Genomic DNA, 57671 nt, shown 5'->3' with positions numbered 1-57671 from the left:
TTACCTTGCAGCGCAATTAATTCGGCATTGTAATTACTTAGGCTTTCTGGTTTCATGGTCCAGAAACACTCAAAAGGAACGGGAGCATGTGAAGAAACACCAAGAACAGGCATTCCGAGTTTAATTGCACTTTGTATGTAAGATTCTATTTCGCCGTGACCATCGCAATATTTGCTATGCCCATGATAATTAGTCCAACTCATAATTAGTTGTAGTTTTTCAGTTTGAACCCTAAAAATTGAACATTTTTTCAGCAAATCAAAGTATTTACAGCAAATAGACACATTAATATTAGCCCACAATGTTAATTGTAGCCACTAGCTTCGGCGCATTGGTACATAATATCTAAAAAACCAAAGCCACACATTAACCAACTTATGTAATCGAGGTAACGGATATTATCAGCATCAATTCCTATAATATCTGCTTCAAAATGCTGCACTATAACGCTCTTTATTACATTATGCAAATCTATTTCTTCCTGCTTGGCCTGTATTAGATCTTCTCTATCCTTCCCATAAATCTTTCTGGCAATGTTATGCTTTTCGGTGGGCATAAGAGTTAAGAACTCTTCTAATTCTTCTTCATATTCTTTATCGGTTTGTTGTCGGGGTATTTTCCAGTCTGATTTTACTTCTTCACCAAAGTCTTCCTTTTCAATTGCATCTATCACATATTCGAAAGCCAATAGCGCATTATCATTAGCTTCCTTCTCAAGAAATTGTACTCGTTCGGTATTATTATTTATAAAGGGGTATTTTGTTAGTGTGTATGTTGATAGGGCTTGCGACAAATCTTTAGCAAAAGCATCACGCATTTTTACATATTCCTTATAATCGGCTGTGACTTTACTAATGTTCTCTAAAAACTCACTTAATGAATCATCCATAAAATAGTTGGTTAAATGATAGACTAACAAATATATAAAATTAGCAACACTGATAAAAACCATAATTATGCTCTTAAGTAATTACTCAGGAACATTATATGCACCGCGCCCCTGATAGGAGTGACAGCCTTTTGCAGTACTTTGTTTAGGGCGCTTTGTTGATGCGTTGCGACCATAGGAGCACACGCACCAACTAAGCAAACTTAACAAAGGTGCAGAAGCTATAACGGATAGCAGGTTAAGGCACCCACATTATATATAAACTCACTTAGTATAAAAGAAAGACTTAGTTTAGTATAAGTTAAATACATTAACTAAATTTGCGCCCGCTTAAAACAGATTCAAAATGGGATTACAAGAAGAGATATCACGCAGACGGACATTTGCTATTATTAGTCACCCCGATGCAGGTAAAACAACACTTACCGAAAAATTATTGTTATTTGGTGGTGCTATTCACGTGGCAGGAGCTGTTAAATCGAATAAGATTAAGAAGACTGCTACTTCGGATTTTATGGAAATTGAGAAGCAAAGAGGTATCTCGGTGGCTACTTCGGTAATGGGCTTTGAATATGGTGGGCACAAGGTAAACATTTTGGATACTCCGGGTCACCAGGATTTTGCTGAGGATACCTTTCGTACTTTAACAGCGGTTGATAGTGTAATTATTGTGGTGGATGCCGCTAAGGGGGTTGAGGCACAAACGCGTAAGTTAATGGAGGTGTGTAGAATGCGAAATACGCCTGTGATTGTTTTTATTAACAAAATGGACCGCCCAAGTAAGCACCCATTCGACTTATTGGAAGAGGTTGAGGAGGAATTGAAGATTAACGTTCGCCCATTAAGCTGGCCTATTGGAAACGGACCAAGCTTTCAGGGGGTATATAATATATTTGAACAGAACCTTAACTTGTTTGAGGCGAGTAAACAAACACTTGGCGAAAGCATTAGCTTTGCTGATATTAATAGCTCGGAACTTGAAGGCTACATTGGCGATGATGCTTCGGCAGTATTGCGCGAAGAGCATGAGTTTGTTGAGGGTGTTTACCCTGAGTTTGAAGTGGAAGATTACCTTGCGGGTAACTTGGCTCCGGTTTTATTTGGTAGTGCTTTAAATAACTTTGGTGTAAACGAGTTATTGGACTGCTTTTTAAAGATTGCGCCAAAACCACAAGCTTCGAACACTGATTTAAGAGAGGTAAAACCTGAGGAAGATAAATTCAGTGGTTTTGTATTTAAGATTCATGCCAACATGGATCCGAACCACCGTAACCGTATTGCCTTTGTGAAAATATGCTCGGGTAAATTTGAGCGTAACAAAAACTACTTGCACGTACGCCAAGGTAAAAACTTTAAATTCTCCTCTCCTACTGCTTTTATGGCTGAGAAGAAATCGATTATTGATGAAGCTTTCCCTGGTGATATTGTTGGTTTGCCAGACTCAGGTAACTTTATTATTGGTGATACGCTAACCAGTGGCGAAAAGATGAGCTTTAAAGGCTTGCCTAGCTTCTCGCCAGAGTTGTTTAGATACATTGAGAACGATGATCCGATGAAATCGAAGCAATTGGCTAAGGGTATTGATCAGCTGATGGACGAAGGTGTGGCGCAGTTATTTACTAGCTCCTTTAACGGACGTAAGGTAATTGGTACTGTTGGTGCACTTCAGTTTGAGGTTATAGAGCACCGCTTGGCGCATGAGTACAATGCCAAATGTAGATATGAGCCTATTAACTTACATAAAGCGTGTTGGATTAGATCGGAAAACGCAGCACAATTGGCTGACTTTAAGAAAAGAAAGCACCAATATATGGCAAAAGACAAGCAAGGTAGAGATGTGTTTTTAGCAGACTCATCGTACATGCTTCAGTTGGCACAACAAAACTTCGAAGATATTGAATTCCACTTTACTAGTGAGTTTTAATATTTATACAAGATAAAAGTAAAAGAATACCCTAAGTTGATTGTTATAATTGGCTTAGGGTTTTTTGTGATGTATTTTTACCCTGCTGGTCAAAATTGATATACATCTTATCTTTTTTTTTGTAATTTAATAAGTTCAAATAGGACACTAAAAACACAATACGGTTTACCTAAATGCTTTAGGTTTAAAAAATAAATTACGTATTGATTTTAGAAATTATAAAATACGAGATATGAAGAATAGTTTAAAACAAGGAATGAGTTTATCGTTAAAAAAAATGATAACTGATGACCTTATCGCTTCAAACCAAAACTTAGGAGACAGTCTTTTTGCATCTACCCCTTCGTTATTGTTATTGATGGAGCAAACTTGTAATATCCTTTTAAATAAGCACCTACCTAAAGAACATACAACTATTACTGCTGAAATCAATATTAGGCATACAAAACCGATTTATATTGACGAAACGGTTACTACATCGGTACATCTAAAGTACATTGATGATGAGAAGCTATTTTTTGATTTTGTGTTATTGGATGATGAAAATGACGTGATTGCCATTGGTGCACACGAGAGAATTATAGTTAATAAAAACAACCTTATTGCAGCACCAAGTGCATCTAAAGTTTAATTACCTCAAGGTCTTCATTCTCGCTGAGCTGCCTTTTTATTATAATTTTAGCATCGTAATTATCCTCTTGATAAACCAATTGATCAATTAAAATATTAGTATCTGTTACAGAAGTATCACTAGCTACAAAACCATAACCTAGGTATTTTCCTTTTTCGATAAGTACAAAACTACTTTCCTCAGAAGTTCGGCCAATATCTTTTATAATCATAGAACTATTTCCAAACGATATACGCTTGATGAAAGCTTCTGCTCTTAGGTTATACTCTGAACTGGCTTCCTCACCCACACAGGCACCTTTGCACAATTTAATTTGATATTGAAAACAGGCACTTACAGAGTCTGATAATCCGCTTAACTTCTGACACAAATTAAACTCCTCAGCATAATTCATCATATATTCCTTAGCCGCCTTTTGTGAATCGAAACTAATTAGGGGCGTTAAACGGCCATCATTTTTAGCAATATTAAAGCGAATGTAACCTTTTCTATCTTTAAAGGAGAAAATACCATAAAACACCTTATTCCGACGCTGTGCTTTATTATAAACTGGCTTATTCTTTTTAATTTCTGCCGACTCTTTTAACAATGCTACTAATTCGCTCCCAGTAATGGCATATTCCACTCTACTAATTTGACTCTTCATCTTAATAGCCTTCTGAGTCTTTACATTACCAATGTGGTTAAATACTCTTTTGCGGATATCGGTACTTTTACCAATGTAAATTAATTCATCCGATTCATTATAGAAGTAGTAAACGCCAGTGCTATGAGGTAACTCTTTAACCTTATTAATATCTAAATTAGGATGCAAATCGGCTAAGGATACATATCCATTATCTGCCGGGATAATAATACCACTGTTCTTAGATAATAATATCTCGAACAAGCTCACAGTTGCCATGGCATCGCCAGCTGCCCTATGCCTTCCGTTTATGCCAATTCCGTAGTAATCACATATTTTACCCAAACTATACGACTTATGTCCAGGTATTAGCTTCCTGCTCAACTTAACTGTACAAAGAGTTTCTCGCTCATATTGAAATCCCAAAGCTTCAAACTCAGCTTGAATAAATCCATAATCAAAGCTAGAGTTGTGTGCCACAAAAATGCAATCTTTAGTAACCTCAACCACCTTACGGGCAATTTCGTAAAACTTTGGGGCATCTTTCACCATATCATTTGTGATACCTGTAAGCTGAGTGATAAAAGGAGGAATATACTGCTCGGGATTAACTAAGGATACAAATTCATCTACAATTTCCTTTCCATCGTGAACGTAAATAGCAATCTCTGTGATCTTTCCAAGAGTGGCTTTATTCCCCGTGGTTTCTATATCTATAATGGCATAGCGCATGTTTGCAATATTAGTTAAATATTTAGCAACAAAAAAAGTGAACGCGTATATGTTTGTTAGAAAATATTTTACGAAGTAATACGAGCACCATAAGCCTAAAAGCCGCCTTAATACTTGCTTAGAATACTATTAATGCCTATTTTTGTTATGTAGTTATTGACAAATGCACACCGCATCAATTTATTTAGATTGTTAAACTCAACGCTACAATAGAACCGAGTAAAGTTGCATGGTTTAAAGGCGGGCCTCGCCTTCGGGTTATCATTTATGGTACGGAGGATTACTGCGAATTAAGGCACACTCAAATCCTGTTTACAGGAGTTTAAATAATCCGGTTGATGCGGCTCTTATAAAAAAAGGTTACTGTTTTCAGTAACCTTTTTTCTTTACATATCTTTTACAAGGATATTTGATTTATGACTGATCAAAGTCTTATTAAAATCGTTAACCACCCCTTCGAAGTTTATTAGTTCCTCTGTTTTCTCGTAATACACATCTGAAATACCTGCGTTTTCCATTTTATCAATTACATCGTAAGTAGTTAATGTATTAATATCAACTGCAGGAATAAAACCAGTGTCTCCGTCATTCAAATTAACTTCAACAATTACCTCTGCTTTTATAAGAGCCATTATAACCTCATTTAAGAGCCTTATGGGAATTTTTAGATCCACTGACATATGCAAACTATCATTGGGCTTCATTCCCTCCTTAAAACGCTTCACAACATTATAAGTAACAATAAGTGCAACCACTTTTTTATAACGATTGCTAAGATTCTTAGTATCGGCTTCAAACTCATAACTGTTAACATTTTGCACAGCAAACGCTATTTCAGCTCCAAATAAAACAATGAGCCAACTCGATTGTAACCATATTAAAAATAAAGGTAAGGCTGCAAAACTACCATAAATAGAATTATAGCGAGAAACACCTACTTGAAAATGAAAATAGTAATACTGCAACAACTGAAATAATATACCTGCCACAATACCTCCAACTGCTGCTGAAAGTATAGTAACCTTTGTATTAGGCATAATATAGAACAATAGCGTAAATACAACACTTGTTAATGAAAATGGCAATAATAAATTTATGGCTTCAGCAAAACCATTGTTATTAAACAATTCTATTTCGCCGAATTTATTGGCGACAAAAACTAACATACTACTCGTTGAAACTAAAAACAATAAGCCTACAACAAGTATAGCAAGGTAATCTGTGAATTTACGTGCAAAACTTCTTGCGCGTGTCACCTCCCAAATTTCATTAAAACTTTGCTCAATATTACCCAACACTTTCATCACAGACCAAAACAGGAGCACCAAACCAACTCCAACAATAATACCTTCATTAGTATGGCTAACGTAGTTTTTTGCCATCTTAAGTACATAATCCAGTACCTCTCGCTGAGTAGAAAGATGTTTAATCAATTCCCTTTCAACAACATTATCCAATCCGAATCCTGTTGCAATTCCAAGAATTAAGGCAAGTAGTGGTACTACTGATAAAAGTGAGTAAAAAGTGAGTGCAGAAGCTTTTTGCTGACAGCGGTCGTAGATGAATCCCTTAACAGCCAGATATATGATACGTACCGTGTTAATAATTAATACATGAGGCTTAGAGAGTTCAAACTTTTGCACTCTCCAAATATCTTCTGTAAAATACTTTACGGCTCTTTGTATATAATCATTCATGGATATAGTTTAAAAGAAAATAGCAAGTCGATAAGCCGGGTTCTGTCATTCACAAAGGAATGTGTCTATCATTTGTCTAAGCTTATAATTACTCATAAGCTTCAGCAACCTACCCCTTACGACTATAAATATCAAAGCGAGTAGCCCTGTATCCCGAAGGAAATCGTAATATATTTGGTCTTGCAATCCATCAGTTGTACGGCTATTCATGTTGCCACAAACACCGGTGAGCTCTTACCTCACCTTTTCACCCTTACCTTACCCGAAAGCAAGGCGGTTATTCTCTGTTACATTACTATACTCTCACAAGTATCTTCCCGTTAGGAAGCATGGTACTCTTTATTGCCCGGACTTTCCTCCCCACATAGTGCGGCGATAGACTGACTTGCTATTTCTGCAAAGATAGTTCTTTAAGTAGAATATCAAGCATTATTCAATTTGAAATGGCAAATAAGGATCCAAGGCAGTGATATAGGCATCTTTATAACCCTTCTTTTTTAATTCGGCAAGCAATACCTCAGCTGCTTCATGTTTTAAGCTTCCAACAGTGTATCTATAGACCCTATCTTTCATATAGAACTCCATTACATTATCTACACCATCAAAGTGGCTTAAATAGACTGGAAAACGAAAGGCACTTAATTGAACCGTATAATCGGCATTGGGATCAAATCGATTTTTTACAGAACCGTCTAAAATATAATCCGCACAATTTACAACAAAAGACTGTACATATCCCAACTCTTTGTAATGGTCTACCATTGCTTTGGCCCCATTGTAGGTAGCAAAACTCTCAACTGTATACCTCACATATCCATCAGAACAAGTAAACTCACGAGCATTTTCAATATTGTTAAAGAATCCAGGTTCGTTTGCAGGTAACTTTAAAGCTATAATTTGAACTGCAAAATCATCTGAAGTTGGTAGGTGGCTTACACTCACAATCTTTTTTGAAGTTCTAAGGTGTTCCAATTTATCCGCATTAGCAGTAAAAAAAGTAAATCCTAAGAACCAAGAGAATATTGTTAAGAATAATATATTAGCTTTCATCTGTTATATTTATTTGTTTTTGACAATTGAAACGTCAAGTAATTTAATCCTAATCATCACTATAAGTGAATATTAAACTTACTTATTTGTATTATCAATATTAGTTACTTATTCACTTTCCAAACAATTACTTCTACTCTTCTATTCTTTTGATGCTCACTTTCATCACATACAACACCTCTTTTGCACTCATTTACTAAATAGCGCTCACCATAACCACGAGGAATCATACTATCATCATTCACACCTTTATCCACAAGCATACCTTCAACCTTCTCTCCCATCGATTGTGAGTTTAAAAGGTTATCTAACTTGCTACCTTTAGCATCAGTGTGTGTATTTAATTTTACTACAATATTTGGGTTTGCATTTAAATAAGCTGCTAAACGACCTAATACCTTTTCACTATCTGCAGTAAGCTCACCGTTTTTATAGTAAAGAACCATTTCACTTAAATCATCTAAAACAACATCGTTAAATACAGGAGTTAAAGTAACACCATTTTTAGATAAGTCTTCTAGCTCCATAATATTTACTATCATTCGTTTTGAAACGTAATCCCCATCCTTTGAGAAAACTACTTCGAACTCCTGACCTTCTTTTCTATAAGCATCTGGTATCGTAAGAGCAAGTTTACCTTCTGAGTTTGAAATACCTGTGGCTACAACCTGGCCAGTAATATCATCGACGATCTCACACTGAATACCAGCAATAGGCACATTACCCATGCTTGACTTTATTGTTGGATTAAAACTCGCTGGTAATGTATTTTCTTTAATAACAGGTGCTACTACTACAGGAACTACAACTTCTACTTTTTCTTCAGGTAGTTCTTCTAATACAATTTCTTCGCCTACTTTAGGCTCATCAGATTCTTCCTGACCTATGAAATTAACATAAAAGATCGCATCCTTATCACCATTTCCAGTCCTGTTACTTGATAGAAACCCTTTGTTCTTATTTTGTGGATTTTGGACATAACCGAAATCATCACGCTCCGAGTTGAACGGCTTTAACATATTCGCTACATTCTTCCAAGCACCTTCATCATATTCTGCTTTATACAAATCCAAGCCTCCAAAACCTAATCGGCCATCCGAAGAAAAATATAAAGTATAATCTTTAGCTATAAATGGAAAAACTTCATCACCAAATGTATTGATTTCTGGACCTAGGTTGATTACCTTACCGTAACTGCCGCCTCGCAGACGTTCCACTTTATAGAGGTCTTTCCCTCCATAGCCGCCTTTTTTATTTGAGGTAAAATAGATGAATTTATTATCAGGAGATACCGCCGGGTGAGCGCAATCATAATCATCAGAATTAAATGGTAATTCTAACTCGTTACCCCAATCTTTACCATCATACTCTACCCTAAATATTTTTAGTTTACTTTGTCCTCCTTTTACTCGCACACTGCGTGTATAGTACATTGTGTTATAATCAGTGGTAAAACTAATTGCTCCAATATGATAGTCAAAATTCAGACTCTTAGAGAATAAACTTCCTTTCTGAATTTCGTAATCAACCAATTCTGAAAAGTATAAATTCAAAAAGGCCTTTCCTTGTTTATCAATCTTCTTTGTGTTTCCATCAGACGAAGAAGATGAGTAAACAACACCTGACTTATAAAACTGAATACCAAATGACTGACCAAAAGTAAAAATACTACTCGGGTTAACACGGTAATCTTCATCAAATTCGTTATTAGCTAAGGCCCATTTACATGATTCAATAAGCTCATTAACTTTCATAGCATTAGCACCTTCTTTCTTGGCTAACTCATACCATTCAATTGCCATGTCGTAAGCAGCAAATCGATGTGCTACCATAGCATAAGTTAAAACATCATCACCGGAAAGATCATCTTGCACACTTGCGAAATATTCAAAAGCATTTTGTATATCATTTAATTGATAATAACAATTGGCTATTTTTTTCTTGGTGTTAGAATCGAGTTCTTCTCCCTCGGTTCTTGCGTAATTATATGAAACTAGAGCATGATAATACTCTCCTTTTTTATAATATCCATCTCCTTTCTTTACAGATTTACTTTGGGCAACTGTGCCTTGCAAACATGTAAAAAGAATTACTGAAAAAATTAAATACTTAGTAATATGTTTCATATTAGATGTAAGATCAAAAGTGGTTCCCATGTTAACTATTTAACAAAAGTTACAAACATTTTTTAAAATTGCTATTTTTTATGCTATTGTTTTTCCAAACCTTTTATTTTTTATCAGATAAACTATTAAAAGTATCTGATAGACCTCATTCCAGGGCGCTTATTAAAACTAAAATCGAATTGCAAACCAATCTCATGCGAACCATATTGTGAGAATTGATTTAAAGAATTTAGTGCATAATCAAATGAATACCTTAGCGTAAATTGTCGATTCAAAATAAATTCAGAAAGGAAAACAATATTAGAAGTAGATCGGTAAGACATACCAACCCATATGGTTTCAGCTAGCAATACATTACACGACACATCAAATTGCAAAGGCGCACCATATACCTCTCGAAATAGAAGTGTTGGCTTTACTTTTACAGGTTCCCAATCAAAAACATAACCCCCATATAAAAACATGGCCATATTCTGAAAGTCGAATTTATTCTTAAATTCATTAGTGTTCTCATCAAAACTTTGCGATAACATTTTTGGAATGGAGAAGCCTACAAAATAATCAGTAGCGTAATAATAGGCACCAAAACCAGTATTAAAACCTACAGTAGAAGTTCTTCCCTGAAATACAGGATCATTCCAATCTCCCGTAATAGCCTTAGTTCCATCAAAAATAAAAGATGTAACACCAGCTTGTAATCCTAATGAAACCCAACGTTTACCTCTATTATCAAGCTCTATTTTATAAGATGCAGCAACCATCGCATCAAAGGTATTACTAAAACCAATAGCGTCGTTTTGAAGAACTACACCCAAACCAATATTGGTATCTTCAACAGGACCATGGACATTAATAGCTTGATTCATTGGAGCACCTTCCATACTTATCCATTGACTACGGTGCGTCATTAAACCACTAATGACATCACGAGTACCATTATAAGCCGGATTTAACAATCCCTGATTAGCTATATAATGATTGTACTGCTGGTATCCCTGACTTAAAAGGGAACTAGGCAAAAGGCACACTAAAAGAATTATAAATACTATATTTTTCATACTCTTAATTTCAATTGTTAGGTAGTGTTAACGTCTTAATTCAATGTAACCATTATACTTTTTAGTATCGGGTTCTCCATCAATCACAACCTTAACAGTAAAGATATAGAAGTAGGTACCGTTAGGACAATCCTGACCTATTGAAACCATATTCGAATGTGTTGATTTACCATCCCACCATTTCTCATCTTGGCCATAGTAAGTCTCTTTCGAACGATACACGAGAGATCCCCATCTATTATAAACCTCAAGAGTAGAAACCTCGGGAGCGTCTTTATCATCATTAATACCCTGAATAACGAACACATCATTAAAATCATCACCATTAGGTGAGAATGCATTAGGTATTAAGAATGGCATATCCTCACCAATATCTTTATTACCTACATTCACATAAACTGTTGCAGTATCAATTCGCCCTGCTACAGAGATATTTCGTATCGTATAATGTACTTCGTCTAAACCATAGAAAGTAGGTAACTTTTCGAAGGTTAAAGTACCGTCAATGTTACTTATATCATAATTACCTATTAGTCTCTTTAACTTCTCACCATCAGGAATAGTAACCCAAGTAGTATCTTCCTCTTCTACTGTGAAATCAAGCAGTGAATAACGAATATTACTTTCTTCAGCAGTAACAACATCAAGTTCAAAAGGTATATCTACTTTACTATCGAGTGTGTCGTTAAGTCCAACAAAGGCATAACCTGCTAACTGACCATTTGTAAGGTTAATAGTATCACTAACAGCAACAATATCAGTATATGGTATTGGTCCATAATCAATTCCTCCACCTTCGCCTATAATACCACTACATTCGCTTACCGGGTCATATGCCAGTATTGTATACTTCCCTTCTTCTCCAACAGCTCCAAAACAAACTTTACCATCTGCATCTCTATCATAATCTCGAGTAACCTCGACACCGTTTCTGTATAGTATATAAATAATATCAGGCTGTGAATTTTCAATACATATGTCATCCTCAACAGTACAGTCGGTATCTTTACCTCCACATGTTAGGTCATATAATGTTTCTGGTGCTTCATTTACATCAGCGGGAACACCGCCATTCATAACTGTATAACAAGCACCCTCTTTGTCTGTATCTATAACACTTTCTCGAGTTGCGGTCACTAGGTATGTGCCTTCTTCATAAACACCCATACTCATATTACCAGTTGCTGTTCCTTCGAATTCATTTATAACTTCGTTTAATGAATTTCTAACCTGATAATAAACGCCTAATTCGGTTTCTTCAATTAACAACTCTTCATTACTACAGAAGCTCGTATTTTCAAGATTATAATTAAGTGGATTACTATATTCTATTACGGTAATGTCACCATTCATATTTGAAGTACAGCCATAATTATTTCTGGCAACTACACTGTAGATCCCTTCTTCATGGACCGCAATTTCAATAGGGACCTGAGTTATATCTAAATCTTCCTTATATACTTTGGGAGCACTATGATTTATCTGATAGAATAAATAATAATCTGTATTTGATTCGAAATCACTTAAGCCTATCATAGCTCCAACATTAACTAAATCACAAGTAATACCGCTACCGGATAGTGAATGCGCAATAGGCAATGCATTTACTGTTGATAAGATTGGGTTCAACATTCGATTCATACAACCTCCGCGTTCACCAACAACAAAATACTCACCATCACCCCTTGCAAAAAATGAATCAAATACTAATATCCCATTATCATCAGATGTACCTACATTAGTAAGTGGTATTTCTGAATTATCATAGTAACTTTTAAACCATAGAGTATAGACTACATCATTCTCATAGCTTGTTAGCGTGAAGTCCTCTAACAATTCGCCTGAACATATTTCACCTTGTCCTGTAAAGGTTTGTTTCACAATTGCTCCAGATTTCTCAATACGCACTACATTACTTATATCTGATCCGCAGCCTTTTGCATTTATAGCAATCACGTAATAATCTCGACCAGAATCAGAGATTGGATCAAACTTCATCTCAGAACCGTCACCTACTAATTCGTAACCCGAAAGGTCGATATAAGTACCCGGATTACTAGGATCTTCGTAAACAACTTTGTAAGTAATACCCAATTCTGTTTTATCAACCACAATAACATCACCAATACATGGGTCTGCATTATTTTCTAGGCTAATGACAACTGCGGTTGGTAAGGTTTCTTCTGTTATAGGACCAGCTAACATCAAAATACCTGAACAGCCATATGCTTCATCTCCATTACGTGCTTCAACCCAGTATTTACCAGTACTATTAACAGGTAGTTGTAAATCAATATTGCTCATGGCTTTAAACCATTCTCCCACATAACCATTGTCTGAGACTGCACGATAACTTACTCCAATCTCAGGACTTTGTACTGTTAGATATGTTACATCACCTGTACAGAAATAATCTTGATCTACAACAATTGTTCGGTCTTTTGGCTGTGGTATTTCAGTAACCATAATGTCATTCGCCATATCGGTAGTACAAGAAATATCTTTAATATTAGCCACTACAGAATAAACTCCATCATCAGTAAATGGGCCATCAAAGTATAATGGTGTGCCACTTAGAGCAGAACCAACTTTTATATTTACTGAAAAACCATCTCTAAATAATTCATATTCTACATCTTCCTCTTGATTATCCACATATAGGTTTATACCCGAAGAAGCATAACAATAATCACCCACAGTTTGATCCAAAGGATTATCAGACCTTAAGTTATAGGACATTGGTGCATCGATTTCTTTTACGGTAATTGTATTATTCATTATAAGAATACAACCAGCACTTTCCGCTTGTACAAAGTAATCACCATCATCACTAATTAAACCGAAACTGATAGGAGTTCCATCACCAGAAACATCTTCATTGGTATCTATACCATCTTTATAAAGTTTATAAATAGCACCCACTTCCGAGTTAGACAATCCTAATTCTACACCTCCTGTACCTGCACAGTACGAACCATTTGTTGGATCAGTAGCTCCTACTACAATTAAGTCGTAAATATTACCAGCTACATCAACTGTATAACTACCATTCATCAATGCACTACACCCACTGATATCGTTTACCGCAGTAATTTCGTAGGTACCAATATAAAGGTTACCAAGGAAATCAATGGTACTACCTGTTCCTTCCTCACTTGCGACTATAGTATTATTCACAATTAGGTGATAGGTTACATTCAATTCGGAACCGGATAAGTTAATATCATAACCACTAGGATTATTACAATCTGTGACAGTTCCTGTTGGGGTTAGGTCATACTCCTGAGGTAGAGAATTTTCTGTAATATTCTTTCTATTATTCATTTCCACACGAGCTACAGGGTGGGAAGCGTAATAGGCCTCAACCATATACTCACCAGCTGTTACGTTATCCCAAGCAACAAGATTGTACCCAGTATATGTGATAGGGCTTCCTATTATTGTGGAAGTATTAACATCAATCAATTCATAAGTAACCCCTCGTTGTGGTGTATTTATAAAGACACTTACACCAGCTTCACCTGCACAGTATTGATCGGCAGTGCTTAATACAGCAACAATGTTTATAGCATCGAGTACATCGATGACTAATGATGTTGATGACATACATGAATTACCATCATATACCTGAACTAATACTTGGTCGCCATCATTTAAACTCGAAGTTTTGTATGTATCGATAGTGCTTCTTGCTTGTTCTTCACTTCCGTTCACGAAAAATGCATATTCTGTACCACCAGTTGCAGTAAAGGTAACCTCTGTTCCACTTACAATAGGACCTGAAGGATCTGCTGTTAAACCAGCAGTTGGTAAATTATTTACCGTAAGCACGATAGAACTGCTTTCAGCTTCACAAGTTCCATTGCTACCCAATACTTTCACTTCATCGTTATTAATTAAGGTACTTGTTACATAAGTATCTTGAGAAGATGGACCTTGTACAACGCTACCATTAACATAGAAAGTATAAGCTGATGCACCACTGGCAGTAAAGAATACTTCATCACCATCACAAATTATTGTGTTATCAGCTATTAGTCCAACAGCTGGCGCTGCATCTATTTGTACAGTTATACCAGCAGGAGTTGCAGAACATCCGTTGGAATCTTCGACAAATACAGTTACTTCATCTCCATCAAGTAACGCATTTGCCACATAAGTATCTAAGGCAGACGGACCTTGCACATTAGTGCCATTTACATAAAAGGTATAATTCATACCCCCAGTTGCAGTAAATGTAATGTTAGTACCAGCACAAACACTTCCGGTAGCATCCGATGTTAAGTCAGTACTTGGTGGAGTAAAGAACTCTACGGTAATTCTATTACTCATTTCATTAACACAAGTTCCGTTATTACCTACTACATAATACTCACCTGAGTCATATGTATTTAACGCTGTAAAACTTAAAGCTCCACCTACACTGGTAATAGTTTCTATAGTTTTATCTGGTATAGTTCCACTTGGATCAGTATAACGAAGTATATAATCAACTGATGCTTCTGAATCAGTAAGACCAATATTTAATGGTAAGCTTGCATCACAAATATTACCATTACCCGTAACTGTTTGCTTAGCAATGGCACCTGGGTTATTAATATTTATGGCCGTGCTTAATTCTGATTCACAACTATTTAGATTAATCCCTTTAACGTAATAATCTCTACCTGAATCACTAATTGGCTCAAAAGATTGATCATTACCATCACCTACAAAACTATATCCAGGTAATTGAACGAAATTGCCGCTACCATCATCGTATACAACGACATAAGTTATATCTAATTCGGATAATATTACTGTAATAATATCACCATCACAAGGATCAGGAGCTGTAGCAGATGTTACATTAGGTTTAGCTACTTGTGCTTCTTCGGTAAAAATATATGGTCCTCCACTCATTACAACTTCTGAACAAGTGATACCATTTTCCACTTTTCGAGCCTCTACATTATAGTCACCAGCTTCTGAGATGATAAAAGTAATATCACTAAGTGATGATTCCCAGTTACTTCTTGATGTTCCATCAGTTTTCACCACACTATATTCTACATTTAATTCTGGACTCTGAATCATTAACTCAGTTGAACCTCCGTAACAGAAATAATCGTGATTTATCAGAGGAGTATTATCAAGTGGGGCATCTATTAATTGCAGCTGAATTGTATTTAACATATTAGAACCACAACCTAAGTCATTTATAGAAGCACTAACACTATACTCTCCAATTATTGAAACAGCACCTGTGAAATCGAGCTTACCTCCACCAACAGGTCCTACTTGAGTGTCTATCAAGGTAGTAGCATCTAAGAACAACTCATAAATAACTCCTTCTTCGCAATTATCTAAAGATAAAACTAAGCCGGAAGAACCATGACAGAAGAATCCTGAACTAGGGTTAGTATTATCTGTAATTAACGCATATTGCTGAGGTTGAACTACTTCAATAACATCAACCGCTCCGTTCATAGGCAAGCTACATCCATTAAGGGAAACGACTCGCGCTGTATAAGTTCCTGGTAAACTGATTACACCAAAACTAATTGGGCCGTTAGCTCCCGTCACTGTAGCCACAGGTATAAGATCACCTGCACGGTACAATATATAAGTCAAATCTGAATTACCAGAATTTGATAAAGATAAAGTTACACCAGCATCACCTTTACAAAATCTACCATCTAAAGGATTAGATGGATCTGCTGGTGATTCAACAAATAAGTCATAAGCTGTAAGCGAACCATCGCTTTCGATTTCAAATTGTCCGTTCATTAAAGACGAACACGAAGAGACAATATCTTCAGCAACAATTGTATAGACTCCAGGTACATTTTTTCCTTCAAATGTTAAGATACCTGTTGTTCCTATTTTTATTTCATCAACCACACCATCTCGTAATAAAGAATACTGGATAGTCAAATCTGAATTGGACAATGTAATATCATGGGAAGTACAACCTGTTACTTTTCCTGTTGGAGATAGGTCATATATTGTTGGTAACTGGTACTTAGTAATCGTCACCGTATTTCTCATCGCAACTCTAGTTGCCGGAATTCCACCATAAAAAGCTTCTACCCTATAAGTACCTTCTAGAATACTATTCCATTCAACTGAAATTACTCCATCATTTTCAATTGATGCACCAGCGGAAGTTCCTGTTAGATCGTCAATTAATTCATAAGTAATATTTAATTGTGGATCATCTACATAAACACTAACTCCACTTTCTCCCTCACAATAACTATTGCTTCTTGCAATAACATCTTTAAGAATAATTCCATCAAGAACTTGAACAATAATTTGTTCTGTATTTGAACACCCATTTGCATCAGTTACTTTTACACTCACAACATCGCCATCTACGAGAGTAGAATTTTTATAGGTATCTAATGCAGATGGTCCTTGTACTAAGATGCTATTTACAAAGTACTCGTATGTAACTCCGCCTGTTGCTGTAAAAGTAACTTCCGTACCCGATACAATGGCACCAAGAGGTGAAGCTGTTAATATAACTGTAGGTAAAGCATTTACAACAATAGTTTCGGTAGCACTAGTTCCATTACATGTACCGTCTGTACCCACTACATAAATTTCATCTCCATCAAGCGGGTTAGATAACTCATAGATATCCAATGCACTAGGGCCTTGAACAGATAATCCATTAACGAAGAACTCATATTGACTAGCTCCAGTTGCTTTAAAGTTAAGCGATTCTCCTTGGCATATTTGAGGACCACTTGGACTAATTGTCACTGTAGGCAAATCTGAGACAAGCATTGTAATACCTGGATGAGTATCTTCACAACCATTGGCATCAATAACTTTAACACTTACTACGTCACCATCTTCTAACAAATCAGACTTATAAGTATCTAATGGTGAAGGACCTTGATCTGACCCACCATTAATGAAGAACTCATAACTATTTCCACCTGTTGCTGTAAAAATAACTTCATCCCCTTTACAAATAGCATTTCCTTTATCTGAAGTAAGACTAGCAGTAGTCTCATTAACAATAACAGCAATTGCTCTGATTGATTCACAACCAATAGCATCTTCACCAACTACTGAAACAACTTGGCCATTTGTTAATGTTGAACTGATATAGGTATTAAGAGCTGATGGTCCTTGTACGTTTGAGCCATCTACAAAAAACTCGTAAGTAGTTGCTCCTCCGGCAGTAAATGTAACTGTAGTTCCAGAACAAAACTCATCATTTGCCTGATCACTAACTAACACAACTGGTGGTAAAGGATTAACAGTAGTTGTAATTATATTACTTATTCCTTCACAACCTAGCAATGTACCAACAGCATAAACTTTATCACCATCATTAAGGTTTGTGGTAACATAAGTATTTGTTGCACTCGGACCTTGTACAAGAACATTATTATAATAGAATGTATATGAATCAGCTCCTGTTGCAGTAAAAGTAACTTCTGTTCCAAGACAAATAGCAGGTGCAGTAGAAGTTAGTATAACTGTAGGTTCAGGAGTTACAGTCATTGTCAATCCAGAATGTATATCTTCACACCCATTTGCATCAATAACTTTAACACTAACTACATCACCATCTGCGAGACTGTTAGTAGAATATGTATCAAGTGCGGAAGGCCCCATAACAGATGTTGTTCCAACAAAAAACTCATAGCTAACTCCACCTGTTGCTGTAAAAGTGACGGACTCATTTTCACATATAGCTACTCCTGGATTCGCACTTAGACCAGCAGTCGCAGTATTTACTTTTACTGTAATAGAGTTTTCACCTTCGCAGCCATTCCCATCTATACCTACAACCTTAACTACTTGACCATCAATTAAGGTATTCGTAGTAAAGGTGTTAGTCGCAGAAGGAGTGCCTTGTGATATGTTATCCACAAAAAATTCGTAATTCACTGCATTTCCAGCAGTAAATGTAACAGATGTTCCAAAACAAAATTCATCATTTGTTTGATCACTTGTTAAAGTAACTAATGGAAGTTGATTTATTGTAAAATTAACAAAAGTTGATTGTGATGAACAACTACCATTATCAGCCACAACAGCTAACTGCCCACCTTGCGTAAAACCATCAGGTTTTGTATACTCTTCTGAAGCACCTGTATATAATACAACCGGTCCGCTTCCATTATCATAATAAAAGGTGTAATTACTATAACCTGCTGGAGAACTTGTTATGGTTACTGGTTCATTAATACAAAAAGCTGCACCATCAGAAGGATTAGTAATTGAAACAGAAGGCAAGGCCAACGCAATCATATCTGTTTCTTCTGTATCTTCACAACCTAAAGTAACATCAATAACTTTTACAGATATTTTAGTATCACTAAGTATTGTATATTTAAAAATAGTATTTGAAGACACTCCTTGTGAGATACCATTTACAAAAAATTCGTATGAATTATTACCACTACCTCCGGTTGCACTTGCATTAAAAGTAACTTCAGTGCCACTACATACACTAGAACCCGGAGGACTAGGATTGGTAATATTAAGCACTGCTGTTATTTCATTTACGGTAACTGTAATTGAATTCTCACCTTCACAACCGTTAGCATCTGTACCAATTACTTTAACTACTTGCCCATTTGTTAGGGTACTTGACGTGAATGTTGCTATTGAAGATGCTGTTCCTTGAGAAATATTATCAACAAAAAACTCATAAGTAACTGCATTACTGGCTGCAAATGTTACAATATCATTTAAACAAAAGACATTACCTTTATCACTAACAAGGCCAATAGTTGGTAATGGATTTACATTGATAGTTAATATAGGGCTTGTTCCATCACAATCGCCATCATTACCTATAGCATAAAATTGATCACCACTTACTATTGGGTTTATTGTAGTAAAGGTGCTTTGTGTACTTGGTCCTTGCACAATCGCACCATTTTTATAAAAAGTATAAGTAGTAGCTCCCGTAGCTGTTAATACTATCGGAGTATCTTGGCAAGGAGTTTCGTCACTCGTTGTTAAGGTAATAATAGGTTCTGGCAGTACTGTCATTGTAATACCAGGATGTGTATCTTCGCAATCATTAGCATCGATAACTTTTACACTTACTACATCACCATTTACAAGACTACTAGTAGTATAAGTGTCTAAAGCAGAAGGCCCCAAAACAGATGTTGTTCCAACGAAAAATTCATAAGTAACTCCTCCGGTGGCTGTAAACGTTACTGCCTGATTGATACAAACCTCATCATTAACTGCATTTGATGTTAAACCAGCAGTAGCTTCACCAGTGGTGACCTCTAACTCTCCAAAAACTGGTGAAGTACAAGCATCTCCATTCTCATAAACTACTTGTATCTTATCATCACCAAGCGCTGTCCAAGCACCAGTTATAGTATTTGTATTCGTAGCACTCGTAGGAACAAAGTCTGCAGGATAAGTCCACACGTAATTTGACATTCCTGGCTCTGTAGTATAAGTAACTGACGAATTCAGACAAACTGTTTGATCTCCTGATATTGTAGGAATTGGAATAGTTTTTATAACTACTGTTGTATTTGCAGTACTACTACAAGTTGTATTCTTATTTGTAACTGTTACATTATAAAGGCCATCATTAGCAGCTACAGTCGGATTTATAACCGGAGCTTGCTCAGTACTTGTAAAACCATTTGGGCCTGTCCAAGCATATGTATATTCTGCCCCCGTAGGAGAAGCTGATAATGTTAACGGGTCACCTTCACATAAAGGGCCATTATTAGTTGCAACTACTGGTGGTAATGGGTTTACCGTAACATCAATAAACCCAGACATATCATTCTCGCATTTCGTTAGATCGTTTGAACCTGAAGCGGTATAGCGCCCTTCTTGTGTAACTGAAAAATATAAAACACCACCTACACCAGGAGCTGAACCTACAGCAACTGGGGGTTGAGGTCCTCCAAAATCAGGATCACGATAAAATGTATACATAATATCTCCATCAGAATTATCCAATTGTATACTTCCTGAAACACCGCTACAAATTTCATTATCGCCTAATAAATTATAAGCTTGCGGTAAAGAGTGAACTTTAGTATAATCAGGGAAAGATTGAGGATTACCTATAGCATCAGCAAGGACATATGTAATTGATATAAAATTACCTAATTTATCATTGGGTACATTTCCTGGAATAAACTCTCCTGTACTTGCATCTACCCAAGGTTCATCAGGTGCGCCAAGCCAACTTCCTCCTGTAAGGGGATTACCATTAAACGTTGGTGTCAATGTAACATTTGCATCATCAATACAATAATTATCATCTAAACCGTGATCGTTCAACGATGAAGCTATACTTGCAGCCTTTAAAACATCCCCACTCTCATTTGCTGCACTAATTTTATCAAGCTGCCTTTTTTGCTTACTGGTTAGTTGTAATGTACTCTGAGCAACTGTAGTATTAAACCCAATAATTATAAATGCACTAAATAATGCAATCCGTAAAAACTGGAAGTTATTTTTCATACTATTAAGATATTGATACATATAATCTTAGTCTAGTTAAATAATTCTGATAACGCTATTGTCCCCTAACGCAACGTTAAAATTCAATACACTGACAACAATTATGATAATATAAATTCCAATTAACTACCACAACTGCATGTATTTTGTACGCTAAAATACACAAATTGTTACAAGGATTATCAACTTTACATAAAAAAAACAATCTGAAGTAAAAATATTTTTACAAACGCCTTACTATGCCCCTCCAAGGGTTAATCTACTTCATCTAAACACTAGTTTAGCTAATAAATAATTAGTATAAACAAAGTCTTAGTATATGAATTCAAACTAGATTAAACATTTCAGTTCACATCAATTAAAATGGGACATGTAGGCAATCCCAACACATTAAGTAGCAAAAGTATAATTCAAGAACTGAGAAATTATACTACGCCACATTTATCACTAAAAAAGAACTACACAAGGTTTATTCAATTATTACATAACGTTGGTTAAGCATAGCCATTATGATAACTCATATGAGCTCAGCATAATTTAATAAATTATCATTTATTAATGATACAGCCCACAGTAGTGATTCAAGTATTAATAAAAGTAAAATAATTGATCGGTAATTGAGTAAGGTTAATATTTACAATATTAACATAAAAAGCTATTAATAAACTCAAAAAGCAAGCTAAATATTTAAAGCGGTCGACAAAAGTATTAGAAATAAAAACTAAGTTAATCACCATTTCTGCAATAAAAAATATGCTAATTAAAAAGCATAAAAAAAGCCAGCAAAAAACTGGCTTTATATACTAAATTCTAATTTGTATTAATCTACATAGACTACTAAAGCAGAATAATTATTCACACCTTGTGAAGAGTGTGCCTGATATTTAATATCAATTAATCGTTCTCCAGTAATTTCTTCCTCCATAAGGAAGGCATTGATTTGCTCATCAATAGCCACATCAAAATCATCAACTCCCGTATACTGAAAATGCTTTGTTTTTGTTTTCTCCATAGTCAAAATATTTATTTCGTATTACTCTTAAATAGCTCGAGCTAATTTAGTGATAACAACGATTTATACAAATAATTATTCGAGATTAATTTACTTACTGCAACTCCATCCACTCAGTAAATTTCTTAAAAGTTTGGTAATTAGAAGACATCCATAGTAAAACGTCATCTTTATATTTACAATCGCTAATAAAGTAAGAGTAGGCATCACTATAATGGTTTCTATTTATCTTGGCAAAAAGATCTACATAAAACTCCCAATAAAATCCATAATTAACTTCGGGCGTATTTCCTAAACTTGAAAATAAATAGTTGGTATTTTCTGCAAAACGAATTAAGGTAAGGTTCTTAATACCACCCACCTCATTAATTACAGTATCTCTATTAATTTCATACTCCTTAAGCAAGTGCTCCTGCTCTGCAAAGTCGCCTAAATTAACGCCAGCTGTGTATAATTTCGACTCTCGCTGCGCCTTAACCCTAACACCTTGATTCCAAAGGTTATTTAAAAAATCATAAACACCCTCGCTTCTTTCAGAATCCTGCTCAACCAATAAGTAATAATACAATGGAAGCATAGCTTTAATACGCTCTCCTTTATCGTATTCAATATAGGCCATTAGTAAATGGCCACTTCCATAGGTGGGATTTATCTTAAACAAATTAATCAACTGTTCTTGAGCCTCTTCATACTTCTTCTCTCTGTATAAACTATTGGCTAAATGATAATACAATAAATAATTATTAGGATAGGCTTCAATGGCCTCTTTATATGTTTTTTGGGCGCGCTTTCTTCTTAATTGTTTATCCCACGAATTTCCGTGCATGATATAACATTCCTCAGCAAAATCGCTCCCCTTTTTATTGGCTATTACTTTACCACTATAAAGAGCAGCATTGGTATAATCGCCGTGGGCTAAATAAGAAAGTGCCAATTCGCACATAATTTCCTCCGACTTTTTATCGAACTTATGTGCCTGTTTAAACCATTTAACTGATTTTTCAAAATTACCCGCATCGTAGGCCTCCCTACCCTTTTTCACAATTGTTTCTAAATCGCTATTCTGAGCACTTACAAAAAACGAAAAAACACTAAATACACATATGTATATTAACCTCATACCTTTAAAATATCTTTTACCTGTGATTAAGGCGCTAAAGGAAATAATTTATTTTCACACAATAAATTATAGGAAGTTAAAATATCCTTTATTTTTGCACTTCAATCAATAAAAATTTAAACACAATATTGTTATGAGCAAATTACTTAGAGTATTCTCATTAGCCCTTTTAATGCTTTCCCCACAGCTTAGCGAGGCGTGTACTAACTTTCTGGTTACCAAAGGTGCTTCTGTAGATGGGTCAACCATTATAAGTTACGCAGCAGATTCACATGACCTTTTCGGAGAACTATATTACTGGCCCGGACAAATATGGGAAGATGATGCAATGCTTAAAATATACGAATGGGATACGGGTAAATTTTTAGGCGAAATTAAACAAGCCAAAGAAACGTATACTGTTATTGGTAATATGAACGAACACCAAGTTACCATTGCCGAAACTACTTTTGGTGGTAGAAAAGAATTATCCGATTCTACAGGAATAATGGATTATGGTAGCTTAATATATATTGCTCTGCAGCGTTCTAAATCTGCTAAAGAAGCTATAAAAGTAATGACCGATTTAGTAGAAGAATATGGTTATTACAGTTCTGGCGAATCCTTTTCTATAGGTGATAAGGATGAGCTTTGGATAATGGAAATGATAGGAAAAGGCGCTGGCAACAAAGGTGCCGTTTGGGTAGCACAACGAATTCCGGATGGAATGGTTTCAGGACATGCCAACCAAGCTCGCATCACAAATTTTCCACTTAAGGATACTGAGAACTGCCTGTATTCAAAAGATGTAATTTCATTTGCAAAAAAACAGGGTTACTTTGGAGGAAAAGATAAAGACTTCAGCTTTGCCGATGCATATGCACCTATAGATTTTGGTGCCCTTCGTTTCTGCGAAGCTCGCGTATGGGCAGGTTTCCGTATAATGAATCCTGAGATGGATAAATACGAATCCTTTATTAAAGGAGAATCTTCAGAAAGAATGCCTTTATGGATGAAACCAGCCAATAAAGTATCGTACCGTGATATACAAAATATTATGAGAGACCATTTTGAGGGGACTTCATTGGATATGTCAAAAGATACTGGTGCAGGACCATTTAAAGCACCATACCGTTTTAGACCATTGACATGGGAGGTAGACGGACAAGAGTATTTTAACGAAAGAGCCATCGCAACTCAGCAAACCGGATTTTCTTTTGTGGCACAAATGCGCAGCTGGCTACCTGATGCTATTGGCGGAATTTTATGGTTTGGTGTGGATGATGCTGCAACTACTGTATACGTACCAATGTACTGTGGTATTAATGCTATTCCTACAGAATTTGAAGTGGGTAATGGATCATTGCTTAATTTCAGTTGGGAGTCAGCCTTTTGGGTTTTCAATTGGGTATCGAACCAAGCCTACGGACGCTATAACTTAATGATTGAAGATATAGAAAAGGTACAATTGGCTTTAGAAAATAAGTTCGAAAACTTTACCTCAGCAACTGATATTGCTGCAAAATCGCTTTATGAAGTAAACCCTGATCTGGCCAAAGATTATTTAACTGAGTACTCTTTAAATCAGTCGAGCATTACAGTTAAAGAGTGGAAACACTTGGGCGAATTTTTAATGGTAAAATACCTTGATGGCAACTTGCATACTGAGGAGAATGGAGTATTCTTAAAGAACGCTCATGGAAATCCCGCTCATGCTAAATTCCCAGGTTATAGTAAAGACTATTATAAAAGAGTAGCAAAAGAAACGGGAGATCATCTTAAAATGAAGAAAATCCCAAGCGAAAAGTAATCTGTAAAAATAAACAAAGAAGGGTGAAGAATGTAGTGATAAGCGTGATGCAATGGGTATTTAATCCCCTTTTTGCTCACCAAGCACCACTACAATCTTCACCCTTTTATATTAAATCGATTCTTTAAAACAATTCAGGCACAAAAGTTTGATCACTCAACGGTGGGCGAATATAACCCACATCCTCTTTACGAACTGGCAACGTTAATTTTTCATACTCCACCTCTCCGTAAGGTATTACCGAGAGTAAGTGATTGATACAATTCAAACGTGCTTGTTTTTTCTTGTCGCCATTTACTACATACCACGGCGATTGTTTGGTATCTGTATAGCGCAACATGTTATCTTTTGCTTTACTATACTCTACCCACTTATCAATGGACGCAATATCCATAGGGCTTAGTTTCCATCGTTTCGTAGGGTCATCAATTCTATCCTGAAAGCGTTTTTCCTGAACCTCATCAGAAACCGAAAACCAATATTTAATTAACAGAATTCCTGATCGTATAAGCATGCGCTCAAATTCAGGGCAAGTTCTCATAAATTCGTCGTATTCTTCGTCATTACAAAATCCCATAACACGCTCCACTCCGGCTCTATTGTACCAACTTCTATCAAATATTACCATTTCTCCGGCAGCGGGTAAATGGGGTACATAGCGTTGAAAATACCATTGTGTTTTTTCTCTTTCAGTAGGTACTCCCAAAGCGACTACCTTACAGATTCGTGGATTAAGGCATTCTGTAATTCGCTTTATTACGCCGCCTTTACCAGCAGCATCTCTACCTTCGAAAATAACCACAACTTTTAGCTTCTCTTTCTTAATCCACTCTTGCAGTTTTACCAACTCTAGTTCTAAACGCTCTAGTTCTTGCAAATAATCTTTATTACGTAATTCTCCTTTTTTATCATCAGCCATAAACGATACTATTAAATTATTCACTCTTAATTTATTAAAAAAGAATAACTCCTCCCAATATTTACCCCTCCATGCTACTTTATTTCATAAAAGCATGCATCAAAACAAACTTAAGTTTCGATTAACTAACTGTATATAACTATCACTCCTTTGACTAATACAATAAGCCGCATTGGTAGTTCATTGAGGTAGCTCCGTAGGTTGTTCGTAGCTTCATTGGTGCACCGTTGGGAGTTTATTGGTCATCCATCGGTCTCTATAGAACCAATAAACTCCCAACAAACAAGCGATGCAGAACCAAAGATGCCCCAACCCAGACCCGAACAAACTTTAAAAAGCCCTACAAAAAGGGTCGATTTTTTAAAAATAGAGAACATTTTAGAGCATATTTTTCATTAAACAGGCTTTTTAGGGGCAAAAAACTTCGAATAACACAATTCGCTTGGATCCTAAATTTTACCAGATCACTTAAATCAGAATACGCAAACTCATAACTAACTGTAGCTATGAAATATACGCCCCGAAAATTATTACGGTAATATTACCGCAATAGTTTTTACAAAAAATAATTCCATACTTTGAAACAGCAAAAAACTAGGAGCCAAATGCTAACTTAGTTTCTGTTAATAGAAAGATATTATGACGCAGATAAAGATTCCTCAGTATTACTACTGAAGTACAAGAACTCAGGTGAGCTATTAAAAAAAAGAACATTTCCCTGAGTTTGAAAAGATTTTTAAATACTTTAGCAATTCACAAAATTAATGAATATGAATTTCGTAAGAACAAGCCTTCTTTTATTAGCCGCAATTACAATAAGCAGCTGTAATAATTCAAAAAAAAACACTAAAGAAAAACAACAAGATGTTGAGCAAAAAGCAGTAGCTAGTGAAAGTTTCAACTTAGATTATATATTTGAAGCCGCTCTAAACGGTAACCTGCAAGTGGTTAGCAATGCTTTAAATAAAGGCTTTAACCCAAATACAGTTGGCGAAGAGAAAAGAACCGCTCTAATGCTCGCTGCTTTTAATGGCCATACTGAAATTGTTAAGGCTTTAATTGAAAAAGGAGCCACTGTTGATGCCAGAGATGCTACTGATCGTACACCGTTAATGTTTGCTTGTACAGGTCCTTTTGTCCCAACAGTAAAGGTTTTACTAGAGGCCGGAGCACAAGTAAACTTAACCGACAATCATGAAGACTGGACACCGTTTATGTTTGCAGCTGGCGAAGGACAAATGGAAATATTAAAAATATTACTTGATGCGGGAGCTGATGTAAATATGCTTGATGTTGATGGAGAGTCATCATACGACTTTGCTATTTCTAAAGGACATACAGAAGTAGCAGCCTATATAAAAACATTAATGAAATAGAGTAATTTCACTCTAAAACATAAAATGCCAGACATATACATTTATTTTATGTTTGGCATTCTTGTTTCCACACATCGCATTAAATACCATAAAGTGCGCTCTTCATTATTTTTTATATTTGCAATAACAAGAAGCTTTATCATGAACCAAGATTACAAAGTTTTTTACACCTTATTTGATATTACACCTGTCGTATAGGCTATTATATGTCGTAAAATTGCTTTTTTTTGTTTTTAATAGATCAATTTAGCGGCTTAAACATACAGTAAAAAGGTAATAATAAGGGATAAACAATTATACTTCACCCCAAGGTACTACCAACCAACTAATTAAACTAAGCATAAAATAAAATCAACCTCTCGCTCCTATTTGGTTTATTTATCAACTCTCTATTTTGTGTAGCATTCTAATTTAGTAAATGCATTTTTTATTTGCTTTAATACTATCTAGATGAATAATATACACACAAAATCCCTATTGCTTATAGTAGCTCTCACTATTCTTAATAGCGCTAATTCTTTCTCTCAAGTAGTCAATATAGATGTCAATATTGATACCAAACATGAGGTTAATGGTATTGATGAATTTGATAGAGAAAAATACATTACCATACATGCCGACTTAAAAAGTTCTGATTGGGGCGGCGATAATGTAATCCCAGATGTACGAACTGAATTTCTAGAAAAGTATGATGTTTACCTAGGTCGCGAGTCTGGCGGCTTAAGTGGTGCTTTAAAAAGTCAGGTTTATGAAGACCCAAACCGACCGGGCTATCCTGATATTGAAAAAATGAAAATCTCAGGTGAGAAATACAGAAAAACTTATAATTGGAAAAAAGAAACCCAAGGCTTCGGACCACTTGAATACCGCACTAAAAACATGCTAATTGTAAATCAATTTCATCCATTTTGGTCTGATGGCAATAAAAACAAACTGGGCTGGTCCTTATCAACTGAAGATACACCAGAAGTGCCTTTTGGCACTGCAGCTGGTGAATTTGCCGCAAGCTTTGTAAAAGAGTATTTTGGTAAAGATGGAGAACCTCAGCCGAAATATATGGAAGTCATTAATGAGCCTCTATGGGATCTAATTCCTCAAAAAGATCGAGGTAACAAAGAAAAAGAAACTGCAGCCATTGAAAAATTAGCTAAGTTTCACTCTACGGTGGCTAAGGCTGTAAAGGCCGAGAATCCGAATATTAAGGTGGGCGGATTTACCTGTGCTTTTCCTTACTTTGAAATGTATGACTTTAAACGCTGGGATTATCGATGGAGGAATTTTATTGATTTAACAGGTAACGATCTCGACTTTTGGTCGTTTCATATGTACGATTTTCCCTGTAAGGTTGAGCGCGATGGTAAAGTAGTTCAGCGATGGAGAAAAGGAAGCAATATTGAAGCTACCTTAGATATGCTAGAGCAATATGGCATGATGAAGTTTGGCGAACTCAAACCGCTTATCATCACTGAATATTCGTGCCAGGCACATGAAATTAAATTCGATCCATGGACTCCCTACAGAGATTGGTTGTACGTAAAAAGTGCCAACTCAATGTTGATGACATTTATGGACCATCCGCAAAGCGTAGCCTTGGCTATTCCATTTTTTACACTAAAAAGCGAATGGGGAAGAAAAGAACACAAAAGCGGCAATCCGTATAGAAGTCGGCTATTTCGCCAACAATTTGAAGCAGAAGGCGAAGATGGTGACAAATGGGTTTATACTGATTTTGTTAAGTTTTATCAATTATGGGCCGATGTAAAAGGGAAACGCTTAGATATTAATACTGACAATCTTGATATACAAACCGACGCCTATGTAAATGGCAATAAAGTATATGTAATTGCCAATAACTTACTGCCTTCAAAAAACACACTCAATATTAATCTACAAGGTAATAAGAAAAACTCCATCGTTAGTATTAAAAAGAAACACTACCATTTAGCGAATGGTAAAGCAGGTGTTATTGATGAAGAGGTTTACGCAAAAAATAAAAGCATTGAGATTGCTGAAGAAGGCACGGTAATATTGGAATACACTTACAGAAAAGAAGTAAAGCTAAGCTACACCTCAAAAGAAGTAAAATATTATGCCAACGAATATAATAAACCCATCAAGGGTGGTATTAAAAACACATTTAACTTTGAGGGTGTTGAGACTACAAAAAATTGTAAGGCAGTATTAAGAGTCAGTATTGGTAGGGATCATGGACAAGCCTTGAAGCCTTCGATTTTTGTGAATGGAACAGAAATTAATGTGCCTAATAATTATAGAGGCGAGCCACAAACACACCGCAATAGGTTCTACGGAATGTTAGATATCCCGATAGACACTAAATTATTAAACTCAAGCAATAAGGTAGATGTGAAGTTCAATGAAGATGGCGGACATGTTGCAAGTGTTACCATGCGGGTATTTAATAAACAATAATTGATCTGTTCACAGAACCAACTTAAAAAAAAGCCATTGATGAAGAGTTAATTATAAAACAGCGGCATCTTAAAACAACTCCTTAAACAACACAATCAATCTAAATTATCAACAAATGAAAAAGTCACTACTTATAAGTATTTTAACACTAATTTCGGGTTTAGCTTTCGGGCAAGCCTTAAACATAACCGAAATAAATAGCTTCATCAATCCACAACATACCAACAATATAGGAAGTTGGGAACAAAGCGACACCCTTTTTGTAAAAGGCACATACGAAACCCCTTCTGTAGAAACTGTTAATCTTGATTTAGTCACATACGAAACCTCTTCAGGAACGTGGATAAAAGAAACCTCCTTTCTAATAACTATTGCAGATATAAACATTGGAATTAATGGCATAATTGACACCTTTTTAATAATTCCTGAGGATTATTTTATTGCACAAACCAACTACACACAGATTTTGCAAATCACTGTTAACTATTCATCTCAGGCCCGTACTTTTCAGAACTTTTTTCTCAGCATAACTGAGAAAAGGACACCCAAATCTTTTGATTTTGATGCTATTTACGGAGTAGCAAGTGGATCTGCACTAGTCAATAATATTAATCAGGCAGTTGATGCTGCTATAGAAGGTGATACCATTCTCTTTAAAAGCACAGCTTACGATTTTCAGAATAAAGGAGTCATCATTGACAAGGCAATTTGTATAAGTGGTAAGATCCCTATTGAAGTTGACTCTGAGGTCATTGGAGCAGATAATGTAAGTACCGAATTTTTGAATTTACAAAACTTCAGAATCCAATCTAACAATACAACAATAAGCAACCTAAAGCTTAAAGCAATGGCAAATGTTGCATATGCCTTCTTTAACTTATCAAACAGTAACGACGGTAGTTTTTATAATGGAATACGTATTGAAAATACCATTATTGAAGATGCGAACATTGCCCTATTTGGAGGTAACGGAGCTGGTTTTATTGCACACAATGTATCATTCATTAATTTTAGGCAAGGTGGATATTATACCAATAGAAAAATCAAGATAGATGCTGCCCCTAAATTTGTGATGAAAAAGTGTCATTTTTTACCCGATTTTGATGCCATGAACTTTAACGTACGTGCAATATCGCTGGATGCTGGCAATACAGAATATCCGGTGGTATGGAACCAAAGTGAATCGATTATAGATAGCTGCTTAGTGGATGGAACAGGTTTTGGTATCGGTTCAAAAACATCGCACGTAAAAGTTACAAATTGTCATTTTTTAGGTTATAGAGGCGATGTGGATATGATACACATTGAAGAGTTTGGTAGCCATGTATTAATTGATGGAAATATATTTGAACATATAAGTCCGGCAAGAGGGATAAATATTGATCGTGAAATTCAGGTATCCCACGATATTACCATCACTAATAATAAATGGATTGGGGCCTATAGTTGGGTAATTTCTGCCAACTCACCTTATAATATTCTGATGGAAAATAATGACTTTTCAGAAGCCAAGGCAAACAACTCAAATGATATCACATTTGACTTTACCTACGACCATGGAGAAGAACTTACTAGAACTAAATACGATCTTCCTTCTACGAATATAATCTTCAGAAACAACACAGGCCTTAATAGCACTGACCATGGATATTTTGCTTATAAAAAAGCAGAAGGAGATATTAGTAACCAAATTGATTATCCCACAAATAAAACACATGTAACTGACTTGCCTGAACTACCCAAAGAAATAATAGACTGCTCAAAACAATATCGCATAAAGAATAAAGAAACAGGAGAATATTTATGCGCTACTCAAGGAGATTCTAATTTAACGTTTACCACTGAAGAACTATCTGACAATACAGAAGTTTGGGAATTCACTTTTGAATATCCATATTATTACTACATAAAGAATGTAGGCACCAATACCTTTATGGAAGTGTATAGAGGTTATACAATGGGTGATTACAATAACGGAACAGCAGAACAACTAATAGTTGAACATAGTGATTGGTTCAATGATAAAACACAAAAACCTCGCTGGTATTTGCGCGACCACAGTGCCTCAAACATAGATATGTTTGAAATTCTTCCGGGAGGTAACGAACGTAAATCACGTGTTGTACAAATTGATCAAAACTTAGAGCTTGAATATGCATTAGAGGATAATAAGTATGTTCTGGATCCTGAAGATGATTGCACGTGGATTCTTGAAGACATTGATGATCCAAACTCTTCGGTAGATGAACTCAAAAACGATTTAAAAGCCCTTGCGTATCCAATCCCTGCAACTAGTAATGTAACCTTTAAGCTAAATGCACCTTCTTATCATCCTATATCAATTAACATCTATAACCTAAAGGGACAAAAAATAGAGACCCTTCCGATGGACGTAGGAAGTCAAATTATTTCTTTAAATATTAAAAACTATTTATCAGGGATTTACATTGCACAAATACAAACTCAACAAGGACAAAGCAATATTCGATTTGTTGTTAGCAAGTAAGCTTAATATTACAAAAAGGAAGACTGATACGAAATAGATTTGAGAGGGCCATGGCTACTGTAATGCAGCTATGGCTCAAATTAACACTAGTAAGCATAGGTCAGATATTATTAGTTACCAACGAATGCCTTATTTTACAAGATTAAAGATACTTAAGTGTTTTATCAAACAACCGAAACACTCTAATCTTCTATATCAAAACCCAAGTTTCCAGCCATATTTCTATAGTGTTCTGCTTCTTCTTTTTCTCCCATTTTTTCGCACACTTGCGACAGGTAATAATAGGATTCAGCATGATCTTCTTTGTAATTAATGGCCTTTTTTAAGTCATTATAAGCTCCATTATAATTACGCGATAAAATACGGGTTCTACCTCTGTTATAATAAACTTTAAAGGTTCGTGGTTTTAATTTACGAGCTAAAGAATAATCGGCTTCCGCACCATCATAATCCTTTAACTCCACTTTTATTCCTGCGCGCTTAAAAATGGCATCAAAAAATTCAGGATTGAGCAAAATAGCCTTATTTAAATTAGCGATGGCCGCGGTTTTATCTCCTGCTTTTACAATACACTCATTGGCCATTAAAAAATACTCACGAGCAAACTCTGCTAGTTGTTTATTGCGTTTACGCTCTCTTTTTTCCAGCGTTGCAATCTTTGTTTTTAATTTACGAATTACCCCTAACTGAAGACCTATAAAACGCACTACTGAAGGATTCTTTAGGTCGTTCCGCTTTGTAATAGCAGCAGCAAATTGTTCTACACTAAAGCGAAAGTTGTATTTCTTAAAAGCTTTCAGGGCACTTTTATATAAATCATCGGCTTGAGCCGAGTCTAAACTCTCTTTAATCTGTAATTTATTATTTGACTTGCGAGAAAAATCAACACACTCTCTACGCACAATAACATCGCGTGGCGAGATATTTGATTTCATAACTATGCCATCCAATGAGCGACAACGACTTAGTGCCACATAAAGCTGACCGCCAGCAAATGCTCCTCCTGAGAAATCAATCATCACCTTATCAAAGGTTAAACCCTGACTTTTATGAACCGTAATAGCCCATGCTAACTTCAAGGGATATTGCATATACGAACCTAATTCCTCTTCTATAATTCTATTGTTCTTTTCGTCGTATTTATATCTCACATTTCGCCAAACCTCTTTCTCAACAAGGTAGGTTTGATCATTCTCTAGGCGCACTGAAATGCCTTCTTCGCTAATCTCATCAATCCTACCTAGGCTACCATTATACCACCTACGATCACGCCCTTCATTATGTATGTCGTTTTTAATAAACATCACTTGGGCATTTTCTTTAAGTACTAAGGTGCGAGGTGTTGGCAATGCTGATTCCGGGAACTCACCCGTTACGGTACCTTCAAACAATAATTCTTCCTCTTGTAATTCGGCTAACTTATTTTCATTGATATAATCAACCGTATTTCTGCGAGTGGCCAAGGTGATGAATAGCTCATCTACCGGAACCTTAAAGTTAGGATTATACCTTCCGTTTATGGTAGCCACATCTGCCTGCCTCACTTGATTTACCCTAACTCGATCTAATAAATTTACAAACTCGGGATTATTTTGACGGTACACTTTCTTTAGTTCAATCTGCACCATAGGCAAATTACGAAATACACGAGCTGAGAAAAAGAAAGGTGTTTGATAAAACCTACGCAATATATTCCACTCGTCGCGAGGCACAACTGGTTCAAGCTGAAAAACATCACCAACCATTAAAAGTTGCTTACCCCCAAATGGAACTTGCTTGTTGCCCGAATATATACGAAGAACCCGATCTATAAAATCAAGGATATCAACACGTAACATAGATACCTCATCTATTATTAAGAGTTCAAGTTCTTTGATTAATTTTTGATGGGCTTTTCTATATTTTAAAAAGTCGTAGATACGACCATCCTTTGTACTTAAATCAGGGTCATCAGGTAAAATGGGTCTGAATGGAATCTTAAAAAAAGAGTGAATAGTTTGACCTCCCGCATTAATAGCAGCAATACCTGTAGGCGCAAGTACCACTGTGCGTTTATTAGTAATGCTACAAATGTATTTTAAAAAGGTAGACTTACCTGTACCAGCCTTACCCGTTAAAAAAACAGACCTATTGGTATATTGCACTAATTTTAGTGCATCCTGAAACTCGGCATTATCAGTATCAATGTTCTCAAGCCAACTACTCATATATTATTACTACTCCTCCTCTTCAATGGGAACATCTTTTTTAGCTCCGTATCGTTTGATTACATTGTATGCTTTGTACAAGCCTAATTCACCCGCTTTACTTAAATCTAGCGTACCTCCATCGTCATCCTTAAGGAATATTTTTGTTAATCCTCTATTGAAATATGCTTCTGCAAAAAACGGGTTTATTTCTAAGGCCTTATCAAAACTTTTAAGAGCACCTTCATAATCTTTTCTGATGCATTTTAATATTCCCAAATTATAATAGGCAAATTCAAATTGCGGTGCCTTTTCTATAACCACTAATAAATCACGCTCTATTAAATCGTAATCAATTGTTTGTTGTGTTACTTGTGGTGTATTGCTTACGCCAGGTTTAGATAGACTATTACCAAGTAAATTATCGGGCATATCATCTTCATTAAACGACTGCATTACCTCAACCATCTTAAATCGAGTATAAGCTCTATTGAAATATGGGAAATGACCTACTTCAGCATTATTCTTAATTATATTATTATAATCTGCTAAAGCACTACTGTAGTTCAACACCACACCGTATAGAATACCTCTGATAAACTTCAGACTATATGGGTCATTATTTGTTTTAATTTCAGCAGTAATATCTTCTATAGTCTTGAAATATTCAAGTGATTTCTCCCCGTCTGTTTCCACTTCTCTATTAGAGAATATTAAAGGACGTCCGAACTTTTTACGCATATTAAACTGAGTAACCTCAGGCTTAAAGTAACGTGTTCTGTTAACTAATGAATCCACAGAGAAGAAAGTTAAACCAAACATAGGCTCCATATCTATTACGATATTTCTATTTTGGATTTTTCCTCTGATGTTATCAACCTCATCCGACTCAGCCTCATCTAAACCAAAGTCATCTAGCACGGCAATTTTATCGTAGTTATTAATATCTTCATCCTTCTCACTTCTGGTTTTCTTAGGTTTAGCTTTTCCCTTTTTAGGTTCATCACCCTCTTTATCGGCTTTATTTCGCTTATCAATTTCAAGCTTTGCCGCCATATTATAATCTTTCTGCGCTAAATCATTCTTACCAAGTTTTTGGTAAGCCTGACTGCGTGCCATGTAGGCATTTGCATAATCAGGATAAGCATCAATAATTAGGCTTAAATCAGAAGCTGCTTCATTCAACTCGCCTACTTGCAAGTATAGTAACGACCTATTAAACAAGGTTAATAAATCGTTTGGATTAATAGCTAACACTCTCGAGAAGTCATCAATAGCATTATTAATATCACCAATTTCAACACGCAAAATTCCTCTGTTACTATATCCCATTGGATTGCGAGGCTCTAACTCTACAAAACGATTAAAATCTTCCAACGTTCCTCTTAAGTTATCTGTTTGATAACGAATAGCACCACGTAACATGTAATACATGGCTTGCTTATAGTCAAGATTAATTGCTTCGTTTATTCGCTCTAAAGCCAAGTCAAAGTTATTTAGCTCATAATAAATTGCTGCACTAAATTTATGGGCATCTGCCACCAATGGATTCACCAATATGGCTTCTTCCATATCATTAATGGCTCCTAATGTATCTTTTTGATTTAAACGGCTTATTGAACGATTTATATAAGCTCCGTATTGTGTGTTATCACGATTAATTACATCGGTAAAATCACTCTCACCATCGGCATAACGCTTCATGGTCATATTAACTAAACCTCGATTAAAATAGATACCTATGGAGTTTGGATCAATTTCTAAGCCCTTTTTGTAATCGGCTAATGCCTCTTTATAATCACCTAATCGATTATTTATATCTCCTCTGAACCTAAAAAACTCTGAGTGAAAAGGATTGATATCAATCGCTTCGGTCATATCTAATTTGGCGCCATTAAAATCATCTAACGAGTATTTGGCATAAGCTCTAAAATAATATGGATCTGCTAAATAGGGCTTTACGCGAATTACTTTATTAAAATAGGAAATAGCAAGAACATAGTCTTCGTAAGAAAGGGCACTTCTACCCATAATTAATACTCGATCAGTATTAATTTGAGAAAATATATTTAAACTAAAATACACTGCCATAAACAGTGTAAGAATAACTTTACGCATATAAACTAGGTTTCTAATATTACGTCAAAGATAATATTAATTTAATGGCTTTAAAGTTTAAAATAAAAGTTGTGCACAGGGCATAAACAATACAATATACAGCCTGTAATCATTATTTTACTCCTTTAACCAATACAAGAAGAACAACCCAAATTTGACGAAATAGTTTTAGTTTTCTTTCAGATTAACAAATACAAAATGTTCAGGATTTATCTCAGTTTCGCCATTCCATTTATAAGCAGCCAAGGTTCCCTTAGATGCAATACAGGCATCGATACAGCAAATATTTTTGGTTGCAATCATATTCTCTTTACCCATACAGTAATGACCTATAAATAATAAGGGCCTTGAGTTATCGTAAACCTCAAATGGAAATAATAATTGCTTCGGTACTGTATAGTCAGGTAATTTAAACTTGTTACCATAACTCAACTCATAAAAAGTTTTATCAGCTGGCTCTTCCCAATATTTAATCCTAAAATTAGTCCGTCTAATATTATTTGAATCCTTTATTACTAGGTCTGCGGGTAATTTCATTTCCAACCCTTTACTAACTCCATTTACAGCTGCGGTAAACGGATGATCAGGATCAGACAATAAACCGAGCATCGTTTTAGACAACTTCCCTCCTTTTCGGTGATCATCTATCAATTGAAGATATTCTGAATTCCAATAGGCGTGCACCACTCTAAACTTAACAAAGTCGAGGTAGAAAGGTAGCTTTCGTAACCAACGCAAATACTCTTTCAATGCATTTGGCTCTCCCTTAAATTCATTTTTGATAGCTTCAAGGTATTTCCTACCCGATTCACTTGGCTTTTTAAAGGGCTTCCCTGTTTCAGGATTCTTAGTAAGATAAAGTATCAAGTTAAGTTCATGATTTCCCAATACAGCATGAGCAAATCCTCCTTCAACCATTCCTTTCACAATAGACAGAACCCCTCGCGAGCTTGGACCACGATCAACAAAATCGCCAACAAATACTGCCTTTCTATAATCGTGCTGCCAAACACCATATATTTTATGATAGCCTAATTTTAATAATAGTTCTTCTAATTCGTTAGCGTAACCGTGGATATCTCCAATAACATCATAGAAGCATTTTTCCTTAATTATCCTTTTATAATCAGTTTTTTCCAATTTAGCTGTCAATAAAATTAAACATCATACGGTGGCAAAAATATAAAAACTTTCAAATACACTGTGCATTTTTGAACATGATAAGCGCATTTAACATTTATTTAAACTCTAACCATTAGTTAAAGACAAGGGTTATAATTAAATCGCTATTCTCATAAGGTGATAAACAATATTTGAACATTAAACAATGCTTTGTTAAACACATTAAATAGTACATTTGCGGATAAATATATCGATACTACACAAAATACAATAATTCTTTAATCATTTTTTAGCAAGAGCGAAACCTTTACTGAATAAGGTAAGTAACAAAGAATAATGAAAGTTTCAATAATAACGGCCACATATAACGCAGCGAAAACACTTCAATCAACCATTGATTCAATTACTGAACAATCGTACAGAAATATTGAATATATAGTAATTGATGGAGATTCGAAGGATAATACTAAGCAAATTATTGCCGATAACAAACAGTATATAAGCCGGCATATTTCTGAACCTGATAAAGGCATTTATGATGCCTTAAACAAAGGACTAAATAAAGCCACAGGTGATATAATTGGATTTCTACATGCTGATGATATCTTTAAATCGGAAGACACCATACAAGGAATTGTTTCTCTTTTTGAAAACACAAAATCGGATGGTGTATATGGCGATTTAGAATATGTTGCTACCGATAATACCAATAAAGTAATTCGATATTGGAAAAGTAAGGCATTTAAGTATAAAATGCTTAAAGCAGGATGGATGCCAGCACACCCTACTCTATTTTTAAGAAAAGAAGTTTACAAAACGTATGGGAATTTTGATACGCGTTTTAAGATAGCTGCAGATTATGATTTTATTTTACGCGTTTTTAAAAACAAAACCCTTAACTTTTCGTATTTACCAAATGTTATAACAAAAATGCGACTGGGTGGAGCTAGTAATAAAAGCCTTACGAATATTATAACCAAATCAAGGGAAGATATTCAGGCTTTAAGAAATAATAAGATTGGAGGGTTTCATACCATAATTTGGAAAAACCTATCTAAGCTTCCTCAATTTATAAAACGTTAAAATATTAGGCTATTTAATACCCTAGTTTACCAATTAAGACATTAATGAAATTAAAAACACACTTATATAAAATTTTATTTATAGCAATTATTTGCGCTTCTCATCAAACTAAAGCTCAAGAAGTAAGCTACTATGATAATTGGCAATTCCACCCTTTTGGCAAAGTACTTTATCAACCCGGAACTAATTATCATACTTCGTTAAGACCAATTGACTATACGAAACTACAGCAATTAACGAATGTTGACTCTATTTTGTATGACGGTATAAAAGTACCAGATGGAAAATTAAATATCTGGAAACGCTTCTTACATGATGATTTAATTAAATGGGAAAACGAAGATTGGTGGGTTAAGATAAACCCTCTTTTTGATTTTAATGTTGGACAAGAACGCATTGAAAATAAAACCACATGGACTAATACACGTGGCATCTCAGTAGATGGAAAATTAGGTAAAAGCTTCTATTTTTATGCTGACTTTTACGAGAATCAAGCGGTATTCCCAAATTACATCGATGACTTTGTTAGAACCAACAAAGTTGTTCCCGGGCAAGGAAAAAGTAAGAACTTTGCCAACGAAAGTCCGCACGACTTTTCTCAGGCTACTGGTTATATATCCTTTAATGCCTATAAAGAATATATTAATATTCAGATGGGTAATGGCAAAATGTTTATTGGTGATGGTCATCGTTCTCTATTACTTTCTGATAATGCTTTTAGCTATCCATTTTTACGACTAAACGCTGAGTTTGGTAAAATAAAATATATGATACAATGGGCACAACACCGTGATTTAAATATTGATCCAGCCTTAGAGGGTAACGATGCTCGTTACCCTGAGAAATATTCTATTTCGCATTACCTCACCGCTAACATAGGAAACAGGCTTTCCCTTGGTTTTTTTGAGAATGTTGTATGGGCTGCGCAAGATACTATGGGTTATAGAGGTTTTGATTATACTTACTTGAATCCATTTGCTTTTTTTAGACCAATAGAATATGCGACAGGATCACCTGACGCTGTAACAATGGGATTAAATGCAAAGTATATTGTAGGAAACAAGAGTGCATTCTATGGACAATTCGTTTTAGGTGAATTTAAGTTTGACGAGGTATTTGGAGGCAATAAGTGGTGGGCCAATAAACATGGATTTCAACTAGGTTTTAAAAGCTTTGATGTGTTTAAAATAAACAAACTCGACTTCCAAACCGAGTATAATCAGGTTAGGCCTTACACCTATTCTCACCGAGAAAGCATTACTAATTACGGACACTATAACCAATCATTGGCGCATCCTTTGGGGGCAAACTTTAGAGAAAGTGTTACCCATATCAAATATCAATACCGACGCTTCATTTTTAATGCCGAGTTTATGTTAGCCATGTATGGCAAGGATTATGAAGATGATGATATTAGCTGGGGTAAAGATATTTATAAAAGTAATCAAAACAGACCCGGTGATTACGGCCATTACATAGGTCAGGGTTTAAAAACTAACTTATATTATACTGATTTAAGTGTTAGTTACCTTATCAACCCAAGAAATAACTTCAATATTGCCCTTGGAACAAGGCTAAGAAGAGAAAGTAATAATTTACAAGTATTAGAAACACAGCAAGTTTGGTTTGCAATCAGAACAAGCTTAAAGAACTTATATTATGACTTCTAAACATCGCTATTAGAAGTCATTATAAAGTAGATCTATTAAATTACTGAAGAGCTATTCCATTTTCTATCATTAGATAAACCAACAGCATAGCAATAGTAATTGCAAAAAGTACAGGAGGTAAAAAACTACGCTTAACAAACACCTGACTACTTGGCACATGTTTATTCCAAAACCAATGTTCCATTAAATAAACCCCTCCTAAACTAGCAGGAACGCTAAGTATAGTGGCCGATGGTCCGAAGAAGTTCAATACGACTCCTTGCAATAATGAATATGCTAATCCAGCAAGAACAACATTACGCGCAATATCTTTTTTTCCTAATCGAGAAAAATTAATTGCCATTAAAATACTACCTCCAAATACCGAAAACAGCACCCCGAAAATCCTCATAAAAAATGGACTATATAATTCTGGAGCAGGTAAATTTACTGCCTGAGCATCCTCCGCTATCGTATCAATAATTGAGTTGGCTTTTTTCTGGCTCAAAACACCATCTAATTTAGATTCTAGCATTACCAATGCTTCATTTCTAACACCTCTCTTTTCGAGTTCCCAAATTGCTGCTACAATAGCACCTTCTTGATATCGGTTTTCGTTATTTATATATTCGTACAACTCAGCTTCTGATTTGGTGGTCATTTTAGCTGAGTACTCATTTTCTTTTTGCATTATTCTTATTTTAGAATCGCAAATTTAAAGAATTACTAATACAATCTTAGATGCAGCTTATAAATAATTAATAAGATGAAGAATTCTGCTATTATGATATTAAAAGAATCACACAAGAAATCAATGTAATAACAACGCTAATATTTTTGAATAATTGAGCAGGTATCACAGCGTTTAATCGCTTACCGAGCACTGCACCTATTAATAGAATAGGTGCAAAAACAAGAACCATTTCAATAGATTGACGCGAAATTAAACCGGCAATAAAATATCCAACAACAGCAACAATAGAGGTAACGATGCTAAACCATGCAAATACTTCTCTGAAAGTTTGATTGCTGGTATTAGTCTGATTTAAAAATAAAGCCAATGGAGGTCCACTCACTGAAATACTTCCTGTTAAGAAACCAATGATAGAGCCGGCCAAGCTATAAGTCCACTTAGGCAAATTTATGTTTGTCCGAACTTTAAAAATCGATAGCAAGCACAAAATAATGAATAGGCCAGATACAATTTGAATAAGAAAACCTTCATCAATAAACTTTAATACCCCAACACCAGATAATGTAAAAATACCGCCAAATATAATGAGGCTCGTAAACTTCTTATCTATCAATTTCTTCTCCTTTTTTTGAAGTATAATAAATACTGAAGCCAATAAATTGCACATTACCAATACTGGTATTAATTCTTTTGGGCTGTACCAGATCATTAAAAGCGGAAGAGATAACAGGGCAAAACCGAAACCCGTAATGCCTTTTAAAAGGCTACTAAAAATTACAACAACAATTGCACCGATGTTAACCATATCTATTGCATTAAAAAGATTAAGGAACCAACTGATATAAAAATCCACAAACTAATACCCATTATAAAACTTTTAAGTCCTGCTTGCTTAGCACTTTTCAATGAAATACTAGACCCAATTAAAAACAGCGCAACTACCATCCCTTTTTTACCCAACCATGCAAAGCTTGGATAAATACCATTTAATGTTGGAACGAAATACGAGAAAATAATAGCGCCTACAAACAATAGAATAAACCACGGGAATTGGATCTTTCCGGTTTCCTGCCCTCTTGAAAAAAACATAACTACTAAGGATAAAGGAATGATCCACAATGCCCTTATTAACTTTACTGTTGTGGCAATTTGTAATGCGGTTTCTCCGTAAATAGCGCCTGCACCAACAACCGAACTGGTATCGTGGATAGCAATTGCTGCCCATTTACCGAAAGTATATTCATCCATATTTAAAGCATGCCCTACCAATGGGAATAAAACTAAGGCAATGGCATTCAATATAAAGACCACTGCTAAAGAAAAGGATATCTGTTCATTTTTACTATTTGTTAGAGGAGCTATTGCAGCTATGGCGCTTCCTCCACATATGGCAGTTCCCGAAGCTATTAGTAAACCCACCTTTGTATCAATCTTCAATAAGCGGGTTAATACAAAACCCAAAGACATCACCAATATAACGGATACCGCAGTGCCTAGTAAACCATCTTTGGAGGCTTCTAAAACATCAGGTAATTTCATTCCAAAACCCATCAAAACAACAGATCCTTTTAAAAAGAGTGAAGAGTACTTCGAGACATCAGCATTCTTAAAACCTAATGCTGAAAATAAAATTCCAATACCTAATGCAATTGCTGGAGAAACAAATGGCATAAAGCAGAATACCATTGTGCCAATAAATAAGTAATTAATCTGTTTATTTGTGAGTTTCATACCTTATCTTTTTTTACAAAGATATCCACCCACTATAACCAAAGCAAATAGTATTTTTTTATATCGAATAACTAAAAGTTATATTGATTGACAAAATTAATAAACATCGATGCCAGCTTATTTTCATAACCATGGCGCATAACCACACGTAACTCACGGTTTATAATGAGGCCTTTTACATTTAGTCTGATAATCCGATTCTGATGTAGCTCATTTAAAACGGACTGCTCTGACACAATAGCAATTCCATCAAAATCGTGAAGAAACGACTTTATTGCTTCGGTACTTCCCAGGTGAATTAATGTATTTAATTCCTCTGCCAAAACACCAGCCTCTTTAAGTTTTGTCATTACCACCTCCAAGGTACCTGAGCCTTTTTCGCGCAGAACTAATGGCATTTCTTTAAACTCGCTTAGACTAATTTGTTTTCGTTTGGCATAAATACTTTTAACCCCAGTTACCACAAGTAATTCGTCATCCATAAATTTTGAGTACTTTAAATCGGAATGGACAGTATCGTTTTCTAATAAACCAACATTTACTTCGTTATTCATTAAAGCTTGTTCTACTTTAAACGAATTCCCACTTATTAAGTCGAGTTGTATTTTAGGGTATCGCTTGTGAAACGAAGCCATCATTTTGGGTAAAATATAATTAGATATTGTTGAACTAGCTGCTAAGGTAAGCTCCCCTTTAAAAGTATCATTAAGCCTACCAATCTCAAATTCCATATTTTGGTATAACTGTTCAATTTTCTTTAAATTTGAGTAGGCCAACTTACCTGCCTTAGTTAAATAAATCCGATTTCCTTTGCGTTCAAAAACAGATATTTGCAACTTTCTTTCCAACTCTTTAATATGTTTGGTTACTGCGGGCTGACTGATAAACAACTCACTTGCAGCTTTAGAAAAGCTTAAATTCTCGGCTACAACTAAAAACACTTTATCTCTATAATCCATAACTAAACAGAAATCTATTTACGCTTAATGAGTTTAAGTTAGCACAAAAAAAATGTCCTTATATCATGTTTTATAAACACAATAAAAGAACACGCTTAATATTTTTTATTTCGGATAAATCGAACTCTATTTATTTTCGTAGAGCCTATTATCTTTAGCATAGGCTAAATCCTTTTTAGTACCTAGCAAATGCCCAATACTTCCTCCAATAATAGTTGTAAATATAAGGCTTACAATTAAGGCAAATAAACCTTCAAATAAAGACCCAATGGAAAAGCCTAATGCAATACCAAAACTTAAGCCTAAAATAATTCCAAATGACCTATGGTAATTTACCGGTCTAAATTTAAATTGCTGCTGCAGGTATCGTTCAAACTCAGCTAATCGCCTATTTACGTATGATCCCTTATTATTAACTTTAGCTTGTATACCAAGGTTTGCAATCTGTTGTTCAATAGATTTTATCTCATCAACTGACAGGTCTTTCTTATTCAAGTCTTTTAAAACAACAACAAATCTGTTTAAAGCCTTCTTTTCAGACTCGCTTTTTGTTTCTTCTAACTGCTCGTTAAAGAAAACAATAGTATTATCTAATCCCATAACAGTAGATTTAAGTTAGCTCTTAAAATATTAAATTATTATCCCCATAATAATTGAGTGTAATGTTAATCAATTTATTGATATTTAACACATAAGTTTAACACTTATTTACAATGACTTTTTACATATTAAATTTTACATATGTAAAAATATTATTCTAAGCCTCACCACAGGCCTACTAGCAGTAAAATATCCCTTGTAATAACATTATGTTGGATTAACAAACAACACCCCAAACCAATTTAATAGCGAATAATAGTACGTTTAGATATAAACTTTTGATCATCATAAATTAAACTGAGAATTAAAATTATAGATGCCAATAGTAAGCTTACCATGCCTAAGCCCAAATTAATATATAGAATTGTTGCAACGAGACCACCTATAAAAAAGAAAGCTATTATGGAAATACGCAATGAGATTGTTGATTGAATTTCCCTACGCTTCACCTTATCTTTTTCAAAAAGAAGTTGAGCCAATTCTATACCTAAATCTGTAAATAATCCGGTTAGGTGGGTTGTGCGCACAACGGCATTGGATATTTTAGTAACAAATGAATTCTGAAGTCCCATTGACAGTAATAGCAAGTTGCTTATTACAAAAGAATGCTCCTCCATATTTAAGCCAATTATTACAATGAATATTAACAATAATGCTTCAAGAAGTATTGGAACGAGGTACACATTTAATTTTCGATTATGCCTAAAAAATTCCATAATCAAGTTTGATATAAACGAACCAAAGAGAAATGAACTTACATAAGTTAAAAACACAAGTCCTCCCCTAATATTTAACTGCGACACTTTTTGAACGAAAAAAGCAAAATGACCTGTTACATTAGTGGTTAATATATCCAACGATAGTAAACCGGTAATATTTACCAAGCCTGCTACGAAAGATAAAACTACTGCTAATCTCAAATTGTGTGTTAAAGTGCGAGTATTTCCTTGATGCTTGAACATTGGTTTTATTTTAAGGCGAAATTAACAAAATAAAGTTTCTTACACAGTCAATCACTTACTATAAAAATAGACGATAATTGTACTAATTGATATTTTTCGTACATTTACGAAAATTCTGTACTAAAATGACATCTACAAAACAACCAAAATTAATTGCCATAAGTACTAAAGGAAAAGACCTTTTCTGGAAATATGGTATTAAACGTGTTAGTATTGAGGAAATATGTAGAGAAGCAAAAGTTAGTAAAATGACTTTCTATAAATTCTTCCCCAATAAAATAGCCCTTGTTCATTCAATCCTATCCGAAATTTATGATGAATCGTTAAACGAATTCAAAGAAATCTTGTCATCAAATATTGAATTCACAGAAAAGATGAAACAGCTCTTTATTCTCAAACGAAAAAGCGCCCAAGGTATTAGTATCGAACTATTAAAAGATATCAATCAATTACAGGATGATAAATTATCCTTATTAATAGAAGAAAAAGGAAAGGAGTCTCTCAATTTGTTTATTGATTTCTTAATTGAATCTCAGAAAAATAAACTGATGAGATCTGACATAAAAATAGACTTTGTTTTATTTCAATTAAATCAAATGAATTTAATATTTGAGAATCCTAATTTAGTAAATCAATATGAGAACCCTGAAGAGTTGATCATGGAATCCATGCGATTTTTATTTTATGGCTTAGGAGTTCGAGATGAATAAAATCTTACACATATCAATTCTAATTTTCGCCTCATTAAACGCGTTTTCGCAATCGAAAGAAGAAGAAAACAAACTCGAGTTTAAAGGTCAACTATCTAGTTGGGTGCATTATAATAACAATAATACATATCCCGTTTATGTAGGCACTCGTTATATCCCGCAACTAAATTATGAATTCAACACTAATACAAATTATAAAATCGATTTTGAAGCTTCGGCCAATGCTGTTGGCGATGTGGGAATTCAATTTTGGGACAAAGCAGAGGGTAACGCTAGCCTAAACCCTTATCGTTTATGGGGAAGATATTCTACAGATCAACTTGAGGTTAGAATAGGCCTCCAAAAAATTGACTTTGGTACGGCTCAAATTTTACGTGCGCTGCGTTGGTTCGATCAAGTAGATCCGCGCGATCCGCTACAACTAACTGATGGGGTTTATGGTGCTCTTGCTAGGTATTACTTTCTAAACAATGCCAATATATGGTTATGGAGCTTATATGGGAATAACAACCAAAAAGGGATGGAAGTAATTGGCACTAATAAAACTATTCCAGAATTTGGTGGTAGAATTCAATTTCCAGTACCCATGGGAGAAACCGGAATTTCTTATCATCATAGAGTGGCAAACTCAGAGGAATTTGAAGGTGTGATTCCTGAATATGAAAAGATCCCTGAAAACAGAATAGGAATAGACGGCAAATGGGATTTGGTTGTTGGTCTTTGGTTTGAAGGTGCATATGTAAATAAATCGAAATATGTAGGCGCACTAACGCATCAACAAATATTTACTTTAGGAAGTGATTATACTTTTAACCTTGGTGCTGGACTTAATGTAACCCTTGAGCATATGCTTTTCTCTAACGATGAAAATGCTTTTGAGTTTGCCAATACAAATAACAACACAGCTCTTTCGATGATGTATCCCATAGGAATGTTTGATAATATACAAGCAATAAGCTACTATAACTGGGAACAAAAACAGATTTATAATTTCGTAAATTGGTTTCGTAGTTTCGACAAAACCACATTTTACTTAATGGCATACTGGAATCCCGAAAATGCAGTAGTCCCTACTGGAGGAATACAAAATCTATATGCAGGAAAGGGCATTCAATTTATGTTTGTATTTAACCATTAAAACAAAATCAACAACAATTCATATATAATGAACATCATACAATTAAATAACTTAGTAAAAAGATATCCTGTTGGTAACGGAGAGTTTACTGCCTTAAATGATATTAATTTAAATTTTAAGGAGGGCGAATTCACTGGACTTGTAGGCCCTAGTGGATCTGGTAAAACAACTCTATTAAATATCATTGGATCTTTAGATACTCCAAGCGATGGGAGTGCCATTGTTATGGATAAGTCAATTGCTGAGTTAAGTCACAAAGAGGCAGCTATGCTGAGAAATCAACATATCGGATTTATTTTTCAAACCTATAACCTACTACCTGTTTACACGGTATATGAAAATGTTGAATTCCCACTTCTGCTTCAAAACAAAAATGCGGCACAACGCAAAAGTGCAGTAATGGAGGCTTTGGAGTGGGTTGGATTAACGGATAAGGTAAAGTCGAAACCTAGCATGTTATCTGGAGGAGAGTGTCAACGTGTTGCTATAGCTCGTGCCATGGTTAAAAAGCCACAAATTGTTTTAGCTGACGAGCCTACTGCTAATCTCGATTCAAAAAATTCGCATCATATTCTGCAAACCATGCAAAAGCTAAATAAGGAATTGGGCGTAACTTTTCTATTTTCTACACATGATGAAAAAGTAATGCAATATTTAAATAGACTTATTTCGCTCGAGGATGGTAAAGTAATCAGTGACACTATAAAAAATGCTTAAATGATTGCCTTAAAACTCGCATATAAAAATTTAGTTGGTGCAGGTTTGCGCACTTGGCTGAATGTTTCTGTTCTTTCATTCGCATTTGTGCTGATGATATTTTATAACGGAATGATTGAAGGTTGGAATCGGCAAGCCCGCAACGATACCCAAGACTGGGAAATTGGTCAAGGCCAGTATTGGGAACCTTCATTCGACAGATACGACCCATATACCTACCAAGATGCTCATCAAATTATATCAGAACCAATTATACAACAAATAAAAGAAGGCTTACTCACTCCCATTTTATTAGTACAAGCCAATATGTACCCTCAAGGTAGGATGCAGAACGTATTACTGAAAGGGGTTGATCCAGAGCAAAATATTTTAAAATTACCCACGTCGGATTTAAGGTTTCGCTCAAATGAAACCAACGCAATAATAGGTAAACGCATGGCTGATGAAAATAAACTGAGTGTTGGAGATAAAGTATTGGTGCGTTGGCGCGATAAAAATGGAATGTTTGATGCAATAGAAATTAAGATTGCATCCATCTTTAAAACGGATGTTCCTTCAGTTGAAAATGGCAATATGTATCTCAACATTGAAGTGTTGCAAAAAATGACTGGAATGACAAATGAGGCAAGCATCTTAGTTGCTGGTAAGGATTCTAAATTAGACGATATTACAAATTGGGAATTTAAAACACCCGACTTTTTATTAGCTGATTTTGATGCTATGATACAATCCAAAAAAGCCGGAGGAATTATTATGAGTGGCCTCCTCCTTATAATTGCACTCTTAGCCATATTCGATACGCAAGTATTGTCAATTTTTCGACGACAAAAAGAAATTGGAACCTACATTGCAATGGGTATGACACGCTCTCAAGTAGTAGGTGTTTTCACCGTTGAAGGAGGAGCACATAGCATTTTAGCTGCACTAGTTGGAGCTATCTATGGCATACCACTATTCATATGGCTCAACAAGGTTGGCATTCCAATGGCGGCAAACTCGCAAGATGCGGGCATCACCATTGCCGATACCATTTACCCTTACTATAGCTTAGGATTAATAATAAGCTCACTCCTATTGGTTATTATTTCGGCAACAATAGTAAGTTATATGCCAGCACGTAAAATTGCGAAACTTAAACCAACAGAAGCTTTAAAAGGAAAAATTCAATAACGAATAACTCAAGGCTTTTCTATAATTACATACAAAACTCGCATATAAAAACTTAATTAACTCAATACTAAGCTCAAGTAAACATTGAGCAACAAAAATATAAGAAGACTAATTATACTCAAATGATACAATTTCTATTTAAAGGTATATTACGAGATAAAAGCCGAAGTTTGCTGCCGGTTATTATTATTTCCATTGGGGTTTTTCTAACCATTTTTATGAGTGGATGGATGAAGGGTATCTTTACAGATATGATTGACCTTAATGCCAAATTTACAACAGGCCACGTTAAGGTAATGACCCAAGCCTATGCTGAAAACGAAAAGCAATTGCCTAATGATTTAGCGCTGATGGATGCCAATCAATGGGTGAGTATCTTGCAAAAAGAGAATTCAGAAATGGAATGGGTACAACGCATCCACTTCGGAGGCCTGCTGGATGTTCCGGATAGCAATGGGGAAACTCGGGCACAAGGTCTGGCCATCGGAAAAGCAATTGATTTACTAAGCCCAAACTCGCACGAGGCCAACAGAATGAATATTACCAAATCATTGGTTAAAGGAAGCCTGCCTAGCAAAAACGGACAAGCCTTAATCAGTAATGATTTTGCAGAACGATTTAGAGTAAACGTAGGTGATGATATTACTTTATTTGGATCTACCATGCATGGAAGTATGACCTTTCAAACTTTTAAAGTCTCGGGCACTTTAAATTTTGGAATGAGTGCCCTCGATAGAGGTGCCATAATTATTGACATTAGCGATGCCCAACAAGCCTTAGATATGCTTGATGTTACCAGCGAAATATTGGGGTATTTTAACGGCGACTATAACGATAATCAGGCTGAACTTATTAAAACCAATTTCAATAATAAGTACACCAAAGCCGATGATGAATATTCACCACAAATGTATAAACTTACCGATCAAGGCGGACTAAAAGAGATGTTAATGCAAGCTGAAAATATGACTAGTATAATGGTATTTATATTTATCGTAGCCATGTCAATTGTTTTATGGAATACTGGCCTATTGGGCGGTCTGCGTCGTTATAGCGAGTATGGCGTTCGCTTAGCTTTGGGCGAAGAAAAAAGCCACATCTATAAAACCATCCTTTACGAAGCTATTATTATAGGCTCTATTGGTTCTGTTGTAGGGACAATATTCGGATTAGGTGCCTGCTTTTACCTCCAAGAGAATGGAATCGATTTTAGTGATTTAATGAAAAACGTAGATATGATGATGCCGCCAGTATACAGAGCTATAGTAACGCCTGATTTATTTTACATTGGCTTTATACCAGGCTTATTTGCCATGACTTTAGGTAATGCTCTTGCCGGATACTCAATCTACAAAAGAAAAACAGCCACTCTTTTTAAAGAATTAGAGGTCTAGTGGAGTTATAACTTTTTAATCAACAAAAAAATAAAATCATGAAATACATAGCCATCATCATATTAAGTCTTTTATCCATTTCAGTAGGGGCACAGACCGGTTCCGAAATTCTACAAAAAATCGACGATAACATGTCATCTGATAATCAAATTATCGAATCAAGCATGACAATTCATGGCAAGCGAAACAGCAGAACCATCACTTCCATTACCTATACCGTAGGAACTGAAAAATCGTTTACCGAATACCTTTCACCAGCTCGCGAAAAAGGCACAAAAATGCTAAAGCTAACTGATAAGCTTTGGATATACTCGCCTAGCACCGATCGTACCATACAAATATCCGGACACATGCTTCGTCAATCAGTAATGGGGTCTGATATGTCTTACGAAGATGCCATGGACGATAGAAAACTAAGTGAAGTATATGAAGCTAATATTATTGGAGAAGAAGAGTATGATGGTAAGACAGTATTTATTTTAGAACTCAAGGCCACAGTAACCGACATTGCATATTATAGCAGAAAAATGTGGGTCGACAAACAAAAGTTCATTCCCCTTAAGGAGGAACTCTATGCTAAAAGCGGACAACTATTAAAACAATTTACAGTAAGTGAGGTTAAAAAATTTAATAATAGATGGTATCCCACTAAAATGAATTACAAAGATATGCTTAAACAAGGAAAAGGAACAGATATGAATGTTATCAGCATTAAATTCAATCAAGATATTCCTGAATATATATTTACAAAAGCCGCACTAAAACAGTAAGGTGCTAAATGACAATTTTGTCCTTGTATCCGAAGTAAATATATTTCTGCTTAAAAAAGGCTTGGGGCAAACACGCAAGCCTCTTATAAGCAGAAACGACACTCTTATTCTCAAACGTAAGTAATATTTCACTACTCCACACCTCCTACGGTTAACTCAACCCTGTAAATAGAGGTACGTGCTGTAATAAATAAGTGATTCCTATTTTCACCACCAAAACAAACATTAGTTGGCCGTTCTGGTATTTTTATTGAATTGACCAACTCCCCTGAAGGCGAATAAACATCTACAGTTGATTCACCACGTGGCGTTATGTATACATTGTTTTTAATATCTATTGTCATTCCATCGCAGCCCACTCCAACAAAAAGAGTTTTATTCTGTAATACTCCATTTTTATCAATATCGTACTTATAGGTTTTTCCAGCTTGGGCATCGGTAACATATAGTGTTTTGCCATCAGGCGCACCTATTAAACCATTTGGTTTTTCAAGATCATCGCAAACACGGGTTACAATATTGCTTTTAGGATGAATGTGATACACATGCATTCCATCTTGGAGAATATCAGAATCATTGCCTCCGTATAAAGGATCAGTAAAATAAACACCTCCCTTTTTATCTACCCAAATATCGTTAGGCTGATTAAATCGAATACCCTTATATTCACTTGCCACTATCTTATAATCACCATTTCGACTGATTGATGTAATTTGTCCTTTTTCACCTTCGCAAACCAACAAATTACCTTTTTTATCGAAATACAAACCATTGGCACGTCCACTATTTACTTTAAAAGTATCCAGCTCTTGATTTATACTCCACCTCATTATAAGATGTTGACGTACATCCGTAAAAAACACATTGCCTTCCTTATCCACTGCAGGACCTTCGGTAAAGACAAAACCACCCGCTAACTTTTCAACCTCGCCAATAATAACTGGAGCTGATTCGAATTTACTTGTAGCACTATTCTGAGAATACAATTTATTTGTAAAGAAAAGACATGCAATTACAATTTGAAGAAATATTTTTACTTTCATAAAATTAAGAATTAAAGTTAAACAACCTTTTTCAGGCTATGCAATGGCTTTAGTGTAAACTATACAAAACGCAACTTAAAGCTAATCAAAGTAAAAATGTAATCATAATGAATTGAATACCAAATCCAGTATAAGAAAAGCTATGCTTCTTTATTAATTCATAGATAAAAAGGTAATACCCATTACCCTTAAAAAGAACTACTCTATAATTAATTAACACCTCCCAATTCATTAATCAAATTAGCCTATAAACTAAGCAAGTACGGAGCGTATCACATACGTTTACCCCCTATCATAATACTAGTATAAACATGCAGAAAACCAAACAGCCTTGGTTTTTACCCTGTTTAGTACCCGTTTATATTGAGCTCTAAATTCCATATTTGTATTACGACTTAAAAATATACTTCTAATGGAATTACTTAAACGCTCATTGATTACCTCGCTATTTGTTCTTGCTTTAAGCTCTGTTTATTGTAATGCACAAAACACTGCAAGCAAACCCAACATCATTATTTTTATGGCTGATGATATGGGATATCAGGATGCAGGATTTACAGGAGCAACAGATATACTTACTCCCAACCTTGATAAAATAGCAGCTTCAGGAGCAATATTCACGCATGGCTACGCAAACCATTCGTTTTGTGCACCAAGTAGAGCCGCATTACTCTCGGGACGTTACCCTTATCGTTTTGGCTTCGAAACAAATCCGGCTTATGACCCGGCTAACCCAAACTTAGGAATAAGCAAGAGTGAAAAATTATTTCCTGAGCGCTTACAAGAAGTTGGCTATAAAACTGGCGCCATAGGAAAATGGCACTTAGGTGCTGCTGAAGATTTTCATCCGAATAACAGAGGCTTCGATTATTTTTATGGTTTTCTAGGTGGTGGTCATGATTATTTCAGAATAGACATGACAAAACCCGTATGGGAAGCATATTTACAAGGATTGGTTCGCAATAAACGACCTGCTGATTTCGAAGGGTATTTAACCACAGCCTTAAGTCACGATGCAGTAAACTTTGTAAACGAAAATAAAAACAACCCATTCTTTTTGTACCTAGCTTACAATGCCCCACACATGCCATTGCAAGCCCCTAAAGAAGATATTGAACGTTACGCACACATTAAAAATAAAAAACGCCAAGTATATGGCGCTATGATTGATGTTATGGACCGCGGTATTGGCGAGGTAATGAACGCACTAAAGAAGAACGATATTTACGAGAATACCTTGGTTTTCTTTTTAAGTGATAATGGTGGTCCAATAGGCTCTACCAAGCAGCCAACTAAAGGAAATGGGTCAAGCAACAAACCTTTCAGAGGAGGAAAAGGCAACTTTTACGATGGTGGGGTACATGTACCATTTATCGCATCTTGGCCCGCACAAATACCAGCCAATACGGTAATTGAATACCCTGTAAACTCACTCGATATTGCACGAACTGCCGTTGCTGTTGCAGGTGCTAATGCCAACACGTCTCCTCAAATGGAAGGCGTTGATTTAATCCCATTTGCCTCAGGTAAAGATAAAGGTGCTCCGCATCAGTTCATTTATTGGCGTGGCGGCAATGGAAAAAACTGGGCCATATTAGCATCTGATAAAATGAAAAGTGTAAATGACAAAGACAGCAATAAACCTGAATTATATTATTTACCAGATGATGCTAGTGAAGCTAAAGATTTAATGAGCAAGCACCCCGAACGTGCAGAGGTACTTTACAAAAGTTGGACTGAATGGAACAAAAATAATATTCCATGTAATATGCTTGGTTATAAAGACTATCATAAAAAGAGAGATCAGTTTTATGAAGGTGCTTTACCAAAGAATCCTCAAAAAGTTAAAAAGCAAAAACACGAATAAAGGCGATACAAAGACATAATAGTCTTTAACTATAATTCGAAGAAACAAACTAAAAAATAATATGAAAAAAATACAACTCGCACTATTTATACTTCTGATGGCTATAATATCAGCGTGTAATGGAAAGGTGAAAAAAATAGGGACTCCTAAAAAGCCAAATATTTTGTTCATCATGTCTGATGATCATACATCGCAAGCCATTGGTGCATATGGCAGTCGTTTGGCAAAACTAAATCCTACACCAAATATTGATAGAATTGCAAACGAAGGTATGTTATTTGAAAATGCCTTCTGCACAAATGCGATATGTACACCATCAAGAGCAACAATCATTACAGGGCAATATAGTCAGGCTAACGGGGTACTAGATTTAGACGGACACCTACCTGCCAACAAGCAATATCTACCGCAAGAAATGCGAAAAATAGGATACGAAACTGCGGTAATTGGCAAATGGCATTTGAAAGATCAGCCTAATGCTTTTGATTATTACAAGGTATTTTACAACCAAGGCGAATATTTTAATCCGGTTATGTACGAAAAAGGTAGCACCGACTCAGTATATAATTATAAGGTTCATCGTGCAAAAGGTACGTTCGCAGGTAAAAGATACGAGGGTCATTCGTCTGATATTGTAACAGATGCCTCACTCAATTGGTTACAGAACAAGAGAGATAAAAGCAAGCCATTTATGCTTTTACATCATTTTAAAGCACCACATGATATGTTTGAATTTGCACCACGCTATTCAAATTATCTAGAGGATGTTGAGATTCCTGAACCTGCCAGCTTATATGATAACCAAAATAATGGATCGGTAGCAACCAGAGGTTACAACAACAGTTTAATAGATACTATTGGTTCATCTATTGGTCATCGAAATGTAATACGTAACATGGGTATGCATATGGATATTGATCAAAGCCTACCGGAAAATGAATACAAAAAATTAGCTTATCAAGAGTACTTAAAAAGATACCTACGTTGCGTAAAAGGAGTAGATGATAATGTGAAACGTATTTTCGACTACCTTGAAAAAGAAGGTTTAATGGACAATACCATTATTGTATACACAGGAGACCAAGGCTTTATGCTTGGCGAACACGATTACATTGACAAAAGATGGATGTATGAAGAAGCTATGCGCATGCCATTTATGGTTCGCTACCCTAAAAAAATAGAAGCCGGAAGCAGAACAAATGCAATAGTAAACAACGCAGATTATGCACCAACTATCCTTGAGTTAGCTGGAGCTGAGACTCCTGAATATATGCAAGGACATAGCTTTGCTCATATACTTGAAACAGGTGAAGAACCTGATGGATGGCAACAAGCCACTTATTACAGGTATTGGATGCACATGGCACACAGACATAATAACCCAGCGCATTTCGGAATCAGAACAAAAGACTATAAGCTCATTATGTTTTATGGCGCTAATTACGATTCAAGATTTGCCAATTGGCAAGCTGAAGGCAAAAAGAAAAGGCCCGTACCGGCAATGAAAACACCTGTTGCATGGGAGTTTTACGATTTAAAATCGGACCCTAACGAAATGGATAATAAATACAGCAATCCTGAATATGCTCCAATTATCAAAGAACTTAAACAACAGTTGACTGCAAAAAGAAAGGAACTCAACGAGGAGGACAACAACTACCCGCAACTAAAAGAGATTATCGATGCGCATTGGGATGACATGTAAGCGTATCGATTTGAGTAAAATATAACACAACTATATAGGTTAGTGAAAAAGTAGCAAATCAGAGAGTGAATCTTCTGAATTGCTACTTTTTTTTGAGTAAAACAAACGGATCTCAGTACACTTTTATCTTCTCAAACTCTCTTTTGTCTATGGCTGATATCTGAAATCCCAATGCCTAGTTTGCTAAATACGTTATTTAATCTCCGATCCTTATCGGCAGCAATAAAATTGATCATACGCGAAGTGTAATTACCTTTAAAAGTACGACCCTGAAACGCATCGAGAAAGCCAAATGGAAAACACAATAAATAATATAACATACCCCCTAAAACATACCGCCTAGCAGTTGAATAATGATATTTATTACAACAAGCCACCTTATTTAGAAGCTATATGTATTAATTACTATTACTTATTTTAACAGATTTTTAATTTCTTTAAAACACATAAAAATTACATTTGCGGCTCACAAATAAACATATTAAGATGAAACCTATTCAATCTATAATAGCCGCTATGCTATTATCATTGACATTTGCTTGCAACAACTCTGGTAAAAAGGCATGTACAACGCATGAGAAACATGATGACACAGAACTTGCCCATTGGGGATACGAAGGGGATGAAGGCCCTGAGCAGTGGGATAAACTATGTCCGGCTTACTCAGAATGTAAGGGGCACCACCAATCGCCAATCGATATTTCATCCGACTTATCTACATCTACCGATATAGAAATACACCAAAATTACAGTTATGTTTCAGGTGTTGATTTTGTAAATAATGGTCATTCAATACAGGTTAACTTTAACGATGCTCAAAAGAACATGCTGAATGTGAATGGCAAAGATTTTATTTTAAAACAATTTCATTTCCATTTTCCAAGTGAGCATACTATTGATGGTAAAGAGTTAGCCGGCGAAGCGCACTTTGTACATGTATCTGAAGACGGGCATATCTCAGTACTAGGGGTATTTATTGAAGAAGGCGAACCGAATGATTTTATAGAAAGACTTACGCATCATATTCCCGCCAAAGAAGGTGAAACCACTACGGTTACTGAAAGTATTTGTGCGCAAAGTGCCTTTTCAGAACATGATGACTTTTATGTTTATGAGGGTTCGTTAACCACACCTCCTTGCACTGAAGGTGTAAACTGGTTTGTTAGAAAAACACATATGCAAGCCACACACGAACAGCTTGAAGCTTTGCACAAAGTAATGCCGGACCATAATAACAGACCTGTACAACCTTTATACGATAGAAAAATTGGTGAGTTAGCTGACCTGTAACTTAAACAAAAGCAAGGTATCTTGCCAGTCATAAAATAAAAGCCGCATTTATTAAGTGCGGCTTTCTTGTTTCGTATTGCTTAGTTATATGCGAGTAGGTGTATCAAAAAGTATGCTGTCTCAGTCTGTAATAATTTATACCAATACTACATTAACGTGAGTTCGATCTAAGCAGCCTTATTAATATGGTCATTATCTATGATGTCTATATTTAAAGAGGGTTTCTTAGGTAAGAAATGATATGCTATTAAACCAGCAATTAGATTTGAAAGAAAGTTTTCAAATGACCTGTGTCTCGTATGTTCAATTTGACAGATATTTTTTAGTTCATCGTTTACAGTTTCAATGAGAGCTCTCTTTTTGAGAAGAACTTTATCGTGTATGTGCATCAATGCATTCTTCATGTTCTTTTTTATTT

General features: G+C 35.4%; 39 protein-coding genes and 1 other RNA gene (1 of these 40 running past the window's edge). 17 read left to right on the top strand and 23 right to left on the bottom strand.

What is annotated here, in order from left to right; genetic code table 11:
- Together QMO11_RS17545 and QMO11_RS17540 are read right to left on the bottom strand one after the other, a co-directional pair.
- A protein-coding gene (locus QMO11_RS17545; protein ID WP_282038816.1) for a histidinol-phosphatase crosses the window boundary here: on the bottom strand, nt 1-203 show its 5' end (the start). 658 nt of this gene lie to the left of the window's left edge; the window shows 203 of its 861 coding nt (coding positions 1-203); the start codon lies at nt 201-203; its stop codon lies off the left edge, out of view.
- A gap of 101 nt (nt 204-304) precedes the next feature.
- Nucleotides 305-889, bottom strand: coding sequence for a hypothetical protein (locus QMO11_RS17540; RefSeq protein ID WP_282038814.1), 585 nt, complete (start codon nt 887-889; stop codon nt 305-307).
- Nucleotides 890-1235: 346 nt separating this feature from the next.
- Here QMO11_RS17540 and QMO11_RS17535 point away from each other — a divergent pair, with 346 nt between their 5' ends.
- On the top strand, nt 1236-2813 hold the full coding sequence (locus tag QMO11_RS17535; protein WP_068473686.1) for a peptide chain release factor 3: 1578 nt from the start codon (nt 1236-1238) through the stop codon (nt 2811-2813).
- Between the two features lie 232 nt (nt 2814-3045).
- Nucleotides 3046-3444 (top strand): thioesterase family protein, encoded by a 399-nt coding sequence (locus tag QMO11_RS17530; RefSeq protein WP_282038812.1) that lies wholly within the window; start codon nt 3046-3048, stop codon nt 3442-3444.
- Here QMO11_RS17530 and QMO11_RS17525 read toward each other — a convergent pair.
- The 9 genes from QMO11_RS17525 to QMO11_RS17485 form a co-directional block, all read right to left on the bottom strand.
- The gene (locus tag QMO11_RS17525; protein ID WP_282038810.1) at nt 3434-4801 is read right to left on the bottom strand and encodes an exonuclease domain-containing protein; all 1368 of its coding nucleotides are present in this window, start codon (nt 4799-4801) and stop codon (nt 3434-3436) included. The genes QMO11_RS17530 and QMO11_RS17525 overlap by 11 nt on opposite strands.
- A 386-nt stretch (nt 4802-5187) precedes the next feature.
- A complete protein-coding gene (locus tag QMO11_RS17520; RefSeq protein ID WP_068473677.1) occupies nt 5188-6498 on the bottom strand; it encodes a YihY/virulence factor BrkB family protein in 1311 nt (436 codons plus the stop codon).
- 15 nt (nt 6499-6513) lie between these two features.
- An RNA gene (gene rnpB / locus QMO11_RS17515) (RNase P RNA component class A) lies at nt 6514-6890 on the bottom strand.
- A gap of 37 nt (nt 6891-6927) precedes the next feature.
- Nucleotides 6928-7548: an SPOR domain-containing protein gene (locus tag QMO11_RS17510; RefSeq protein ID WP_282038808.1), complete on the bottom strand. Its 621-nt coding sequence runs from the start codon at nt 7546-7548 to the stop codon at nt 6928-6930.
- Nucleotides 7549-7652: 104 nt separating this feature from the next.
- Nucleotides 7653-9704, bottom strand: a complete 2052-nt coding sequence (locus QMO11_RS17505) for an OmpA family protein (RefSeq protein WP_282038806.1) — start codon at nt 9702-9704, stop codon at nt 7653-7655.
- A gap of 95 nt (nt 9705-9799) precedes the next feature.
- Entirely contained in the window at nt 9800-10732 is a 933-nt protein-coding gene (locus QMO11_RS17500) for a PorP/SprF family type IX secretion system membrane protein (RefSeq protein ID WP_282038804.1), read from the bottom strand.
- 27 nt (nt 10733-10759) lie between these two features.
- Nucleotides 10760-21193, bottom strand: a complete 10434-nt coding sequence (locus QMO11_RS17495) for a T9SS type B sorting domain-containing protein (protein ID WP_282038802.1) — start codon at nt 21191-21193, stop codon at nt 10760-10762.
- Between the two features lie 820 nt (nt 21194-22013).
- Entirely contained in the window at nt 22014-22205 is a 192-nt protein-coding gene (locus QMO11_RS17490) for a sporulation protein Cse60 (protein WP_282038800.1), read from the bottom strand.
- A gap of 94 nt (nt 22206-22299) precedes the next feature.
- Complete coding sequence (locus tag QMO11_RS17485) at nt 22300-23325, bottom strand: tetratricopeptide repeat protein (RefSeq protein ID WP_282038797.1); 1026 nt, start codon at nt 23323-23325, stop codon at nt 22300-22302.
- A gap of 133 nt (nt 23326-23458) precedes the next feature.
- On the opposite strand from QMO11_RS17485, the gene QMO11_RS17480 reads away from it, so the two are divergent.
- Entirely contained in the window at nt 23459-25114 is a 1656-nt protein-coding gene (locus tag QMO11_RS17480) for a dipeptidase (protein ID WP_282038795.1), read from the top strand.
- A 124-nt stretch (nt 25115-25238) separates the two neighbouring features.
- Here the strand turns inward: QMO11_RS17480 and ppk2 are convergent, their stop codons facing one another.
- Nucleotides 25239-26057, bottom strand: coding sequence for a polyphosphate kinase 2 (gene ppk2, locus QMO11_RS17475; RefSeq protein WP_282038794.1), 819 nt, complete (start codon nt 26055-26057; stop codon nt 25239-25241).
- Nucleotides 26058-26803: 746 nt separating this feature from the next.
- Here ppk2 and QMO11_RS17470 point away from each other — a divergent pair.
- The 3 genes from QMO11_RS17470 to QMO11_RS17460 all read left to right on the top strand — a co-directional run bounded on the left by QMO11_RS17470 (nt 26804) and on the right by QMO11_RS17460 (nt 32345).
- Nucleotides 26804-27409, top strand: a complete 606-nt coding sequence (locus QMO11_RS17470) for an ankyrin repeat domain-containing protein (RefSeq protein WP_282038792.1) — start codon at nt 26804-26806, stop codon at nt 27407-27409.
- A gap of 450 nt (nt 27410-27859) precedes the next feature.
- Entirely contained in the window at nt 27860-29839 is a 1980-nt protein-coding gene (locus tag QMO11_RS17465; protein WP_282038790.1) for a hypothetical protein, read from the top strand.
- Between the two features lie 115 nt (nt 29840-29954).
- The gene (locus tag QMO11_RS17460; RefSeq protein ID WP_282038789.1) at nt 29955-32345 is read left to right on the top strand and encodes a T9SS type A sorting domain-containing protein; all 2391 of its coding nucleotides are present in this window, start codon (nt 29955-29957) and stop codon (nt 32343-32345) included.
- Between the two features lie 182 nt (nt 32346-32527).
- Here the strand turns inward: QMO11_RS17460 and QMO11_RS17455 are convergent, their stop codons facing one another.
- The 3 genes from QMO11_RS17455 to QMO11_RS17445 form a co-directional block, all read right to left on the bottom strand.
- A complete protein-coding gene (locus QMO11_RS17455) occupies nt 32528-34552 on the bottom strand; it encodes an AAA family ATPase (protein ID WP_282038786.1) in 2025 nt (674 codons plus the stop codon).
- Nucleotides 34553-34561: 9 nt separating this feature from the next.
- Entirely contained in the window at nt 34562-36649 is a 2088-nt protein-coding gene (locus tag QMO11_RS17450) for a tetratricopeptide repeat protein (RefSeq protein ID WP_068473653.1), read from the bottom strand.
- Nucleotides 36650-36817: 168 nt separating this feature from the next.
- A complete protein-coding gene (locus tag QMO11_RS17445) occupies nt 36818-37789 on the bottom strand; it encodes a metallophosphoesterase (RefSeq protein WP_245820791.1) in 972 nt (323 codons plus the stop codon).
- Nucleotides 37790-38107: 318 nt separating this feature from the next.
- On the opposite strand from QMO11_RS17445, the gene QMO11_RS17440 reads away from it, so the two are divergent.
- Together QMO11_RS17440 and QMO11_RS17435 are read left to right on the top strand one after the other, a co-directional pair.
- Entirely contained in the window at nt 38108-38854 is a 747-nt protein-coding gene (locus tag QMO11_RS17440; protein ID WP_282038782.1) for a glycosyltransferase family 2 protein, read from the top strand.
- Nucleotides 38855-38898: 44 nt separating this feature from the next.
- Nucleotides 38899-40524: a hypothetical protein gene (locus QMO11_RS17435; protein ID WP_282038780.1), complete on the top strand. Its 1626-nt coding sequence runs from the start codon at nt 38899-38901 to the stop codon at nt 40522-40524.
- 40 nt (nt 40525-40564) lie between these two features.
- On the opposite strand, the gene QMO11_RS17430 is transcribed toward QMO11_RS17435, so the two are convergent.
- From QMO11_RS17430 to QMO11_RS17405, 6 genes are all read right to left on the bottom strand, one after another.
- Nucleotides 40565-41194 carry a hypothetical protein gene (locus QMO11_RS17430; RefSeq protein WP_282038778.1) on the bottom strand — a complete coding sequence of 210 codons (630 nt, stop codon included), beginning with the start codon at nt 41192-41194 and terminating at the stop codon, nt 40565-40567.
- A gap of 91 nt (nt 41195-41285) precedes the next feature.
- Complete coding sequence (locus QMO11_RS17425) at nt 41286-42002, bottom strand: sulfite exporter TauE/SafE family protein (RefSeq protein WP_282038776.1); 717 nt, start codon at nt 42000-42002, stop codon at nt 41286-41288.
- Nucleotides 42003-42004: 2 nt separating this feature from the next.
- Nucleotides 42005-42928 carry a YeiH family protein gene (locus tag QMO11_RS17420; RefSeq protein WP_282038774.1) on the bottom strand — a complete coding sequence of 308 codons (924 nt, stop codon included), beginning with the start codon at nt 42926-42928 and terminating at the stop codon, nt 42005-42007.
- A 71-nt stretch (nt 42929-42999) separates the two neighbouring features.
- Nucleotides 43000-43887 (bottom strand): LysR substrate-binding domain-containing protein, encoded by an 888-nt coding sequence (locus QMO11_RS17415; RefSeq protein ID WP_282038771.1) that lies wholly within the window; start codon nt 43885-43887, stop codon nt 43000-43002.
- Nucleotides 43888-44013: 126 nt separating this feature from the next.
- A complete protein-coding gene (locus tag QMO11_RS17410; protein WP_282038769.1) occupies nt 44014-44487 on the bottom strand; it encodes a hypothetical protein in 474 nt (157 codons plus the stop codon).
- 242 nt (nt 44488-44729) lie between these two features.
- Nucleotides 44730-45449, bottom strand: a complete 720-nt coding sequence (locus tag QMO11_RS17405; RefSeq protein ID WP_282038768.1) for a YoaK family protein — start codon at nt 45447-45449, stop codon at nt 44730-44732.
- A gap of 125 nt (nt 45450-45574) precedes the next feature.
- Between QMO11_RS17405 and QMO11_RS17400 the strand changes: the two genes are divergently transcribed.
- The 6 genes from QMO11_RS17400 to QMO11_RS17375 all read left to right on the top strand — a co-directional run bounded on the left by QMO11_RS17400 (nt 45575) and on the right by QMO11_RS17375 (nt 51348).
- On the top strand, nt 45575-46159 hold the full coding sequence (locus tag QMO11_RS17400; RefSeq protein ID WP_282038767.1) for a TetR/AcrR family transcriptional regulator: 585 nt from the start codon (nt 45575-45577) through the stop codon (nt 46157-46159).
- The gene (locus tag QMO11_RS17395) at nt 46152-47297 is read left to right on the top strand and encodes a hypothetical protein (protein ID WP_282038766.1); all 1146 of its coding nucleotides are present in this window, start codon (nt 46152-46154) and stop codon (nt 47295-47297) included. The genes QMO11_RS17400 and QMO11_RS17395 overlap by 8 nt, the downstream gene beginning before the upstream one ends.
- 27 nt (nt 47298-47324) lie before the next feature.
- Nucleotides 47325-48014, top strand: a complete 690-nt coding sequence (locus QMO11_RS17390) for an ABC transporter ATP-binding protein (RefSeq protein ID WP_282038765.1) — start codon at nt 47325-47327, stop codon at nt 48012-48014.
- The gene (locus QMO11_RS17385) at nt 48015-49184 is read left to right on the top strand and encodes an ABC transporter permease (RefSeq protein WP_282038763.1); all 1170 of its coding nucleotides are present in this window, start codon (nt 48015-48017) and stop codon (nt 49182-49184) included.
- Between the two features lie 122 nt (nt 49185-49306).
- Nucleotides 49307-50578: an ABC transporter permease gene (locus QMO11_RS17380; protein ID WP_282038761.1), complete on the top strand. Its 1272-nt coding sequence runs from the start codon at nt 49307-49309 to the stop codon at nt 50576-50578.
- 38 nt (nt 50579-50616) lie between these two features.
- Entirely contained in the window at nt 50617-51348 is a 732-nt protein-coding gene (locus QMO11_RS17375) for an outer membrane lipoprotein-sorting protein (RefSeq protein WP_282038759.1), read from the top strand.
- 131 nt (nt 51349-51479) lie between these two features.
- Here the strand turns inward: QMO11_RS17375 and QMO11_RS17370 are convergent, their stop codons facing one another.
- Entirely contained in the window at nt 51480-52391 is a 912-nt protein-coding gene (locus QMO11_RS17370; RefSeq protein WP_282038757.1) for an SMP-30/gluconolactonase/LRE family protein, read from the bottom strand.
- 412 nt (nt 52392-52803) lie between these two features.
- Between QMO11_RS17370 and QMO11_RS17365 the strand changes: the two genes are divergently transcribed.
- The 3 genes from QMO11_RS17365 to QMO11_RS17355 all read left to right on the top strand — a co-directional run bounded on the left by QMO11_RS17365 (nt 52804) and on the right by QMO11_RS17355 (nt 57253).
- The gene (locus QMO11_RS17365) at nt 52804-54258 is read left to right on the top strand and encodes a sulfatase-like hydrolase/transferase (RefSeq protein ID WP_282038755.1); all 1455 of its coding nucleotides are present in this window, start codon (nt 52804-52806) and stop codon (nt 54256-54258) included.
- A 61-nt stretch (nt 54259-54319) separates the two neighbouring features.
- A complete protein-coding gene (locus tag QMO11_RS17360; RefSeq protein WP_282038753.1) occupies nt 54320-55963 on the top strand; it encodes a sulfatase family protein in 1644 nt (547 codons plus the stop codon).
- Nucleotides 55964-56449: 486 nt separating this feature from the next.
- Nucleotides 56450-57253 carry a carbonic anhydrase gene (locus tag QMO11_RS17355; RefSeq protein ID WP_282038751.1) on the top strand — a complete coding sequence of 268 codons (804 nt, stop codon included), beginning with the start codon at nt 56450-56452 and terminating at the stop codon, nt 57251-57253.
- A 167-nt stretch (nt 57254-57420) separates the two neighbouring features.
- On the opposite strand, the gene QMO11_RS17350 is transcribed toward QMO11_RS17355, so the two are convergent.
- A partial coding sequence (locus QMO11_RS17350) for a transposase (RefSeq protein ID WP_282038749.1) occupies nt 57421-57671 on the bottom strand: 251 nt, incomplete at its 5' end.

This window comes from Saccharicrinis aurantiacus, assembly GCF_947489045.1.
Taxonomy (GTDB): Bacteria; Bacteroidota; Bacteroidia; order Bacteroidales; family Marinilabiliaceae; genus Saccharicrinis; species Saccharicrinis aurantiacus.
The sequence above is the reverse complement of the archived record's forward strand: the minus strand, read 5'-3'. Positions and strand labels throughout refer to the sequence as shown.

What these genes read in the sequence shown, in the direction of transcription:
- QMO11_RS17540 (WP_282038814.1), bottom strand. Translation starts at nt 889, where the DNA reads ATGGATGATTCATTAAGTGAGTTTTTAGAGAACATTAGTAAAGTCACA.
- QMO11_RS17535 (WP_068473686.1), top strand. Translation starts at nt 1,236, where the DNA reads ATGGGATTACAAGAAGAGATATCACGCAGACGGACATTTGCTATTATT.
- QMO11_RS17530 (WP_282038812.1), top strand. Translation starts at nt 3,046, where the DNA reads ATGAAGAATAGTTTAAAACAAGGAATGAGTTTATCGTTAAAAAAAATG.
- QMO11_RS17525 (WP_282038810.1), bottom strand. Translation starts at nt 4,801, where the DNA reads ATGCGCTATGCCATTATAGATATAGAAACCACGGGGAATAAAGCCACT.
- QMO11_RS17520 (WP_068473677.1), bottom strand. Translation starts at nt 6,498, where the DNA reads ATGAATGATTATATACAAAGAGCCGTAAAGTATTTTACAGAAGATATT.
- QMO11_RS17510 (WP_282038808.1), bottom strand. Translation starts at nt 7,548, where the DNA reads ATGAAAGCTAATATATTATTCTTAACAATATTCTCTTGGTTCTTAGGA.
- QMO11_RS17505 (WP_282038806.1), bottom strand. Translation starts at nt 9,704, where the DNA reads ATGGGAACCACTTTTGATCTTACATCTAATATGAAACATATTACTAAG.
- QMO11_RS17500 (WP_282038804.1), bottom strand. Translation starts at nt 10,732, where the DNA reads ATGAAAAATATAGTATTTATAATTCTTTTAGTGTGCCTTTTGCCTAGT.
- QMO11_RS17495 (WP_282038802.1), bottom strand. Translation starts at nt 21,193, where the DNA reads ATGAAAAATAACTTCCAGTTTTTACGGATTGCATTATTTAGTGCATTT.
- QMO11_RS17490 (WP_282038800.1), bottom strand. Translation starts at nt 22,205, where the DNA reads ATGGAGAAAACAAAAACAAAGCATTTTCAGTATACGGGAGTTGATGAT.
- QMO11_RS17485 (WP_282038797.1), bottom strand. Translation starts at nt 23,325, where the DNA reads ATGAGGTTAATATACATATGTGTATTTAGTGTTTTTTCGTTTTTTGTA.
- QMO11_RS17480 (WP_282038795.1), top strand. Translation starts at nt 23,459, where the DNA reads ATGAGCAAATTACTTAGAGTATTCTCATTAGCCCTTTTAATGCTTTCC.
- QMO11_RS17470 (WP_282038792.1), top strand. Translation starts at nt 26,804, where the DNA reads ATGAATTTCGTAAGAACAAGCCTTCTTTTATTAGCCGCAATTACAATA.
- QMO11_RS17465 (WP_282038790.1), top strand. Translation starts at nt 27,860, where the DNA reads ATGAATAATATACACACAAAATCCCTATTGCTTATAGTAGCTCTCACT.
- QMO11_RS17460 (WP_282038789.1), top strand. Translation starts at nt 29,955, where the DNA reads ATGAAAAAGTCACTACTTATAAGTATTTTAACACTAATTTCGGGTTTA.
- QMO11_RS17455 (WP_282038786.1), bottom strand. Translation starts at nt 34,552, where the DNA reads ATGAGTAGTTGGCTTGAGAACATTGATACTGATAATGCCGAGTTTCAG.
- QMO11_RS17450 (WP_068473653.1), bottom strand. Translation starts at nt 36,649, where the DNA reads ATGCGTAAAGTTATTCTTACACTGTTTATGGCAGTGTATTTTAGTTTA.
- QMO11_RS17440 (WP_282038782.1), top strand. Translation starts at nt 38,108, where the DNA reads ATGAAAGTTTCAATAATAACGGCCACATATAACGCAGCGAAAACACTT.
- QMO11_RS17435 (WP_282038780.1), top strand. Translation starts at nt 38,899, where the DNA reads ATGAAATTAAAAACACACTTATATAAAATTTTATTTATAGCAATTATT.
- QMO11_RS17430 (WP_282038778.1), bottom strand. Translation starts at nt 41,194, where the DNA reads ATGCAAAAAGAAAATGAGTACTCAGCTAAAATGACCACCAAATCAGAA.
- QMO11_RS17425 (WP_282038776.1), bottom strand. Translation starts at nt 42,002, where the DNA reads ATGGTTAACATCGGTGCAATTGTTGTTGTAATTTTTAGTAGCCTTTTA.
- QMO11_RS17420 (WP_282038774.1), bottom strand. Translation starts at nt 42,928, where the DNA reads ATGAAACTCACAAATAAACAGATTAATTACTTATTTATTGGCACAATG.
- QMO11_RS17415 (WP_282038771.1), bottom strand. Translation starts at nt 43,887, where the DNA reads ATGGATTATAGAGATAAAGTGTTTTTAGTTGTAGCCGAGAATTTAAGC.
- QMO11_RS17410 (WP_282038769.1), bottom strand. Translation starts at nt 44,487, where the DNA reads ATGGGATTAGATAATACTATTGTTTTCTTTAACGAGCAGTTAGAAGAA.
- QMO11_RS17405 (WP_282038768.1), bottom strand. Translation starts at nt 45,449, where the DNA reads ATGTTCAAGCATCAAGGAAATACTCGCACTTTAACACACAATTTGAGA.
- QMO11_RS17400 (WP_282038767.1), top strand. Translation starts at nt 45,575, where the DNA reads ATGACATCTACAAAACAACCAAAATTAATTGCCATAAGTACTAAAGGA.
- QMO11_RS17395 (WP_282038766.1), top strand. Translation starts at nt 46,152, where the DNA reads ATGAATAAAATCTTACACATATCAATTCTAATTTTCGCCTCATTAAAC.
- QMO11_RS17390 (WP_282038765.1), top strand. Translation starts at nt 47,325, where the DNA reads ATGAACATCATACAATTAAATAACTTAGTAAAAAGATATCCTGTTGGT.
- QMO11_RS17385 (WP_282038763.1), top strand. Translation starts at nt 48,015, where the DNA reads ATGATTGCCTTAAAACTCGCATATAAAAATTTAGTTGGTGCAGGTTTG.
- QMO11_RS17380 (WP_282038761.1), top strand. Translation starts at nt 49,307, where the DNA reads ATGATACAATTTCTATTTAAAGGTATATTACGAGATAAAAGCCGAAGT.
- QMO11_RS17375 (WP_282038759.1), top strand. Translation starts at nt 50,617, where the DNA reads ATGAAATACATAGCCATCATCATATTAAGTCTTTTATCCATTTCAGTA.
- QMO11_RS17370 (WP_282038757.1), bottom strand. Translation starts at nt 52,391, where the DNA reads ATGAAAGTAAAAATATTTCTTCAAATTGTAATTGCATGTCTTTTCTTT.
- QMO11_RS17365 (WP_282038755.1), top strand. Translation starts at nt 52,804, where the DNA reads ATGGAATTACTTAAACGCTCATTGATTACCTCGCTATTTGTTCTTGCT.
- QMO11_RS17360 (WP_282038753.1), top strand. Translation starts at nt 54,320, where the DNA reads ATGAAAAAAATACAACTCGCACTATTTATACTTCTGATGGCTATAATA.
- QMO11_RS17355 (WP_282038751.1), top strand. Translation starts at nt 56,450, where the DNA reads ATGAAACCTATTCAATCTATAATAGCCGCTATGCTATTATCATTGACA.